This is a genomic window from Pseudomonas boreofloridensis (genome assembly GCF_030580795.1).
Taxonomy (GTDB): domain Bacteria; phylum Pseudomonadota; class Gammaproteobacteria; order Pseudomonadales; family Pseudomonadaceae; genus Aquipseudomonas; species Aquipseudomonas boreofloridensis.
Genome location: NZ_JAUQOQ010000003.1, coordinates 224973 through 280400, shown reverse-complemented (window position 1 = coordinate 280400; position 55428 = coordinate 224973). Strand labels below are relative to the sequence as shown.

Sequence of the window (55428 nt, the reverse complement as noted above, 5' to 3'; positions counted from 1 at the left end):
AAACAGATAACAGATAGAGAAAATACCCGTTATATAGATATTCCTGGCGAGCATAAGATGATTTCACCTTATCCGAGGAATCGCTCATGTCTTGCCCTCACATCCATGCTCGGTCCTTGCGACCTTTCCAGCGCCTGGCCCACCCCCTGGAAGTGATTCGCCAGTTCACCCCCAACTGGTTCGCCGCGACCATGGGCACCGGTGTGCTGGCCCTGGCCCTGCGGCAGGTGCAGGTATCGGCGTTGCTGGGGCTGGCCGAGGCGCTGTGGTGGTTGACGGTCGCGCTGTTCATCGTGTTCTGCGTGCTGTACAGCGCCCGCTGGCTGCTGTTCTTCGACGAAGCGCGGCGGATATTCGGCCATTCCACGGTCTCGATGTTCTTCGGCACCATCCCCATGGGGCTGGCGACCATCCTCAACGGCGGCCTGGTGTTCGGCCTGGCGCGCTGGGGCGAAGGCCTGCTGCCGTGGATCGAGGCGCTATGGTGGCTGGATGTGGCCCTCGCGCTGCTGTGTGGCGTGGCCATTCCCTACCTGATGTTCACCCGTCAGGAACACAGCATCGACCAAATGACCGCCGTCTGGCTGCTGCCGGTGGTGGCGGCCGAGGTGGCCGCAGCCAGCGGCGGCCTGCTGGTGCCGCACCTGGCTGACCCACAGGTCCAGTTTCTGGTGCTGGTCACCAGTTACGTCATGTGGGCGGTGTCGCTGCCGGTGGCATTTAGCATCCTGACCATCCTGATGTTGCGCATGGCGCTGCACAAGCTGCCATCGGCCAACATGGCGGCGTCCAGTTGGCTGGCCTTGGGGCCCATCGGTACCGGCGCGTTGGGCATGCTGCTGCTTGGCGGCGATGCGCCGGGTGTATTCGCCGCCAATGGCCTTGGGGCAATGGGCGAGGTGGCACGCGGTCTGGGACTGGTGGCCGGAATGGTGCTGTGGGGGGCAGGCCTGTGGTGGTTGCTGACGGCCGTGCTGATCACCGTGCGTTACCTGCGCCACGGAATGCCGTTCAACTTGGGCTGGTGGGGTTTCACCTTTCCGTTGGGTGTCTACAGCTTGGCCACGTTGAAATTGGCTGAGTGGTTGGGACTGGGCTTTTTCATGGTCGCCGGGCAGGTGTTGGTGGGCATGCTGGCAATTTTGTGGCTAGTGGTGGCAGGCAAAACGCTCACAGGCGCTTGGCGGGGAGAGTTGCTCGTGTCGCCGTGCATCGCTGCGGCCAGCGCCGTCCGATAGGCGGAGGATTGACAGTGTTCAGGGCAGGAGGAATACTCTCGGGCAATTCATATATATGTCTATATAACAACACGAGAGACAGAGCCCATGAACACGCTGCCCGGTGATGCGCGTCTGCCCCGCTACCAACAGTTGCGCGACCACATGGTCGAGCAGATCGCCAACAACCGCTGGCGCCCAGGTGAGGCCATTCCCACCGAAGCGGCGCTGGCCAGCGAGTTCCAGATGTCGGTCGGCACCGTGCGCAAGGCTGTCGACGTACTGGTCGCCGAAGGCGTCCTGGAGCGCCAACAGGGCCGTGGCACCTTCATTCGTCGGCCGCAGTTCCAGTCATCGCTGTTCCGCTTTTTCCGTTTCGAATCAGCCAATGGCGCGCGGGTCGTACCCGAGAGCCGCATCCTCTCCATCGAGCCACTGCCGGCGCCCTCGGCGGTGGCAGCGGCGTTGGGGCTGGCGGCACAGACCGAGGTCATCCGCATCGTGCGTCTGCGTTTGCTGGGCGCCCAGCCGGTGCTGGCCGAGGAAATCTGGCTGGCGCGCCAGACCTTCCAGCCCTTGCTGGAAGTCGAGCTGGACCGCAAAGGGCCGTTGCTCTACCCAATCTACGAAACGCTGTGTGGCCAAGTGGTGGCCTACGCGGAGGAAACCCTTACCGCCGAGTCGGTCGATGCGGTTCAGGGGCGTTTGTTGCAACTGCCGGAGGGGAGTCCGGTGGTGGTGATCGAGCGTCTGGCCCGTGACTACGCCGGCAAGCCACTGGAGTGGCGCCGCTCGCGCGGCCATGCCCAGCACTTCCGCTACCGCATCGACATTCGCTGAACCGCCGCTGCCGTCCATAGCCCCGCCTGCTGCGCCGTGCTCGCACGGTGCCGGGGTGTTGCCTGCCTGGCCGGTGCGAGTCCGGCCACCCTTACACGACCTAGAAGGATAAGAAACATGTTCAGTTGGTACCGCGAAATCACCTCGCGCGAGCGCAAGACATTCTGGGCCTGCTTCGGCGGCTGGTCGCTCGACGCCCTGGAAGTGCAGATGTTCGGCCTGGCCATTCCGGCGCTGATCGCCGCGTTTTCCCTGAGCAAAGGCGATGCCGGCCTGATCAGCGGCCTGACCCTGGTCACCTCGGCCATCGGCGGCTGGCTCGGCGGTACCCTGTCCGACCGCTATGGCCGTGTGCGCACCTTGCAGTGGATGATTCTCTGGTTCTCCTTCTTCACCTTCCTGTCGGCCTTCGTCACCGGCTTCTATCCGCTGCTGTTCGTCAAGGCCATGCAAGGCTTCGGCATCGGTGGCGAATGGGCGGCCGGCGCGGTGTTGATGGCTGAAACCATCAATCCGAAGTACCGCGGCAAGGTCATGGGCACGGTGCAAAGTGCCTGGGCAGTGGGCTGGGGCCTGGCAGTGGCGCTGTTCGCGCTGATCTATTCGCTGGTGCCGCAGGAGTTCGCCTGGCGGGTGATGTTCTTCGTCGGCCTGTTGCCGTCTCTGCTGATCATTTGGGTGCGCCGTAACGTGCAGGAGCCAGACAGCTTCCAGCGCCTGCAGAAAGACCAGGTCGCGCCGCGCAGCTTCGTCAAGTCGATGGCCGGGATCTTCCGCCCGGAACTGCTGCGCGTCACCTTGCTGGGCGGACTGCTGGGCTTGGGTGCCCACGGTGGCTATCACGCGGTGATGACCTGGTTGCCGACCTTCCTCAAGACCGAGCGCAACCTGTCGGTGCTCAACTCCGGCGGTTACCTGGCAGTGATCATTTTCGCCTTCTGGTGCGGCTGCGTGGTCAGCGGTCTGTTGATCGACCGCATCGGCCGCCGCAAGAACATCCTGCTGTTCGCCCTGTGCTGCGTTCTGACCGTCCAGGCCTACGTGTTCTTCCCCCTCAGCAACACGCAGATGCTGTTCCTCGGTTTCCCATTGGGCTTCTTCGCCGCCGGCATCCCGGCCAGCCTCGGGGCGTTCTTCAATGAACTCTATCCAGCCGACGTGCGCGGCGCCGGGGTGGGCTTCTGCTACAACTTCGGCCGCGTGCTGTCGGCGGTGTTCCCATTCCTGGTCGGTCACATGAGCGAGTCCATGTCGCTGGGCGCGGCGATCGGCATCGATGCCGGTATCGCCTACGGTGTGGCGGTGATCGCCGCGCTGTGCCTGCCGGAAACCCGCGGGCGCACATTGGAGCCCGAGGCGGCTGCCTCGACCGCTCCGGCCATGGCCAAGTAACGATCCACATTCTTCAACCTTTTCGATGAGCGCCATGCCCCACGCTACCGTTTCTCCTTTCACGGCCATCGACAGCCATGCCCACGTGTTCAACCGTGGGCTGAGCCTGGCGGCCGAGCGTCGCTATGCACCCACCTACGACGCCCCGTTGGACGATTACCTGGCCATGCTCGCTGGGCATGGTTTCAGCCACGGCGTACTGGTTCAGCCGAGCTTTCTCGGCACCGACAACCGCTACCTGCTGGCTGCCCTGAACAGCGCGCCCCGGCAATTACGCGGGGTGGTGATGCTTGAGCGCGATGCGGACCGCGCCAGCCTGGAACAGATGCACCAGGCGGGCGTGCGCGGCGTGCGGCTGAATCTGATGGGGCAAGCGCTGCCCGATTTACGCGATGCCGCCTGGCGACCGCTGCTGGAGCACATCGCTGCACTGGGCTGGCATGTCGAGCTGCATCGTCAGGTAGCCGACATCCCGGCGCTGGTGAACGCCTTGCACCCCTATGGCGTGAAGATCGTCATCGATCACTTCGGTCGGCCCGATGCGCGCCTGGGTCTGGGTCAGCCAGGCTTTGCCGAGATGCTGACGCTGGGGGGACAGGGCAGGGTGTGGGTCAAGGTGTCGGGGATCTATCGTCTGGGCGGCTCGGCGACGCAGAACCTGCTGTTCGCTCGCCAGGCGCTGGGAATGCTGGAGGCGCACTATGGCGCCGACCGCCTTCTGTGGGGCAGCGACTGGCCCCACACCCAGCATGAATCGGTGGTGAACTTTACGGGCGTGGTCGAACAGTTCGAGGCGCTGGGCTGCTCGACGGCCCTGCGCCAAGCGCTGTTGGTGGATACCGCGCGGGCCCTGTTCGACTTCCAGTAACCCGCCTTGCTTGACGGTGTCGGGGCGGGCGGGCCGCCCCCTGCACTTTAGACGCGGAAGCGGCTGATCATCTGCTGCAACTGCCCGCCCAGACGCGCCAGCTCGACGCTGGACACCGAGGTCTGCTCACTGGCCCCTGCCGTCTGTTCCGAGATGTCCCTGACCGTCACCACGCTGCGGCTGATTTCTTCGGCCACTGCGCTCTGCTGCTCGGAGGCGGCGGCAATCTGCTGGTTCATCAGTTGGATGCCGGAGACCTGCTGAGTGATGCCTTCCAGCGCCGCGCCCGCTTCGCGCACCAGGGCCACGCTGCTTTCGGTCAGGCTCTGGCTCTCTTCCATCAAGTCGCTGACCGAACGGGTGCCCTGTTCCAGGCTGCTGATCGCCGACTCGATTTCCGCCGTCGAGGCCTGGGTGCGTTGCGCCAGGCTGCGCACTTCATCGGCCACCACGGCAAACCCACGGCCGGCCTCACCGGCTCGCGCCGCTTCGATGGCCGCGTTGAGCGCCAGCAGGTTGGTCTGCTCGGCCACGGCCTTGATCACGTCCATTACCTTGCCGATGCGCTGGCTTTCGTTGCGCAGCGCGTCCATCGCTTCATTGGTGGCGTCCACCTGGCTGGCCAGCCGGTCGATCTGCGCCACCGCACGGGTGACCACGCTTTCGCCCTCGCGGGCTTCCAGGTCGGTGGCGCTGGCGGCCACCGAGGCGTCGCCGGCATTGCGCGCCACTTCCTGCACCGTGGCGGCCATTTCCTGCATGGCGGTGGCGACCTGGTCGGTCTCCTGGCGCTGGCTGCTGGCACCGGCGCTGGTCTGTGCGGTGATGGCCGAGAGTTCCTCGGTGGCGCTGGCGATCTGCGAGATGCCATCGCGCACGCCGCCGATCAGTTGGCGCAGGTTGGCGGTCATGCCTTGCAGGCTGTTCTGCAACTGACCCAGTTCGTCGCGACGACGGCTGCTCGGCTGTTCGCTCAGGTCACCGGCGGCTACCTGTTCCATGGCCAACAGTGCCCGGCGCAGTGGCGGACTGATCTGGCGAGCGATCAGCACGGCCAGCACGATGCCCAGCACCAGCGCCAGCAGGGTCGTGACCAACTGCAGGTTCTTGGCGAACTGGCTGTCCGAATTCACCAGTGTGCCTTGGCCGTCGAGCAGCAGGCCGATGGCTTCGGTCAGGTTGGCGATGTCCTTGGCCATGCTGACGCGGTAGTCGGCCAGTTTGCCGATCTCGCCGCGATAGGTTTCGACCTTGCCGGCATAGGCGCGGACCTGTTCGGTCAACTGTGCGGTGGCGTCGGCGGCCTGGCCGTTCAAGGCCGCGATCAGGCCGGGCAGGGTGTTCACCGTGGTCGCGATCTGATCGTTCATGGCCTTTTCGCTGTCGGCATTGGTGTTGCTGGTGTAGCCGCGCACCTGGTAACGCAGCAGGATCAGGTTCTCGCGAATCTGATTGACGGCCTCGCTGCGAGCGTCGCGTTGCTCGGCATCGGTCAGGGCGCGCACTTGCTGGCGAATGCTCTTGAGGGCGGCGAACGACTGATTGGCGAGGGTGCCCATGTCCTTTTGCGCCGAGCGCATGGTCTGGTAGGCCTGCAGGCTGAGGGTCTGGGTCTGCACGTAGCTGGCCAGGGACTGTTCGGCTTTACCCAGCAGTTCGACATTGCGCGGGGTGCGGATCACTTCGCGCAGGCGCTTGAGCGGTGGCTGCAATGCATCGCTGGCGGTGAGCAAGGCCTGGGTCTGCTCGTCGTCGCCGTTCGCCAGCGTATGGCGCAGGCGCGCTTCGCGCAGATCGCCCAGCGCATCGTTGAGGATCGACACATCGCGCACCACTTCGCTGCGACGAACAATCTTGCCAAGGGCGTCCCAGCTGATCAGCGACTGGATCAGGGTCAACGTCAGGACGAGGCCGAAGCCGAGTGCCAGTTTATGGGCGATTTTCAGGTCGCCGAACCAGGTAAACATCTGCGGTGGTGCTCCTTAGTGATGCATCGAAGAAGGGCGAGGGGGGAATTGCCGTTGCCGGATCCAGGTCATGTATATGAATATCGGCAGAACTGTAACAATCTGAAAATTATTTGACGACAAATTAATGGCGTAATGCCAGCAACTTGCTGCGTGGTTAGCGGATTCGCCCTGGGGCGGTTGCCAGAGGCGTGCATTCACGTGCAGATTTGTCGCCTCTCACGATGAGCTCCCTTCAAATGACAAAGCCCTCTCAGGAACAAGGACGATGAGTCATTCCTCGCAATTCACCTTGCTCGGCAAGCGTCGCTTCCTGCCGTTCTTCATCACCCAATCGCTGGGCGCCTTCAACGACAACCTTTTCAAGCAGTCGCTGATCCTGGCCATCCTCTACAAACTCAGCCTGGAAGGTGATCGCTCGATCTGGGTCAACCTGTGCGCGCTGTTGTTCATCCTGCCGTTCTTCCTGTTCTCGGCGCTGGCGGGGCAGTTTGGTGAGAAGTTCGCCAAGGACGCGCTGATTCGGGCAATCAAATTGGCCGAGGTGGCGATCATGGCAATCGGTGCCGTGGGCTTCCTCAGCGGTCATTTGGAACTGATGCTGCTCACCCTGTTCGCCATGGGCACGCATTCGGCGCTGTTCGGTCCGGTGAAGTACTCGATCCTGCCGCAGGCGCTGCACGAGCAGGAGTTGGTCGGCGGCAACGGGCTGGTGGAGATGGGCACCTTCCTGGCGATCCTGGCCGGTACCATCGGCGCCGGGGTGATGATGTCGTCAAGCGATTACGCCAGCGTGGTGGCGGGCGGCATCGTCGGCACCGCAGTGCTGGGTTATCTGGCCAGCCGCTGGATCCCTCGGGCGGCGGCGGTGGCGCCGCAGATGCAGCTGGACTGGAACATCTTCAAACAGTCCTGGGCCACCTTGCGCCTGGGCCTGGGGCAGACGCCTGCGGTGTCGCGTTCGATCGTCGGCAACTCATGGTTCTGGTTCGTCGGTGCGATCTACCTGACGCAGATTCCGGCCTACGCCAAGGACTGGCTGCACGGCGACGAGACGGTGGTCACCCTGGTGTTGACCCTGTTCTCGGTCGGCATTGCTGTCGGCTCGCTGCTGTGCGAGCGCCTGAGCGGACGCAAGGTTGAAATCGGTCTGGTGCCCTTCGGCTCGTTCGGCCTGACCCTGTTCGGTCTGCTCTGGTGGTGGCATTCGGGTGATGTTCCGGTGGCTGACGCACCTCACGACTGGTTGAGTCTGCTGGGGCTGCACCAGGCCTGGTGGATCATGGCGTCGATCATCGGCCTGGGCGTGTTCGGCGGTTTCTATATCGTGCCGCTGTATGCGCTGATCCAGGCACGCACCCCTGAGCAGGAGCGCGCGCGGGTGATCGCCGCCAACAACATCCTCAATGCCCTGTTCATGGTGGTGTCGGCGCTGGTCACCATCGGCTTGCTGAGCGTGGCGAAGCTGAGCATCCCGCAGTTGTTCCTGGTGGTGTCGCTGCTCAACATCGCGGTCAATGCCTACATTTTCAGCATCGTGCCCGAATTCACCATGCGCTTCCTGATCTGGCTGCTCAGTCACTCCATGTACCGCGTCGAGCACCGCGACCTGGACCGCATTCCCGACGAAGGGGCGGCATTGCTGGTGTGCAACCATGTCTCGTTCGTCGACGCGCTGCTGATTGGCGGTGCGATCCGTCGGCCTATACGTTTCGTCATGTACTACAAGATCTACAACCTGCCGGTGCTGAATTTCGTGTTTCGCACGGCGGGTGCGATCCCCATCGCTGGGCACAGCGAAGACGCGGCGACGTACGAGCGCGCGTTCGCGCGCATCGCCGAGTATCTGCAGGCAGGCGAGTTGGTGTGTATTTTCCCGGAGGGCAAGCTGACTGCCGATGGCGAGATCGACGTGTTCAAGGGCGGGGTCAAGCGGATTCTGCAGGAAACCCCGGTGCCGGTTATTCCGCTGGCGTTGCAGGGCTTGTGGGGCAGCTTCTTCAGTCGCGATCCGGCCAAGGGCTTCCTGCGCCGCTTGTGGTCACGGGTGACGCTGGTGGCTGGGGCCGCCATCCCCGTGGAGGCGGCCCAGCCCGAGGCGCTGCGCGAACAGGTCAGCGCCCTTCGCGGCGCGCGCCGTTGAAGGGTGCGCTGAGGGTCAGCTAGCGCTGACCTTCAGGCCGATCAGGCCGGCGACGATCAGCGCGACGCTGACCAAGCGCACCAGCGCCATGGATTCGCCGAACAGGATGATGCCAGCGATGACCGTGCCCACTGCGCCGACGCCGGTCCAGATGGCGTAGGCAGTGCCCAGCGGTAGTTCTTTCATGGCCAGTCCCAGCAGGCCAAGGCTGACCGCCATGGCCGCAACGGTCAGGGCAGTGGGCAGGGGGCGAGTGAAGCCGTCGGTGTACTTCAGGCCGACGGCCCAGCCGACCTCGAACAGGCCGGCGAAGAACAAAATGATCCAGGACATGATGGGTCTCCATCGTTGCGAGATGGGGCCGTCCCCGGAATGGTCACGCAGTGCGTCGTGAGGTCGTCCTCACCGTGCGCACTATGGTGCACATCTGGCGGTTGCCGGGCAAGAGGCCTGCCCGGTCACCGCTGGACAGAGGTTTGATCGGGCGCTTCCATGCGCCTGAACCAGGTCGAAAGCAACGCCCCGGAAATGTTGTGCCACACGCTGAACAGTGCGCTGGGCACCGCCGCCAGGGGCGAGAAGTGTGCAGCCGCCAGTGCTGCGCCCAGCCCCGAATTCTGCATGCCCACCTCCAGCGCCAGTGATTTGCGCTGGGCCAACGGCAGTTTGCACAACTTGCCGGTCAGGTAACCGAGCAGGAAGCCGAAGCTGTTATGCAGGATCACCACCGCCATGATCAGCAGGCCGGACTCGGCGATCTTCGCCTGGCTGGCGGCCACCACCGCGCAGACGATCATCACGATGCTCACCACCGACACCAGCGGCAGCACCTGAACGGCCAACTGGACCCGCGCGCCGAGCAGCTTCTGCGCCATCACGCCGAGCACGATGGGCAGCATCACCAATTGCAGAATCGACCAGAACATGTCCATGAACGAGACCGGCAACCAGGCCGAGGCCAGCAGCCAGATCAACGCTGGCGTCAGCAGCGGGGCGAGCAGGGTGGTGACCGCCGCGATCGCGACCGCCAGCGCCAGATCGCCCTTGGACAGCCAGACCATCACGTTCGATGCGGTCCCGCTCGGGCAGCAGCCCACCAGAATCACGCCCACCGCGATCTCCGCTGGCAAGTGGAACAGTTGGCACAGCAACCAGGCCATGCCCGGCATGATCACGAAATGCGCCACCACCCCGAGCGCCACCCGCCAGGGCTGGCGGGCGAGGGCGGCGAAGTCGTCCAGCTTGAGGGTCAGCCCCATGCCGAACATCACCAGCCCCAACAGCGGCACGATGGCCACCTTGAGTGCGATGAACCACTGCGGTTGCAGAAACGCCAGGCAGGCGAACAACAGCACCCACAGCGCAAAAGTGTTGCCGACGAAGCGGCTGAGGGCGGCGAGCGCACGCATGGGGGGGAACCTCCGGAGGGGCAGCGGCAAGCTTTTAGCTGCAAGCTGCAAGTAAAAGCGGTGCCCGTGAGAGCACCGCCGTATCGCTTTTGATCTTTCTTGCAGCTTGTAGCTCGAAGCTTGCAGCTGCTTTTAGACTCCCTGGGGAATCTCTTCGCCGCCGAGGGCTTCGAACAGCTGCGGGAGGAATTCGTTGAGGGTCATCATCATCAGCAGGAAGCTGGCATCGAACTGCTGTTGGGCTTCGTCGCCGCCGTCCTGTTCGGCCTGCTCCTGCAGCAACTCCTCGAACTTCAGGCGCTTGATCACCAGCTTGTCGTCGAGCACGAACGACAGCTTGTCCTGCCAGGCCAGAGCCAGTTGCGTCACCAGCTTGCCGGTGCTCAGGTGCAGCTGGATTTCCTCGCTGGCCAGGTCCTGGCGCTTGCAGCGCACGATGCCGCCGTCTTCGGCGGTGTCGCGCAGCTCGCATTCGTCCAGCGGATAGAAGCCTTCGGACGGTTGCTGCGACTTGACCCAGTCGGTCATGGTCGCGCTTGGGGCGATCTTCACCGTGGCCGGGCGCACAGGCAGCGAGCCCATCACTTCGCGCAGGGTCGACAGCAGGTCTTCGGCGCGCTTGGCGCTGGCCGAGTTGACCAGAATCAGGCCCTGGCGCGGGGCGATGGCAGCGAAGATCATCGAGCGGCGGATGAAGGCACGCGGCAGGAAGGCCTGGATGATCTCGTCCTTTATCTGGTCGCGTTCCTTCTTGTAGACCTTGCGCATCTGCTCGGTCTCGATTTCCTCGACCTTTTCCTTCACGGCATCGTTGACCACGCTGCTGGGCAGGATGCGTTCTTCCTTGCGCGCGGCGATCAGCAGGAACTCACCGCTGACATGCACCAGGGGCGCGTCTTCGCCTTTGCCGAAGGGGGCGACGAAGCCGTAGGTGGTCAGCTCCTGGCTGGCGCATGGGCGGGCCGGTTTGCTGGACAGTGCCGCTTCCAGTGCCTCGGCCTCGAAGGGAACATCCTGGGTGAGGCGGTAGGTCAGCAGGTTCTTGAACCACATGGGGGGAAAGCTCTCCTTAATGCATAAGGCGGGCATTATTCTCCGAGCGGTGCTCGCAGGCCAACCCTGTCACAGGGCCAGTAGTCACTTATTCCTAGGTCATTGAAAGATCAGAAAAAAAATTTGAAAAAAGTGCTTGCCAGGGTGAAGGGTCGTCCGTAGAATGCGCGCCACACCGAGATGAAGGGTGATTAGCTCAGCCGGGAGAGCATCTGCCTTACAAGCAGAGGGTCGGCGGTTCGATCCCGTCATCACCCACCACTCGATGTATAGCGCAGCGGTAGTTCAGTCGGTTAGAATACCGGCCTGTCACGCCGGGGGTCGCGGGTTCGAGTCCCGTCCGCTGCGCCATATTCCAGCTTCCAGGGCCCACTGAACACCCGGAAGCAGCAAAGAAAGCGACCTTAGGGTCGCTTTTTTTGTGCCCGTCGTTTTTCCAAGTCGGTTTCGCGCGGGTTTCAGCCCGGCGCGCCCCCTTGCCTGAAGTCCGATTGCATCTTCGCCTTCAACTCGCGGTCCCATTAGGTCAGAATCTCCCGCTACGCCGGATGCCGCCAGCAGGCCGCGCGCCCGGCTCTCCTTTGCCAGCAGAGACCGACCATGCAGGATGCCAGCTCCTCTCCAACGCCCGTCGAATCCGCCCCCTTGCTGGGTATCGACCTGGGTACCACCAACAGCCTCATTGCCGTCTGGCAGGACGGTAAAGCACAGCTCATCGCCAACGCCGTGGGCGAGGTGCTGACGCCCTCGGTGGTCAGTGTCGATGAAGACGGCAGCATCTTGGTGGGCAGTGCCGCCCGTGCCCGCCTCACCACCCATCCCCATCGCACCGCCGCAGCGTTCAAGCGGTTCATGGGCAGTGACAAGCGTTTCGAACTGGGCGAGCACCGCTTCACGCCGGAAGAGCTGTCGGCCCTGGTGCTCGGCTCGCTCAAGCAGGATGCCGAGGCCTATCTCGGCTGCCCGGTGAGCGAGGCCGTGATTTCCGTGCCGGCCTACTTTAGCGACGAGCAGCGCAAGCGCACTGTGTTCGCGGCCGAGCTGGCGGGGCTGAAGGTGCAGCGCCTGATCAACGAGCCGACGGCTGCCGCCATGGCCTATGGTCTGCACGAACAGAAGTTCGAGCGCACGCTGGTGTTCGACCTGGGGGGCGGCACCTTCGATGTCACGGTGCTGGAGTACGCCTTGCCGTTGATCGAAGTGCATGCCTCCACTGGCGACAACTATTTGGGTGGTGAAGATTTTACCGATGCGCTGCTCAAGGCGTGCCTGAGCGATTGGCAACTGACGCTGGAGAGCCTTGAGCCTCAAGCGCTGGCGAGCCTGCACGATGCGATCGAGCAACTGAAGCGTGACATTGGCGAGGGTAGCCTGACCCTGACCTGGAATGGCGACGGTCAAGCCCGCGAGTGGCTGCTCGACCAGACGCGCTTGCAGTCGATCTGGGCGCCGTTGCTGGCGCGCGTGCGCACCCCCATCGAACAGGCGCTGCGCGACGCGCGGCTCAGCCCGCGCGAGCTGGACAGCCTGGTGCTGGTGGGGGGCGCCACGCGCATGCCGCAGATCCAGCAATTGGTGGCCAAGCTGTTCGGTCGGCTGCCTTATCGCCACCTCGACCCCGACACCATCGTCGCCCTGGGCGCTGCCAGCCAAGCGGCCTGCAAGGCCCGCGACGCGGCGATCGACGAACTGATCCTGACCGACGTGTGCCCCTATACCCTGGGTGTCGCCTCGTCCCGTGGCGAAGAAGTGTCCGGCGCCTTCACCCCGATCATCGAACGCAATACCGTGATCCCCACCTCGCGCGTGCAGCGCTTCTACAGTACCCATCCGGAGCAAAAGGTGGTGCGCATCGCGGTGTATCAGGGCGAGCGTCCCTGGGTGCGTGACAACATCCTGGTCGACAGTTTCGAAATTCCGCTGCAGCCCACCGGACAGGTGCAGTCGCTGGACGTGCGCTTCAGCTACGACATCAACGGCCTGCTCGAAGTCGACGTGACCTTCCTCGAAACCGGGCACAAGCACAGCCACAGCATCGACCGCAGTCCCACGGGCCTGGACAGCGAGGCGCGCCAGGCCAGCCACGAGCGCCTGGCACGCCTGAAGATCCACCCGCGCGATGCCTTGCCCAATCGCACCTTGCTCGCGCGGCTAGAGCGGGCCTGGATGCAGAGCCTGGGCGATGAGCGCGACCTGATCGGCAGTTGGCTGGACGCGTTCAATGCGGTGCTGGCCGGCCAGCAGGCGGCAGAGATCAGTCGTCAACGCCTGCAGTTGAGCCAGGCGCTGGACGAGTTGCGTTACTGAGCGTTGAGATGGCGAAGGGCGACTTGCAGCCCTTCGCTGAGCTGTGCGGGATCGTCCGGCGGCGGGCCGTAGCGGTTGGCCAGCTTGTCGCCGGGCACCACCATCAGCGCGGCAGGCGCGAAGGGCGCGAATCGGCAGATCGCCAGGACACCGATCAACATCGGCACGCCTTGGCCCAGGTCACGCAGGCGCCGTAGCACTGAAGTCAGAATCAACAAGACCGCGACCACCCATAGCTCTGGCAGTTTGGCCACCGCGGTCAGCACCGCACCGCCCATCAAGGCGACGAAGCAGTGCGCGACGAAGTCGCTGCGGCTGATACGGCTGTTCAGTCGCCAGAAGGCCCAGGAGGGCGCCTGAGGCTCGCGCGCCGCCGCGGCAAGGTGGCCTTCGGTACGCGCCAGCAACGCCATGGCGGCGCAGCGCAGGCCGGTGTCCTGATCGGCATCGTCCTTGGCTTTTTGCAGCCGCATCAAATCGACGGTGCGCGGCGGTTTGGCGGATTTCACCAAGGTGTTGAAGGCACTCACCAACGTCTTGAGCAGTTTGCCGTCCAGTTTTTCCTCACGCTCGATCACCTTATAGGGCAGGCGCGGGACGTTGCCGGCGATCAGGCCTGTGCGCAGTGTGCCGACCCAGGCAGCGCTGCCGCCCAGCGTGTCCAGGCGTGCACGTAGCCAGGTACGTTGCTCGCTGTCCAGCGCGGGGCTGTGATAGAGGGTTGCGCACAGCAGCAGCTCCCCCACCGGGTGTTCTTCCAGTACGTCGGTACTGCCTTGGTAGCACTCGAACAGATTGATCGCGCCCGGCAATCGAGTGCTGGCGAAGGCGTAGGCCAGGTAATGCAGGGGGGGGGCCATCAGCGCCTGCACCGGATCGCGCTCGTCCAGGCAGCGCAGCAAGGCGTTGTTTTCCTGGAACAGCGCCGGGGTGGACAGCAGCAGGCGATGGGTGCGGTAGAACGGATGCTCGGTCGCGTACTGCAGTTGACCTGGCAACTTGGGCGTGATCATGTCCAGCCAGCGCTGGGGCTGAGCGATGGTGGCCAGCATGAACAACTGCTGGCGATGCCAGTCCCACTGTGCAGCGCCCTCAGCCATCGGCGGCAGTTCGATGCCGTGGCGCGCCATGTCGTTCATTACCCGCATACCGAATGGCACCGTGAACATGCGGCGCATGTCGAACGCCTCGTTCAAGCGCTCCAGCGCTTGCGGCGAATACACCCGCATGCGTCGCAGCCATTCACGGCAGACCGGGTGCAGTGCCGGCTGCTTGAGCGCCTCTGGGAAGACCGCCCCGTGGTGTGCTGATGCGCAAAACGCTACCAGTGCACGTACCACCGGTGAATGCTCGAGCCAGTGCAATTGCTGTGCGGCCTGACGCTGAAAGCCTTCGAGGATGAGGTCATCGAGCGGATCGCCGCTGGCGGGCTCATCGAGCAGGCTGCGCAGCAGCCCGGATTCGCCACGTTGCAGTGTCCAGGCCTGCCAGTAGCGGCGCTGCAACAGGCGATCTTCCTGGTCGGCCAGGAGCCAGGCCAGCGGTGGCAATTCATCGTCACCGTCCAGGCGCCAATCGATGAACGTGGCGGCGAAACCCTCCAGCTTCAGGCGCGAGGCCTCGGACCAGCGCGCCAGGGTTTGTGGTGATTGCGCGGGACAGCCGCAGGCCTGGGCGGGATCGGTCAAATCCTCGGGCCAGCTGTGCGGCAGGCTCTGCTGATCCAGCGCCTGGATCAACAACGGCAGGCGTTGCGGTTGATAGCCTGCGCACAGGTCGAGCAACCACCGCTCGGCCTCTGGATGCCGGTGTTCACGCCACAGCCGCAGCCAGCCATTGAGTGCCTGTTCCTCGGCGCCCAAGGCGCTGGCTTGGCGAGCGAGCAGGTACAGCACATCGACGTCGTCTGGCGCCATTTCGTGCTGCTGCTGCAAGCGCGCATGCAGCGTTCGGCTGCCAATCCCGGCCTGACTGAACTGCAGGGTCAGGCGACTCACCAGGTCTTCGTCGGCCGGGAAACCGACGCAAGTGTGGCAGTCGGCGAACTGGGTGTACTCGAACAGCGGGCGTTCCTGGTGGTAGTAGCCAAGGCTGCGGAAATACCAGAGCGTTTCCAATTGCGCCGCGGGTGACCAGTCGCGGATCAGCCGAGTGTCGAAGGGGTCGGGCTCCTCGATACGCTGCAAGAAGGCGGCGACGTCCTGGGCCTCTTCTGGCGGCAGGCGCAACAGTTGCTCGGCCCAGCCCAGCCGCGTGGCCAGCAGACGTACGCACTGGTAGGCGATCGGACCGCAATGGCGCAGCCGGTGCAGCAACTGCCAGTTGAGGTCGTCGAGTTGCTCCAGCGGCAGTTCGTCGAGCTGGCCGATGTAGTCCAGCCAAGCTTGCGGTTCGTAGCGACGGGTCGAGTCTTCGAGCAGCGCCTGGAAGGCGTCGAGGGCCTCGTTGTCCGGCGCGACCTCGTCATTGGACTGCGCGGCTTGTGCGTTTTCGACGTGCTCGCGTGCCAGGCGCTGGGCCTCTTCATAGGCCGCGCGCAGGGCCTGGAAGCCTTCCGGGTCGGTCTCCGGATGGTGCGTGGGCAGGCGGCTGCGGTAGGCCAGACGGATGGTGTCCAGGTCCTGGGTCGGTTCGATACCCAGGCGAATCCAGCAGCTCATGACCAGCAATCCTCTTCCAGGGTCGTGGGGCGTTCAGGCTCGTCGATTGGCAATTCCCACGGCAAGTCGGCGAGCAATTCGTGGGCGCCGATGCGCAGGTTCAGGACGATGCAGCGGTTCCAGTGCTCGCTGCCCTGGCGCTCCAGGTCGGCGGCGAAGGTGGCATCGCTGCTGTCGGACGCGTTCCATAACGCTTTGCCGAACAGATAACCGGCGATGTAGGTGTTCCAGCGGTTGTAGTAGTGGCGGGCGCGCAGAGCCAGGCGATAGTGCAGGTAGAGGCTTTCTTCGCGGCTGATATGCCCCTTCTTGACCCCGGCGCGCAGCAGAAAGCTCATGCGTCCGAGGTCCCAGGCCCGCGTACCGCCCGGGCCGCAGTCGGGGAAGGTGCGTGCCGCATATTCGTACTTGACCCGGTCGCGAGCCGGCAGTGTCTCCAGCAGCGCTTGCCACTGGCTGGGCAGGCACCGCTGGAACTGCCAGTAGGCATTGCTCAGTTCACAGGCATGGCCGTTGTCGGCCATGCTGAGCACGTCCAGCAACTGGGCACGGGTAGTGATACCCCAGCCGCTTTCCAGGTCGGTCTGATCATCGCCCTCGAAATAGTCGGGGGCGGTGAAGCTGGCGCCGTTGAGCGCGGCCATGGGGGCGGAGAGGGCGTGCAGCCAGTGCTGGGCGGATTCGTCCATGAGCGGGTCCGAAGCTGAAGTGTTGCGGGAATTGTAGGGAGGTTGAGTCCAGCTGAGCAATGCGCTGGGCGTCTCAGCGCTCCGCTTCCTCGGCGCGCAGTGTCAGCACCTCGTAGCCTTGGTCCGTCACGGCCACGGTATGTTCCCACTGCGCCGATAATCCGCCATCGCGGGTGATCACTGTCCACCCATCCTTGAGGGTTCGGGTGCCGCGTGCGCCTTGGTTGATCATCGGCTCGATGGTGAACACCATCCCCGGTTGCAATCTCATGCCCATACCGCGCTGACCGTAATGCAGCACTTGCGGCGCTTCATGCATCTGTGTGCCGATGCCGTGGCCGCAGTACTCGCGCACCACGCTGTAGCCGGCGGCTTCGGCGAATTGCTGGATGGCGTGGCCAACATCGCCCAAGGTGGCGCCGGGTTTGACTTGCTCGATGCCCTTCCACAGCGCCTGATACGTGGTGTCGACCAGGCGCCGGGCGTCGTCGCTGATCGCGCCGATGCAGTACATCTTCGAAGAGTCGGCGATGTAGCCACCTTGTTCGAGGGTGATGTCGACGTTGATGATCGAGCCTTCCTGCAGCACTTCATCCTTGTTCGGCATGCCATGGCAGACCACCTGGTCGACCGAGGTGTTCAGCGCATAGGGAAAGCCATACTGGCCTTTGCTGGCCGGGCGCGCCTTGAGGGTATCGACGATGAATGCTTCGGCGCGATCGTTGATCTGCAGGGTGGTGACGCCCGCGCGGATGAAGCCGTCGAGGTCAGCGAAGACGCGTGCCAGCAGCTCGCCTGCACGGCGCATCAGGGCCAACTGGTCGGCGTTCTTGAGGATTGGTTTGCTCATTGCAACAGCTCCTTGAGCGTGGCGTGTTCCTGGCGCAGCAATTGGCGCACGAGTTCGGGGTAGGTCGCCTCGGGATGCAGCTCGGCCAGCATGCCGATGCGAATCCAGTGCTCGGCCTGGGCGTTGATCGAACGTGACATCGCGCCGCTGGCGATGCGCAGGTCTTCGTGGAGGTGGTCGCAGATCTTGACGATGCCCATGGGGAGTTCTCGGTATGAAACGTATATGGATCATATAGCGAGGGATGCGGGTGTGTCACGCTTCCTTGTCCACAGCCCTATACCTTGACGATAGGCTCTGAAACTCATTTTTAGAGACCTGCGGCTTCGCGAAGTTTTAAAAATTTAAAAGTACGGGTCTGAGCCTGACTTCGAGCTTTCGCTTGAATACCTGTCGCGGTCTATCGATAAACTCGAGAGGTGGTGTATTTACGTCGAAAAGGAATAGCGATAGCGGCTGGCAAGTAGTTCAACGTAGCTATCATATCCCGCCACCAAATAGTGCTTGAGCTCAAGGAAATTTGCTGGATCATAGATTGCACGTTTTTCCATGAGCCAATCTGAGTTGGTGACTTGGTAAAATTTTGGGTCAGGGTGTGTGACTGTTTTTTTCCAGTATTCTAACTCGTCATCTTTGATGCCTAGTATTTGATATTTTAAATGATTTGACTCGTAAAAGTTGAGGGTGATGCAGCGTAGCTCAGCGACATTTTCGAACGCTAAATTAGTAATTGAATGTGTTCCATTTTTATGGTCATGGAGACGCTGGGCTTCGATTTCCAGTCGTACATCGCCCGCTTCATTGTAGGTGGCTGTTAAAAAATTAGTATCGATAGTGAATTCTATTTTCTCAGGGGTAAGCTTTATCATTTTGTAGGCGCTATTTTTATTCGCAGACAAGGGGTGTGTAACGATTACTACGCCATCTTTGTCACGGTTCAAGTCTGCGGATCTGGAGTTTTTAATTCTTAAAGCCCTCGGCAAGAGGTCGTGATACGTATTGGTAAAGAGCAAAAAATCCATATCAATAATATTTTGTGAGTCACTGCGAGTTTGCTTGATCGTTTGTTGTTTCAGTGAGGTATAGAAAATCCTCAAACACTATTTTAATTGTGGCGTCCTCGAATCTTATTTCGTGCTGAAATGTTTTGGTGGGTTCTAGAATAATGACTTCATCAATTATGAGATCTCCGTGCGTGGAATGATTGGCCGGCCATGCTGTGGTGTTCTTCTCAATTGAGTAACTAGAAGTGTTGTAGTAGTGAAGCTTAAGGGTGTTTCTGTAGGCGCCGGCGAGAATAATAGTAATATTGTTGAGGGTGCGCTCCTCTTTTTCATACTCTTCCACAGTGAGAGTATGTAACCGTGCATCATGCAGGCATCTGCGATCAGAAGGGTCATAATGCCACGGCTCACTCATGAACTCGTATAGGGCAGGAGGGAGCAGTTGCTTCACGCTTTCGACGTACGCGCCATAGGCGCTACTGTCTAAGCTATAGCCAGAGCGGGTTTCACGGAGTTTGATTATCTTCATAGCTAAAGTTCGCATCCAGATAGCCCAGAGGCCCTGATTGATTGGGTATTCCTGTACGGCTCTTTTACTGCCGAGAGTACCTTCAGGTAGCTAACCGTTAGTCTTGCGTAGCTGATCCACTGCTAGCCCGTTGAACGTGGTGAAACAGTGATGCCGACGATCTTCGCCGCCTCGGTCAGGGCGCTGGTGAGCTCTGCCATCAGGGGGGATGCAGTATCCGGTCATCCTTGCGGACAGCGTGCAGGTTGCCGATGGAAACAGCACCCTACAAAGCTACCCCCGTCGCAGCAAGTCGAAGTGTCCGAAAATGCGATCGGATCGATGAGCGCGGGCGGTAGCTTGCAGCCGCGCACCGCGTGGTTAAACTGCCGTGCATGAACCTCGATACCCGCATCAAATATCGCCACCTGCTGTGCTTCCTCGAAATCGCCCGCCAGGGCAGCCTGGCCCGTGCTGCCGATGTGCTGGCGATCAGTCAGCCGGCAACGTCCAAGACTCTCAAGGAGCTCGAGGATCTGCTCGAGGCCCGACTGTTCGAGCGCAATCGCCAGGGCGTGGAGCTGACAGCGGCCGGGGTACGCTTCATGCGTCACGCCGGGCCGAGTGTGCAAGCGCTGCGCGAAGGCATCGGCAGCGTCCGTGGCCAGGCACGCATGCCTTCTCGGTTGCGCATCGGTGTGCTGTCGACGGTCGAGGGGTTGTTGATGCCGGAGGTGTTGTGCCGTCTGCATCGACGACACGAGGCGCTGGTGATTGATGTGGTCACCGGTGCCAGTGCCCAGTTGCTGGGGCAATTGCACCTGGGCGAACTGGAACTGGTGGTGGGGCGCATGACGGACAGCCCGCAGATCCAGGGGCTGTCGTTCGAGCACCTGTACAGCGAGTCCATGAGCCTGGTGGTGCGTCCCGGCCACCCCTTGCTGGCGCGCCAGATGCTGGACAGGGCAGGGGTGGGCAATTGTCCGCTGGTGCTGCCGCCCACCGGCACGACGATCCGCCAGCATGCCGACAGCCTGTTCGTGCAGTGCGCCATCGATCTGCCGCCGCAGCGTCTGGAAACCCTGTCGCTGGCCTTGAGCCGACGCTACGTGCTGGGCAGCGATGCGGTCTGGGTGGCGCCGCGCGATGCGGTACTGATCGATCTGCGCCGTGGCGAACTGGTGGAGCTCGACCTGGGCCTGCGCGAACCGGGCGGCTCGGTGGGTATCTGCCGCAACGCCGCCATGACGCAGAGCTCGCTGGCGCAATCATTATGCGAAGCGTTGCGTGAAGTAGCGGGTGAGTATCGCGAGGGTCGCTATCCCTGAAGCGTGGGTTTCCCAACCTGCTCGAGGCTGCATCTGGCCGATGCAGATGAAGATCCTGACATCCAGGAACTTCCCGCCGCAAACCCGCTCCTATGCCGGTAGCCATTGGTCATGGCCGCCTGCTAAGCTCGCGGCCTTTACCCCGATTGCCCTTATGGCGCATGAACAAGGAAATAGCATGAAACAGCATCGTTTGGCGGCTGCGGTTGCCCTGGTAGGCCTGGTCCTGGCTGGCTGCGACGCTCAGACCAGCAACGTCGAGCTGAAGACCCCAGCGCAGAAAGCCTCTTACGGCATTGGCCTGAACATGGGCAAGAGCCTGGCGCAGGAAGGCATGGATGACCTGGACTCCAAAGCCGTGGCCCTGGGTATCGAAGATGCGGTTGCCAAGAAAGACCCTCGCCTGAAGGACGAAGAACTGGTCGAAGCCTTCACTGCCCTGCAGAAGCGCGCTGAAGATCGCCTGGCCAAGGCCAGCGAGGAAGCGGTTGCCAATGGCAAGAAGTTCCTCGAGGAAAACGCCAAGAAGCCAGGCGTAGTCACCACCGCCTCGGGCTTGCAGTACGAAGTGATCAAGAAGGCCGATGGCCCTCAACCCAAGCCGACCGATGTGGTCACCGTCCATTACGAAGGCAAGCTGATCGACGGCAAGGTCTTCGACAGCTCCGTCGAGCGTGGCAGCCCTATCGATCTGCCGGTCAGCGGCGTCATTCCTGGCTGGGTCGAAGGCCTGCAACTGATGCACGTCGGCGAGAAGTACAAACTTTACATTCCGGCTGACCTGGCCTACGGCGCGCAGAGCCCAAGCCCGCTGATCCCGGCGAACTCGGTACTGGTCTTCGACCTCGAACTGCTGGGCATCAAGGACCCGAGCAAACTCGACGCCGAGCCGGCTGCACCGGCCGAGGCACCTGCCAAGTAAACTGGCACCGGTTGTCTCTGGACGCCCCGTTTCGACGGGGCGTCTTCGTTTTCGGCGCCTGCCCGAAGCGAACACCCTGGCGGAGACACTGTCTGAGCTTGCATGTGCCTTGCCATGGCAGGCTGACGTGAAAACGCCACTCACCTGAAACAGTTGTGTAAAAAACGCCCGATCCAAGCGCAACCCTTGCCCCGTGGGCGTGCGACGCGCTTGAGAGGCGCCCTGTTCACAAGGTTATCCACAATAAATGTGGATAACCTTTCTGCCCCAGCATTGGAGGCTTCATGCGCGCACCTTGGAATTTCGCCCGGTTCATGCCACTGGCCGAGCGCCTGCTCAGCCGCGGCCGTCTGCCCGCATTGTTGTTTGCCGTGGCGCGCAAAGGGCCGAAGCTGGGCCATTTGCGCGAGGATCTGCGGCTGATGCAAGGGCTGTGTCTGGCGTGGTGGCGGGGCGAGTACCGTGCGGTGAGCCCCAAGGCACTGGTGACCATCGTCGCTGGCCTGCTGTATTTCGTCAGCCCGCTGGATGCGATTCCCGATTGGATCGTGGGGGTGGGGTTTCTCGATGACATCGCCGTGCTGGGCTGGGTGATGAAGACGGTGGCCGATGAACTCGCCCGCTTCAAGGCCTGGCGCGACAGCCAGTCGCCTGAGCGTCTGCGTGTGGTCGAGCGCCTGCCTGATACCCCTGAAGCGCTGCGCCTGGAGCGTACGCGCAACTGAATCGGTGCGAAATGCACAGATCTCAGCGCTTAGGTCATATAATTGACAGATTGGCATAAGGGTTATGCCGAGCAATTACATGCCTAAGGGGGGTTGTATGGGTGTTCAGGTCATCAGTCGAGACGGTCAGCCCGAGTATGCGGTCATTCCCTGGGCTGACTATCAAGCGCTGCGCGAGGCGGCTGGCCAGGCCCCCATTGCAGCCGATGAGCCCGCCCGTGCAGCCTGCCCACCTCCTGATACCGCGCAAAGCGCCAGCCTGCCCAGTCTGGGTGAGCTGGCGCAGTTGCGTCAGGCCAAGGACCTTGCGCCTGAACAACTGGCGCGCAGTGTCGGTATCAGTCCGTCTTATCTGGCCATGATCGAATCGGGTGAGCGCGTGCCGGACGCGGCGATTCAGCGCAGCCTGGCCTGGCACCTGGGCATCGCTGGCTGGAGCGAGCCGTCATGAGTCAGGTCAGGATCAGCCGCCAGCAGTGGCAGAACCTGCTGGCCGAGCTCGACCTGGCCCGACGACAACGTCACCTGCTCACCTACCGGGCGCTGCTCGAACGCTTGCAGTTGCCCAGCCCTGCCATGCAGACCCTGACCGCCGCGCTTGAGTACCTGGCGCTGCTCGATGCTCGTGCCGAGCAACCGCTGCGCAGCTCGTTGGTCATCAGTCAGGGGGCCAGTCGCCTACCGCGCACCGGTTTCTTCGAATGTGTAGAGCGTCTGGGACGGTTTTCCGGACCGGTCGACGGCATGGAAGCCGCGTCCTGGCATGCGTCTGAAGTGGTGCGAGTGTTCGAGTTCAGCTATCCCGAAACAACCGCCACGCAGCGGGATTGATCGTCCTGCGGACCGCTACTATCTGCCGGTGTCGATCAAGCTGAGACTGGGGCCAGCCGTATCCTTGGCTTGCCGCTTGGCCTGAGAAGCCAGGTCGGCCAGTTGCGCCGCATCCAGCCCCTCGCAACGCTCCGGCCGCAGCCACACCACGCCGATCGACAGCGACAGCAAGGCGAAGGTCTCACGTTGCCCCTGGCGGTTATGGGCGATGAAGCAGCCCGCCTGCAGATGCTCATTGCGGTAGAAGCGCTTGCATTCGCCCAGAAAGCGCTCGATCAGGTGCTCCAGGCGGGGGCGCCAATCGGGGGTGCCGAGCACCAGCATGAAATCGTCGCCGCCAATGTGGCCGACGAAGTCCTGATTTGGGTCGACGCAGTCGCTCAGGCACTGTGCCAGGCACAACAGCACCTCATCCCCGCGTGCGTAGCCATAGATGTCGTTGAAGGGCTTGAAGCTGTCGATGTCCACGTAGCACACCGCCGCCGCTCGTTGTTGCTCCAGCAAGCGTGCAAGGCACTGCTGGATCGGCACGTTGCCCGGTAGCAGGGTGAGTGGATTGGCATAACGCGCCTGCTGGATTTTCTGTTCAGTGATCAACTTGAGCACATCGATGACCCGGCCCAGGCCCTTATACCGACCGCCCTGGGTAATGATGAAGTCTTCTTCGATGCGCTGGCGGGCGCGGCTGGTCAGCAGGCGACTGACCTGTTGCAACGATTGGCTGCGCTCGACGGCGAGGAAGTCCTCGCTCATCAGCCGGCTGATCGGCTTGCGCGCGAACAAGTCGGTCGCGAAAGGCTTGAGCAGTACATCGGCCAGCGAGTGACGGTGCACGATCCCGCGTGGCTGACCGTGAGCATCCAGCACTGCCAGGGAGTTGAGGTTGGCCTGGCGGCGGAAGGCTTCAAGCACCTGTTGGGTCGGTGTATCGAGGGCCACAGCGGGCTGAGCGATCAGTAATGCCACCAGGTCGGTGCTTTCCTCGCCTACCACCAGCGCGTCTTGCTGACGTTGCGGCAACAGGCCCTGCGCATCGCGAGGAGGAAATTCCTGTGGACGGCCCAGCAGGTAACCTTGCAGCAGATCGACGCCCATTTCGGCGAGTACCGTCAGCTCTTCTGCCAACTCGATGCCCTCGGCGATCACCTGGGCGCGCGACGCCCGGGCAATCTGCAGAATGGAGCCGACGAACTCGCGCTTGAGCGGGTCCTGGTGGATGCCATCGATGAAGTGGCGATCGATCTTCACGTAGTCCGGTCGTAATTCCGACCACAGACGCAGGCTGGAGTAGCCAGCGCCCAGGTCGTCCAAGGCGATGGAAAAGCCCATGTCGCGATAGTGGTGCAGGGCGTTGAACAGCAATTGGAAGTCTTCAGTGGGCGTTTGCTCGGTCAGCTCGATCACCACTTGGCTCGGATGCAGGCCAACCTGTTCGAGCATTTCCAAGGTGCGCCCGGAGGGGTGATGCGGTTCGAGCAGCGATTCGGGAGAGACGTTCAGAAACAGCTTGCCTTCCAGGCCCAGCTCGCTGAATCGGCGGCAGGAGTTCTTCCGGCACAACACCTCCAGCTCGCTCAGGCGCCCGGCCTGGCGGGCGATGGCGAATAGATTCAAGGGCGAGTGCAGCGGGCTGTTGGACGGGCCGCGACTGAGCGCCTCATAGCCGAGCATGCGTCGCTCCGAGAGGCAGATGATCGGCTGGAACAGGCTGTGGATACTGCGTTGAGCCAGGATGGCACTCAAGGCACTGAGCTGTTCGGTGACGGTCATGGAGGGCTTCCTGAAAATGGTAGGGCCGGACGTCTGTGACGTCCGGCCCTACCATTTCACGACAGCGCGATGACTGTTTGATGACAGATCAGGTCAATCTGCCATCAGTGCCATCATTCATTTTTTCGCCACTTGAGCGCTCAGCCGCAGATAGTCGAGCAGGATGCGTCCGGTTTCTGCCAGGTAGGCGTCGTCTTCTGGCTTGGAGTCGTCCTTCTCCTCTGGAAGGGCGTCTTCATCGACCTTCTTCAGTTCCTTGAGCGGCTCTTCGCCCTTGGCCTTGCGCCGGGCGTTTTCCAACGCCAGTTGCTTGGCTTCGATGGCATCGTGCTGAGCACGGCGGTCCTGCTCATTGAGGCTGACGGTCTTCTCGTTCATCAACTGCTGTGTCAGCGCCAGGCGATCGCGGATGTAGGTGAACTCGGCGTCCTTGACGCTACGCGCGTCATGCTGAGCCTTGAGCTGGGCCAGGAACGGTTTGAACGGATCGGCCGCCGGCTTGACCACAGGGCGGATGGTGTCCCACGGCATGGCCTCGGGCAGGGCGCTCTCGCCGATTTCCTTGGTGTCGATGATCGACGGGTAATCGATGTCCGGCAGCACGCCCTGGTGTTGGGTGCTCTGGCCGGAAACCCGATAGAACTTGGCCAGGGTCAGCTTGAGCTCGCCATGATTGAGCGGCTGGATAGTCTGCACGGTGCCCTTGCCGAAGGTCTGACCACCGATGATCAGCGCCCGGTGGTAGTCCTGCATGGCACCGGCGAAAATCTCCGAAGCTGAGGCCGAGAGACGGTTGACCAGCAGCGCCAGCGGGCCTTTGTAGAAGGCACCGGGATTTTCGTCCTCGAGAACGTCGACTCGGCCATCGCTATTGCGCACCAGCACGGTCGGACCTTTGTCGATGAACAGACTGGTCAGTTCGGTGGCCTCCTGCAACGAGCCGCCGCCGTTGTTGCGCAGGTCGATGACCACACCGTCGACCTTTTCCTTCTGCAATTCGGTCAACAGCTTCTTCACGTCGCGCGTGGTGCTCTTGTAGTTCGGATCACCGGCACGATAGGCCTTGAAGTCGAGGTAGAACGCCGGGATCTCGATGATGCCAAGCTTGTAGTCGCGGCCATCCTGCTTGAGCTTGAGCACCGACTTCTTCGCGGCCTGCTCTTCGAGCTTGACCGCTTCGCGGGTGATCGAGACGATCTTGGTGGTCTGGTCGTTCGGCGCGTTGCTCGCCGGAATGATCTCCAGGCGCACCACCGAGCCTTTCGGTCCACGGATCAGCTTGACCACTTCGTCCAGGCGCCAGCCGACCACATCGACCATTTCCTTGTTGCCCTGTGCCACGCCGATGATCTTGTCGGCAGGGGAAACCTGCTTGGTCTTGGCAGCGGGGCCGGCCGGCACCAGGCGCACGATCTTGACCTGGTCGTTGTCGCTCTGCAGCACCGCGCCGATGCCTTCGAGCGACAGGCTCATGTTGATGTCGAAGTTCTCGGCACTGTCGGGCGACAGGTAATTGGTGTGCGGGTCGTAGGACTGGGCGAAGGTGTTGATGTAGGCCTGGAAGATATCCTCGGCGCGGGTCTGGTCCAGACGCGCGAGCTGATTCTTGTAGCGCTTGATCAGGGTTTCCTGGATCTGCTTCAGGTCCTTGCCCGCCAGTTTCTGACGCAGCACTTCGTCTTTGACGCGTTTGCGCCACAGGTCGTCCAGCTCGGCCTCGGACTTGGGCCACGGGGCGTCCTTGCGGTCGACCAGCAGGTCTTCCTTGACGGTGAAGTCGATCTTGTCGACGCCCTTGTCCAGCATGGCCAGGGCGTAGTCCAGTCGCGCCTTCACCCGGTCAAGGTAGCGCTTGTAGATGGTGAAGCCAGGGTCCAGGTTGCCGTTCTTGAGGAAGTCGTCGAACTGCGTCTTCCACTTGTCGAACTCGGCGATGTCACTGGCCATGAAGTAGCTGCGCGAGGGATCGAGCAGCTTGATGTAACTGTCGTAGATGATGACCGAACGGGCATCGTCCAGCGGTGGCTTGCTGTAGTGGTGGCGCTTGAGCAGCTCGACCACGTTGAGACTGGCGACGACTTCGTCACGGTCCGGCTGCAGGCTGTCCCATTTGTTGGCGGCGGCCGCATTGCCACCGAGCGTGAGGCTGCCCAGGCCGATGACCAGGGCGAGTGCGGAGCTGGGGAGGAAATGCTTCATGCTGATTCGACGTGGGGGCAATTGATCACGCATAGTAGGCCGTCTTTTCCTTTCACCGGTTCCATGAAACCGGCTCGATACTGCAAAAAACCCGGGATGCGATGAGCCCGGGTTCAGTCATGACTCAACTATGGAGGCACTGTGAAGGCATTGCAAGGCGTTGACGGGCATGTAGCCTGGGTCCAGGCGCAGCGTCCCGTGTGTGATGCGGGGCAGGTACGCATTCGTGTTGCGGCGGCAGGGTTGAACCGCGCCGATGTGCTGCAAAAGGCCGGGCACTACCCGCCGCCCCCAGGTGCGAGTCCGTATATGGGGCTTGAGTGCGCTGGGGTGATCGAGGAGATCGGTGCCGGTGCTGGCGCTGACTGGCGCGTGGGCGACCGCGTGTGTGCGCTGCTTGCCAGTGGCGCCATGGCCGAGGAAGTGGTGGTCGACGCACGCCATGTGCTGCCGGTGCCCGAGGGCCTGAGCCTGCACGAAGCGGCGGCAATCCCCGAAGTGTATGCCACGGCCTGGCTGAACATCTTCCAGCTTGGTGCGTTGAAGGCGGGCGAGAAAGTGCTGGTGCATGCTGGCGCCAGCGGCGTCGGCTCGGCGGCGATCCAATTGTGCAAGGCGTTCGGCAGCCCCGTGTGGGTTAGTGTAGGGTCGCAGGATCGTCTGGACTACTGCCAGGCGCTGGGTGCTGCGGGCGGTGTGGTGCGTAATCAGAACCTGGATGCGCTCGAAGCCCTGGGGCCTTTCGATGTGGTGCTCGATCCGGTCGGTGCCAGCTACGGCGCGCTCAATCTCAAGGTGTTGGCGCGCGACGGGCGCTGGGTGATCATCGGCCTGATGGGCGGACGTCAAGTCGAGATGGACCTGGCGCAGGTGCTGGGCAAACGCCTGCAGATCACCGGTTCGACCCTGCGCAATCGCGACGATGCGTTCAAGGGCGAGTTGCTGCGCGAGTTGCGTCAGCAGGTCTGGCCACTGTTCAGCGAAGGGCGACTGTCGGCGCAATTGGTCGATACCTATCCGGTCGAGTTCGCCGAGGCGGCCTACCAGGCGCTTGAAGGCAATCAGGTGTCGGGCAAATTGGTGATGGTGATCGATCCGACGTTGGTCTGAGACTCACGCTGGCCCAGGCTTGGGTCTGCACCGCAGCCCCAAGTCCAGGCACCCGCTCATGCCCAGTTCAGCACCGGCCAGCCCTTGGCCTCGGCCTGCTTGCGCAGTTCCGTATCGGGGTTCACCGCATACGGGTGATCGACTTTCAGCAGCAGCGGTAGATCGTTCCTGGAGTCGGAATAGAAGCTGGCGCCTTCCAGATTCTCCTGTTCCTGGTCCAGCCACTCCAGCAAGCGTGTGATCTTGCCTTCACGGTAGGTCAGCACCCCATGGGTGCGCCCGGTATACACGCCGTTGACGGCCTCCAGCTCGATGGCCAGAAACTCATCGACGCCCAATCGCGCGGCGATCGGCCCAACCAGATGGGTGCCAGACGCAGAAATGATCAGGATGCGATCGCCATTGTGGCGGTGTTCGGCGATGCAGCGGCAGGCGTCGCCATAAATGATCGGTTCGATCACGTCCTCGACCCACGGCTCCACCAAGTGTTCGACTTCCTCCAGCGTGCGCCCGGCGATCGGCTCCAGGCTGAACGCCATGTAGTCCTCCATCTGCAACTGACCCTTGCCATAGGCGTCCATCAACTCACGGTCGCGTCGCAGGAAGGCCTCGCCATCGACCCAGCCCAGCCTGGCCATCTGCGCGCTCCATAACGACGCGCAATCGCCATGGATCAGGGTCTCGTCCAGATCGAAAATTGCCAATGCCATGCCTGAATCTCCTTAAGCCACTTCACGTAGTGCGGCGGGATCGAACGACAGCGTCACCCGCTGGCCGTCGGCATAGAGGTTGGCGGATGAGCGATTGAGTACGTCCACCACGACCTCCACGCCGCGTGCCTCGACACGATAACGGATCACGTTGCCCAATAGGCTGTGACTGCGGATCTGGCCGTCCAGTTCGCCCTCCAGCCCCAGGCTGATCGATTCCGGGCGAATGGCCAGGCGCGAGCCGATCGGACGTTGCAGCAGACGGCTGGCACTGTCGGCATCGAGCAGGTTGTAGTTGCCGATGAAGCCGGCCGCGAACAGGTCCACCGGGGCCGTGTACAGGGTTTCGGCGTCGCCGCTCTGGACGATGCGCCCCTGGTTCATCAGGACGATGCGATCCGACAAGGTCAGCGCTTCTTCTTGGTCGTGGGTGACGAACAGCGTGGTCAGGCCCAGCTCGCGCTGGATGGCCCGGATCTGCTCACGCAGGTGCTTGCGGATGCGTGCGTCCAGCGCCGACAACGGCTCATCGAGCAGCAACAGACGTGGACGGGTGACCAGTGAGCGGGCCAGCGCCACGCGTTGGCACTGGCCGCCGGAGAGCTGGTGCGGATAACGACCGGCGAAGGTGGTCAGTTCCACCAGCTCGAGGGCCTCGCGCACACGCACCTGGCGCTCTTCGGCCTTGACCTTCTGCATGCGTAGCCCGAAGGCCACGTTCTGTTCGACGGTCATGTTGGGGAACAGCGCGTAGCTCTGAAACACCATGCCGATGCCACGCTTCTGCGGACTCAGCGGCACGATGTCCTGGCCGTCGAGCAGGATGCGTCCGCCATCGACCGGGGTCAGCCCGGCGATGCAGCGCAGCAGGGTGGATTTACCACAGCCCGAAGGACCGAGCAGGGTGACGAACTCGCCACGCTCGACCGTGCAATCGATGTTCTCGAACACTGTGCTGCCGGCATAGCGCTTGTGCAGTTGCTGGACGCTGACGAAGCTCATCGGGCTTTATCCTTGTTCAAACGGTTGGCGACCCAGGTCAGGACCAGGACGAAGGCAAAGTAGGAGATCACCAGGGCGCTGTTGTAGTGACCGCTGCTGTTGCGCATGTTGTTCAGGTACACCTGCAGGGTTTCGTAGCGAGTGCCGACCAGCAGGTTGGCGAACACGAACTCACCGAACAGGAAGGAGAACGACAGCAGCAGGGCTACCAACAGGCCTTTGCGCAGGTTTGGCAGCACCACCGTCAGGGCCGCGCGCAGTGGGCTGGCACCGAGCAGTTGTGCGGCGTCCATCAAGTCGCGCAGGTTGATCGCCTGCAGGTTGTTGGTGATGGCCCGGTACATGAAGGGCAGCGCGATGGTGAAATAGCAACCGATGAGAATCCACGGGGTGCCGACCATGGCCATCGGCCCGCTGCCGTACAGTTGCAGCAGCCCGACCGAAGACACCACCGGCGGAACTGCGAAGGGCAGCAGGATCAGGATGTTCATCAGCGCGTCGAGCCTGGGAAAGTGGTAATGCACCACGAACAGCAGGGGCAGGATCAGCACGACCGACAGCACCAGCGCACCGATACAGACCAGCAGCGATTGGCCGAACGCGGCGAGAAAGCGCGGCTCACTCCACAGCTGCACATACCACTTCAAGGTCAGCCCGCTGGGCTGTAGCGTGGCCGACCAACTGGTGGCCAGCGAGTAGAGCAGGGTGCCGGCCAGCGGCAGCAGCAGGATCAGGAACAGCAGGTAGACCACCGTGCGGTGGTACCAGCCGCCATGTGGGGTATCAACGCGCATGGTAGCTCCTTTTCAGCAGCCATTGATGGACCATCGTGACCAGGGTCATGAGCCCCACCAGCACCATGGCCAGGGCGCTGCCCAAGTTGGGATCGAGAGTGATGTCGCCAGCGACCAGCGCGGCGATGCGAATCGGCAGCACATTGAAGTTGCCGGTGGTCAAGGCGTAGACCGTGGCGTAGGCGCCCAGCGCATTGGCCAGCAGGATCACGAACGTGCCCAGCAGCGCCGGGGTGAGAACCGGCAGGCCGATGTGCCGCCAGAACTGCCAGTGGCTGGCACCCAGCAGGGCGGCCGACTCGCGCCAGTCTTCACGCAAGGCGTCGAAGGCTGGGTAGAGCAACAGCACCCCCAGCGGGATCTGGAAGTAGGTGTAGACGATGATCAGGCCGGTGCTGGAGTAGATGCTGAAATCGTCCAGCAAACCAATCTCCTTGAGCGCCAGGGTCAAGGCGCCGTTGAAGCCGAGCAGGATGATGAAGGCGAAGGCCAGGGGCACGCCGGCGAAGTTGCTGGTCATGTTGGCGAAGGCGCTGACGAAATCGCGCAGGCGCGAATCGACCTGGCGCAGGGAGTAGGCGCCGAGGGCGGCGATGACGATACCGAACAGGCTCGACCAGAAGCTGATCTGCAGGCTGCGCTCGATGGCCTGGAGGTAGAACTTGGAAGTGAAGATCTTGCTGAAATTCTCCAGGCCCCATCCGCCTTCGCCTTGCAGGCTGGCAATCGCCACCCAGACCAGCGGGGCGATCTGGAAGACGATGAAGAACACGGCGAAGGGTAACAGGCAGAGCAGGGCCAGGTAGCGGCCGCGGTGGTTGGCATTCACTTGAGCAACTCCCGACACAACGGTTTGTCATGGGCCGCGCCGAGCAGCTCGCAGAGCGTGCCACACAGTTCGGTCTGCAGGGGCTGGGCGGCGGGATCGAGGCTGAAGGCGTCACCGAAGACGAACAGCGGCACCTCGCGCTCCTCGGGCAGCAGGCCATTGTGCGAGCGGTCGTTGTTCATGCCGTGATCGGCGGTGACCAGCACCTGGTAGCCTTCGGCGAGCCATTGCGGCAGGTAGTCGGCCAGCAGCACATCGGCGCTTCTCGCCGCATTGCGGTAGTGGCTGCTGTCCAGGCCATGTCGGTGACCGGCGTCGTCGATGTTCATCGGATGCACCAGCAGGAAATTCGGTGCGTGCCGGCGGCGCAGGTATTCGGCATCGGCCAGCAGATGAGAGTCGGGGTAATGGTCGGCGTAATAGAACAGCCCGTGCTGGATCGGCAGTTCCGGCGCCTCGGTGTGACGGTCTCGCACGGGCTCGAAGGGAGAACGGTTGTACAGTTCGCTGACCCAGTGGTAGGCCGCCGCCGCGGTCCTGAGGCCCGCTTGGCGCGCGTAATGAAACACGCTGAGCTGGTTGGACAGACGGCTGACCTGGTTGTGCACGATACCGCTGTCGATCGGCGCGACACCGGTGAGAATGCACTCGTACAGTGGTCGGGACAGTGAAGGCAGCTCGCATTTCAAGCGATACAGCGCGGCGCGGTCGGCTTCGACGTAGGCATGCAGGTGGCCCATGGCATGGTGCGCGACGTGGTAATTGAGGCCGTCGAGCAGGACCAGGATGACGTTGTGGCTCACTTCAGTACTCCGCACAGGAACGGGGAGGGCGATGCCCTCCCTGTCGGGCTCAGCCTCACTTCATCTCGATGATGACCTGCTCCTGCCACTTCTGCGGCAGGCCCTTGGAGGTCTTCTCCCAGGCTTCGGCGTTCTCGATGGGTTTGGCAGCCTTGTACTGCTCGTTGGGCAGCAGCTTGGCCTGCACGTCCTCCGGGAGCTTCAAATGCTCGGCACGGATCGGGCGGGCATTGCCCTTGGCGAGGTTGATCTGGCCGGCGTCGCTGAAGATGTACTCACGCGCCAGTTTGGCGGCGTTGGGGTGCTTGGCGTACTTGTTGATGATCGTGGTGTAGCCGGAGATCACCGAGCCGTCCTGCGGAATCAGCACCTCGAAGCGCTTGGGGTCGATCTGCTCGCGGTAGCTCAGGCCGTTGAAGTCCCACACCACACCGACTTCGACTTCGCCCTTCTCCAGGGTCTGGATGGTCGGGTTGGCCAGCGACAGGCGCCCTTGCTGGGCGAGCTTGATGAACAGTTGCAAGCCTGGCTCGATGTTGGATTCGTTACCTTTGAAGGCGATGGCCGCCGCCAGCACGCCATTGGCGGCCTGTGCAGCCGTGCCGACGTCACCGATGGCGACCTTGTACTTGCCCTTCTCAAGATCTTTCCAGGTCTTGGGCCGTTCCTCTTCCTTGACCAGATCCTTGTTGATGATGAAGGCGATGGTGCCGGTATAGGCCAGGGCCCAGTGACCGTCCTTGTCCTTGGCCCATTCCGGCACCTGATCCCACGTGCTCGGTTTGTAGGGTTGGGTCACGCCCTTGGCCGCCGCGATGGGGCCGAAGGCGGCGCCGACGTCGCCGATATCGGCGCTGGCGTTGTCTTTCTCGGCGTCGAACTTGGCGATTTCCTGCGCTGAGCTCATGTCGGTGTCGCTGTGCTTGAGGCCGTACTTGCTGGCTAGATCATCCCAGGTGCCTTTCCAGTTGGCCCAGGCATCGGGCATGCCCACGCTGTTGACCGTGCCTTCCTTGCGGGCGGCTTCTTCCAGGCTGTTGAGGTCGGTATCGGCGGCCATGGCCGTGGTGCACAGGGCGATGGCCGAGCCCAGCAGTGACGCCATGAAGAACTTTTTCATCCGAAGCTCCTAGGGTGGGGTGCCTTGCAATCGTGGTGATAGACCTTGTTGTGTCTGCGGTTGATGCAGGCCTTGCTGCACAGGGTTGGTCTAGGTCAGCAAACCTTGCGCCAAGGTAGGCGGCGTGCATGACAGTTTGATGTAGGCGGGATCGGCTTTCCCTGGGTAACAAGGCCTGAATGCCGGCCCTGGATTGACGGGCCCCTGACAGGTTCAGGGGGCGCTGGGCGACGGGCTTGTCACAGGATGTTCACGCGCGCTGCCTACGCTGACAGCCAACGCCCACCTGCCCTTTGTTGGGGCTGGTCTAGTCCAGATAGGTAACTTTCGATGCAGTCGACCCCCGCGCGGGCGGTAACAGCTATCTGCCATGCCTTGCAGGAGCAAATCGAGCATGGCCTGCTTGTGCCGGGTGGCAAGCTGCCGGCCGAGCGCAAGCTCAGCGATGTATTCGCCACCACCCGCATCACCTTGCGCGAGGCGCTGGTGCAACTCGAAGCCCAGGGATTGATTTATCGCGAGGAGCGCCGCGGCTGGTTCGTCGCGCCCGAGCGCCTGACCTACGACCTGATCGAGCGCAGCCATTTCCATGCCATGGTGTTGCAGCAGGGACGGGCTCCGCGCACCGAGCTGCTCTCGGCGCGTCTGCAGCCGGCGTCGGCCAGCATCTGCGCGCGCTTGCGTCTGCCAGCGCTGTCAAGCGTGGTGCGCATCTGTCGCTTGCGGCGCATCGACGGTCGGGGCGTGCTCTACGCCGAGCACTACCTGAATCCGCATCACTTCCCCGGAATACTCGAACGTGACCTGGGGCAGTCGCTCACCGAGATCTACGCCCGCGACTACGGCATTCGTTACGGCCAGGTGTGCTTCGAAATACTGCCGACCGCACTGCCGCCGGAGGCCGCCACGGCGCTGCGGGTATCCACGGGAAGTCCTGGTTTGCACATCACCCGGGTCAACAGCGATCAGCATGGGCACCTGATCGACTGTGACCTGGAGTACTGGCGGCATGACGCGATCCGTATTCGCGCCGAGGCCGGCTGATCCGGCCTAGCTGGAGGTCCCGGCACCCGCCTCAGCCATCGCCCCGCCGCCCGCCGTCACCACCTGCACCGACAGCCGCGGCGTTGCCAGGTCCAGTCCCGCCTCGTCGAGTTGGCGCTTGAGCGCCAGGTTGAACGCCCGCGACACCTCCCACTGTTTGATCGGCGCGGTCTTGAAGCGTGCACGCAGGATCGCCGAGCCGGACTCGAAGCTCTCCACGCCTTGCAACTCCAGCGGCGACCAGATGTTACGGCGCATCAGCGGATCGCTGCGCAGCTTCTGGCCGACTTCGCGGATCAGCGTGATGGCCTGGTCGATGTTCATGCTGTGCGGAATGGCCACGCGGAAGATCGCGTAGCCGAACTCGCGCGAGTAGTTCTTGATGCTCTTGATTTCACTGAACGGGATGGTGTGCACGATGCCGTCGATGTCGCGCAGGCGCACGGTGCGGATGGTCAGGCCTTCGACGGTGCCCAGGTGACCCCCGACGTCCACGTAGTCGTCGATGGCCAGGCTGTCTTCGATGATGATGAACAAGCCGGTGATCAAGTCCGCCACCAGCGACTGGGCACCGAAACCGATGGCCAGGCCGATGACACCGGCACCGGCCAGCAGTGGCGTGACGTTCATGCCCATGTTGGCCAGCGCGACGATCAGCGCGATGATGAAAATGGCCACGAACAGCACGTTGCGAATCAGCGGCATCATGGTTTGCGCGCGGGCGTTGGCCAAGCCGCGGCGCGAGCGGATGAGGGCGTGGTGCACCGCGGTATCGGCCAGGATCCATACCAGCCAGGCGGCGATCAAGGTACCGGCCAGGCCCATCAGGCGCACGCTGACGTCATGCCCCTCACCCTCGGCGAAGCTGATCATCGACAAGCCCCACACGCGCAAGCCCAGCTCGATGAACAGCAGCCAGATGAACAGGTGCGCCAACGCGTAGCCGAAGTTCTTCAGGCGCTCGGCATACACCGCCTGGCGCTTGTGGACGTTCTGCGGTTTGGCGGCATGGCGGCGCACCAGGCCGTTGAGCACCATGCACACCACCACCAGCACCGTGCACATCAGCGACTGGCGCAGGGCGGTGCTGGTGTCGCCGGCGGAGACGAAGGTGGCGAACAACGAAATGGCCACCAGAATCAGCGCCGGAACGAACCAGAAACTGCCCAGCAGCTCGATGGTGTCGCTCAGGGTACGGCGGGTCAGGCGCCGCGATAGCGGCTGGTTGCGGATCAGATGGGCGATGGGGCGGCGGAAGCGCAGGATGAACAACCCGGTGCACAGCGCGGCCAGGACGTTGGTCACCGTGGCAATGGCGTGAGCCAGGTGAGTGCCCAGGGCGGCGGTCAGGCGCGGATCGCTCATGGCCTCGCCGAAGGCGGCGAAGCTGCCGATCAGCCACAGTGGGCGGAACGCCTGATGACGCAGGATATGCAGGGCGCGGTGGCGATGCGGGCCGTCGAGCAGCGAGAAGGCGATCACACAGATGGCCGAGAAACAGGTGCCGATCACCAGCGCGTAGGCCAGTACCATGGCCAGGGATTTGCCCAGCGAAGGCGGCAGGGCGAAGCTCAGGTACACGGTAAAGATCAGTGCCACCAGCCAGGGGCCGAGTTTGCGCAGGGCAAAGCGCACCAGGTCCCAGGTGCGCGGATGCTGGGGCAGTTCTTCGGTCAGGCCGAAACGGATGCGCACGCGGTGGCCGATCCAGTTGAACGCATAGGCCAGCAGGCTCCACACGGCGATGACCGCCGCGAAGCCGAAGAGAATGGCGGGCCACTGGTGCACCGGCACCACCAGATCGGCCAATTCGACCTTGGCTTGCTCCAGTTCCTGCGACCAGCGCACGAAGGGACTGGCGTCGCCGCTGAACTGCTGCTCGAAGTCGTGCAGCGCCCCGCCGATCAGGCCCAGCACGCCCTGCTCGACGCTCGGTTGCGTCTGTTTGCTGGCGTCGCGCAGCTTTTTCAGATCGGCCAGCAGCTTGGTGCGCTGCTGGTCGTTTTCGAGGTTCTTGATCACCTCGTCGAGCGACTTGCTCAACGGCTCGGTGGCTTGGGGCTGCGCGGGCGTGCTGGAGCTCAGCAGGCCGGGCAGGCCTGCGGCCTGTACCGGGACGACGACGATCAACAGCAGCAGGGCAAGGCAACGCAGAAAGGCTGGCACCGGGAAATCTACCTCAGGTCAAACGATGGGCCGAGTGTAGAGGTTTATGCCGGGAGTTTCTCCAGGATCGTCCAGCAGGTGACGGCAAAGATGCCCAGCGTGCCGATCCACATCATCACCACGCCGATGTTGCGCTGGCGCAGGCTGAAACCCACGGTCAGCAGCAACAGGAACAGGAAGACGGGCAGGAACAACGAAAGGAAAGGCGACATGAACAGAATCCTTCTGTCTGGAAGTGTCGGTAATCGAGCCGGGAGCGGTGTTTGCCTTCACCGGCATGCCCGCTCCCAGAGCCCGATACTACACCCTGCCTGGCCGCGTGTCGGCGATCAGGGCAGTTCCCGGCTGCGGTAGAACGCCGTCAGCACTTTGACCAGATGCGCCAGGTCCTGGCTACCGCACAGTTCGCGGATCGAATGCATGGCGAAGGTCGGCAGGCCGATGTCGACGGTGCGCACGCCCAGATGGCTGGCGGTGATGGGACCGATGGTCGAGCCGCAGCCCATGTCGCTGCGCACCACGAAGCTCTGTACGGGCACTTCCTCGGCCATGCACAGGTGGCGGAAGAAACCGGCGGTCTCGCTGTTGGTGGCGTAGCGCTGGTTGCTGTTGACCTTGATCACCGGGCCGGCGTTGAGCTTGGGGCCATGGTTGCCGTCGTGCTTGTCGGCATAGTTCGGGTGCACGCCATGGGCGTTGTCGGCCGACACCAGCAGCGAGCGCTGGATGCTGCGCACGTACTCGTCGCCGTCCGGCAGCAGGCGCTGCAGGGTCTGCTCGAGCATCGGTCCGTCGGCACCGCAGGCCGAGCAGGAGCCGATTTCCTCGTGGTCGGTGCACACCAGCACGCAGGTTTCGTCGCTGTCGGCTTCGAGCAGCGCCTGCAGGCCGGCGTAGCACGACAGCAGGTTATCCAGGCGGGCGCCGGCGATGAAGTCGCCGTGCAGCCCGATGACTGCCGCGTCTTGGGTGTCGTAGAAGCTCAGCTCGTAATCGAGCACCACATCGGCGATCAGGCCATGCTCACGGGCCAGTTGTTCGGTGAGCAGAGCGCGGAAATCGACGCGCTCGTCGCCGGCCACCTGGGCCAGGATCGGCGGGAGTTCGTTCTGCGCATTGATCGCCCAGCCGTCATTGGCCCCCCGGTTGAGGTGGATGGCCAGGTTGGGAATGATGGCGATCGGCAGCTTGAAGTCCACCAGTTGGCTCTCCACCCGGCCGTCGCGGCGGAAGGTGACCCGGCCGGCCAGCGACAGGTCGCGGTCGAACCAGGGCGCGAGCAGGGCGCCGCCATAGACTTCCACCCCCAATTGCAGGAATCCGTGGCGCTGCAGCTCCGGCTGCGGCTTGACCCGCAGGCACGGGCTGTCGGTGTGCGCGCCGACCAGGCGCATGCCGCCGATCAGCGGTGAGTGCTTGCCCCGGCGCACGGCGATGATCGAGGAGTCGTTGCGGGTCACGTAATAGCGCCCGCCCGGCACCGTGTCCCAACTGTCACGCTCGTCCAGGCGCTGATAGCCCGCTGCGTCAAGGCGCTTGGCCAGGCTGGCGGTGGCGTGGAAGGGCGTAGGGGAGGCCTTGAGAAAGTCGATCAGGCCGGTGTTCAGTGCTTCACGCATAACTCACTCCAAATTCGAGCTTCAAGCGGCAAGCTGCAAGCTTCAAGCAAAGACGGTCGGCGGGGCAAGCGGTCTGCCGAGGTGCCGGCATTTTTTCTTGACGCTTGCCGCCCGCCACGGGCCGCTCAGAACGGCGCGGGGCACTCGAACTTCAACCGCTGGCCGGACACCGGATGGGTGAAGCTGAGCATCGAGGCGTGCAGGCACAGGCGGTCGTGAGCGGCCAGGGCCTCGGAATTGGCGTACAGCCGATCGCCCAGCAACGGATGGCCGATGTAAAGCATGTGCACCCGCAATTGGTGCGAGCGGCCCGTGATCGGCGTCAGCTCCACGCGGCAGTGGTCGGCGTGGCGTTCCAGCACGCGCCAGAACGTCAGGGCATGCTTGCCCTGTTCATGATCGACCACGTGACGTGGCTTGGTCGGCGGATCGTAACGCAGCGGCAGGTCGATGCTGCCGCTGTCCAAGGCCGGTTGACCCCAGCACAGTGCGGTGTAGGCTTTTTCGGTTTCGCGGTCATGGAACTGGCGCGACAGCTCGCGGTGGCTGTCCGCATCACGGGCCAGCAGGATGATGCCGGAGGTTTCCCAGTCCAGGCGATGGACGATCAGCGCCTCGGGATAGCCGTTTTCCTGGAGGCGGGTGATCAGGCAGTCCTTGTTGTCTTCGGCGCGACCTGGCACCGACAGCAGCAGGGTCGGTTTGTTGATCACCAGAATGGAAGCATCCTGATGCAGGATGTGGATGTTCGACAGCGGCATTGCGGGGTCTCTGTACAAAGCAGCGGGGCTGCGTGCGGCCCATCGCGCAATGCCTTCGCCCCTGCCGATGCTCTGGCCAAAGGCGCGGACCCCTCCCGCGATGGGCTGCAACGCAGCCCCGATGTGCTAGACCGGATCAGCGATCCGGCAGGGTGATGTTCAGCTCGAGGATCGAGCAACTGCCCTGGTTCTCCAACTCGATGTGCACATCGTCGTTGCCGATGTTCACATACTTGCGGATCACTTCCAGCAGTTCCTTCTGCAGCGCCGGCAGGTAGTCCGGTTCACTGCGTTGGCCGCGCTCATGCGCCACGATGATCTGTAGACGCTCTTTCGCTACCGACGCGCTGCTCTGTTTCTGTCTGCCACGAAAGAAGTCAAAAAGGTTCATGGTTTATTTGCTCCCGAAAATGCGCTCGAAGAATCCCTTCTTCTGTACGTCGATGAAGCGCATCGGCTTCTCTTTGCCCAGCAGGCGGTCGACGGCGTCGCTGTAGGCCTGACCGGCATCGCTCTGGTCGTCGAGGATGACCGGGATGCCCTGGTTGGAGGCCTTGAGCACCGCCTGGGATTCGGGAATCACGCCCTTGAGCTTGATCGACAGGATCTCTTCGACGTCGGCCACGCTCAGCATCTCGCCCTTGACCACGCGCTCGGGGTGGTAGCGGGTGATCAGCAGGTGTTCCTTGATCGGCTCTTCACCGTTCTCGGAACGGCGCGACTTGCTCGACAGGATGCCCAGCATGCGGTCCGAGTCACGGACCGAGGAGACCTCGGGGTTGGTCACGACGATGGCCTCGTCGGCGAAGTACATCGCCAGGTGTGCGCCTTTCTCGATACCGGCCGGGGAGTCGCAGATCACGTACTCGAACTGCTCCTTGAGCTCCATCAGGACTTTTTCCACGCCTTCCTGGGTGAGCGCGTCCTTGTCACGGGTCTGGCTGGCGGCCAGCACGTACAGGTTCTCCAGGCGTTTGTCCTTGATCAGGGCCTGCTGCAGGTTGGCTTCGCCGTTGACCACGTTGACGAAGTCATACACCACGCGGCGTTCACAGCCCATGATCAGGTCGAGGTTACGCAGACCGACGTCGAAGTCGACGATCACCGTCTTGTGGCCACGCAGTGCGAGGCCGGTACCGATGGCGGCGCTGGTGGTGGTCTTGCCCACACCCCCTTTGCCGGAAGTAACCACGAGAATCTTGGCCAAGGTGTTTCACCCCTAAATAAATGGGACCCTAAGTCCCAGCAAATGCAAAAAAGGCAACGGGAAAAGTTGCGCTTAAAATGGCGGCAGTATCCGTTAAAGACGGGTGATGTTCAACACGTCGCCGACCAGGCTCACCTGCACGCCCGAACCCCACAGCGGATCGCGGCGCAGGTCCTCGCAGACCTTGTACTGACCGGCGATGGAGACCATTTCGGCGGTCATCTGCTGGCAGAAGATCCTGGCGCGGGTATTACCTTTGATACCGGCCAATGCGCGGCCACGCATGGCGCCGTAGACATGGATGTTGCCATCGGCGAGAAGTTCCGCACCCGGGCTGACCGAAGCGGTCACCACCAGATCGCCGCCCTGTGCGTAGATCTGCTGTCCACCGCGCACGGGGCTGGTGATGATGCGCGTGGGGCGCACCTCCGGTTCGGCAGGCGGCGGCGCGGGAGCGGGCTCTGGCTTCTTCACTTCCGGTTCCGGCTCCAATGGCCGTTCACGGGCCCCGGAGGGCGGCAGCACCGGCAGGTCGATGGCAATCGCGGCGGCGATATCCTCGATGCGGCTGGCACGAATGGCCAAGGTGCGCAGGCCGTGGTGACGGCAGATGCGCATCAGTCCGGGCAGGTCGATGGCGCCTTCGTCGGCTGGCAGCTTGTCCAGCGCCAAGACCAGCGGTGTGTTGCTGAAGAAATTGGGGGCCTGCGCGACCTTCGCCGCCAATTGGCGGTCGAGGGCCTGGAGGTCGTTGCGCGCCAGTTCCAGCACTGTGATGGCGAGCATGCTGCCCTTGAGCTGGAACACGTTGGCGGAGTCGGGTGTCTGGTTGAGGCTCATGGTCTGCATAGACGACTTGTAACGGAAAAAGTGCCCTGACTTATAGCGATAAGACCGATTGGCCGCAACCTGCGGCCAAAGGTTGTAGAATGCCGGGCCTTTGTCTTACCGGAAGCTTCAATGGATCGTCCGCGGTTTCGTCCCTATTTCCTTCACCCACGTTTCTGGGCCCTGTGGTTGGGCCTTGGCCTGCTGTGGCTGGTGGTGCAGTTGCCGTATCGAGCCCTGCTGGGGCTGGGCAGCCTGTTGGGCGCGGTGATGTATCGCGTGGCCGGCGAGCGCCGGCGCATCGCGGCGCGCAATTTGGAGCTGTGCTTTCCAGAGCTGTCCAGCGACGAACGGCGCCAACTGTTGAAAAACAATTTCGCTTCCACGGGCATCGCCTTCTTCGAGATGGCCATGAGCTGGTGGTGGCCCAAAGAAAGACTGGCGCGGCTGGCCCACATCGAAGGGCTCGAGCATCTGCAGGCGGCCCAGCAGGACGGGCAGGGCGCCATCCTCATGGCGGTGCACTTCACCACGCTGGAGATCGGCGCGGCGCTGCTGGGCCAGGCCCATACCATCGATGGCATGTACCGCGAGCACGGCAACCCGGTGTTCGACTTCATCCAGCGCAGCGGTCGCGAGCGGCACAACCTCGATTCCCTGGCGGTCGAGCGCGAAGACGTACGCGGCATGCTCAAGCTGCTGCGCAGTGGGCGGGCGATCTGGTATGCGCCGGACCAGGACTACGGCACCAAGCAAAGCCTGTTCGTGCCGCTGTTCGGCATCCCCGCTGCCACCGTTACCGCCACCACCAAGTTCGCCCGGCTGGGCAAGGCACGGGTGGTCCCCTTCACTCAGAAACGCCTGGAAGATGGCAGCGGCTATCGGTTGGTGGTGCATCCGCCGCTGGAGGACTTCCCAGGCGAGACCGAAGAGGCCGACTGCCTGCGCATCAACCAGTGGGTCGAGTCTGTGTTACGTGAATGCCCGCAGCAGTACTTGTGGGCCCATCGGCGCTTCAAGTCGCGTCCCGAAGGCGCCCCGCGCTTGTACGAGAAAAAGAAACGCTGACTCCCGATAACCAGGAAGGTATCCATGGCCGCACCTCCCGTCACCGGGCTGATCCTTTCAGGCGGCGGCGCCCGCGCCGCTTATCAGGTCGGCGTGCTGGCCGGTATCGCCGAACTGCTGCCGGTGGGTGCGGCCAATCCCTTCCCGGTCATCGTCGGCACCTCGGCCGGGGCTATCAACGCCGTGACCTTGGCCAGCGGGGCCACGCATTTCGGCGATTCGGTGCAGCGCCTGACCCGCTTCTGGCAACATTTTCGCAGTCACCTGGTGCTGCGCAGCGACTGGCCCGGGGTCATCCGCCAGGCCAGTCGCTTCATTGGCCACGGCCTGCTCGGCCTCGGCCGGCAAAGCCCCGTGGCGCTGCTCGACAGCAGTCCCCTGCGTACGCTGCTGCGCGCGCATCTGGATCTCGACGGTATCGGTCGCGCCCTCGACAGCGAGCAATTGCGTGCAGTAGCGATTACCGCCTTTGGTTACCAGTCGGGCCAGGCGGTGACCTTCTACCAGGGCCGTGGCGCGATCGAGCCGTGGCTGCGGCATCGGCGTATTGGCGTGCCCACGGCCCTGAGCGTCGAGCACCTGCTGGCCAGTTCGGCGATCCCGTTACTGTTCGCGCCGGTGCGCCTGGGCGATGAGTACTACGGAGATGGCGCTGTTCGTCAGTCGGCGCCGATCAGCCCGGCGCTGCATCTGGGGGCCAGCCGCGTCCTGGTGGTGGGCGTCAGCGGTAACCCTCAGCGCCCGGCCTCGCCGGTGCAGCGCGCGCGGGTGTTCAGTGGTCGACAGCCGAGCCTGGCGCAAATTGGCGCGCACCTGCTCAACAGTACCTTCATCGATAGTCTGGAAGACGACATCGAGCTGCTGCAGCGACTCAATCACCTGAGCCATCTGATACCGAGCCATGTGGAGGGCCGGCGTCTGGGGCTGGCGCCCATCGAGGTATTGGTGGTGGCACCCAGCCAACCGCTGGACGAGATAGCCGCACGTCACCGACGGGAACTGCCTGCCGCATTGCGCCTGTTCCTACGCGGACCTGGGGCGACCAAAACCAGTGGCGCCGGGGTGCTCAGCTACCTGTTGTTCGAGGCCAGCTACTGCAGTGAATTGATCGAGCTTGGACGCAGCGATGCCTTGGCCAAGCGGCGCGAGCTGTCGCAGTTTCTGGGTTTGCCGGGCTGAGGGGGTAGCGGGCCGAATCTTGGAGAGCGACGCCACCCCTGTGATGAGCGGGGGTGGGTCGCTGGGAGGCGGCAGCCGATCTACTCGGCAATTTGCAGCTTGCGTGCCTGGGTATAGACGTAGCGGACCTTCTCGTACTCGAACGGCGAGTTGGTCTGTCCATAACGGAAGTTGGTGGAGTAGCGTCGGTCGATCGCTTTGAGCAAAGTGATTTCCGGGTGATCGCTGCTGGTTTCGGCCACGTCGAGGAAATTCGCCTCACGCTCTCCCACGTAATCCACCACCAGGCCCGTGGTATCGCGCAGGTTCGAAGGCCCGAAGATCGGCAGCATGAGGTACGGCCCTTCAGGGACGCCGTAGAAGCCCAGGGTCTGGCCGAAGTCCTCGCTCTGGCGCGGCAGCCCCATCTTGGTCGCCGGATCCCATAGCCCGCCCACACCGATCAAGGTGTTGAACATTAGCCGCGCAGTGATTTCCGCCGAGCGCTTGCCCTTGAGTTGCAGCAGGCTGTTGAACAGGTTCGGTACATCGCCCAGGTTGTTGAAGAAGTTGCTTACGCCGGTACGTACGAACTGCGGAGTCACGTAGCGGTAGCCGTCGACGGCTGGAATGAACACCCATTGGTCGAAGCGGTAGTTGAAGTGATAGATGCGCCGGTTCATCGACTCCAGTGGGTCGTAGACGTTGAGCGCGGCCAAGGTGGAGCGCTCGAATTCGCGCTGGTCGAGGCCAGGGTTGAATTTCAGCTCGCGCATCGGGTCGAGGAAGCCGTCCGACTCCACGGTCGGTGCGGCCGTCACGTCAGCCTCGATGACGCTGGTGCGCGGGGCGGTTTCAGCCGCCAGGGCGCTGGTGCTGATGAGCAGGGCGAGGGCAAGTACGAGTCTGTCAGCCACGGAAGAACTCCAGCATGTCTTTGGCGTTGACACGGTAGTTGAGGTTGCCGCAATGGCCGCCGTGTGGGTAGAGGGTCAGGCGATCGCCGAACACCTTGCGCAGGAAACCGATGTCGCCGGGGCCGAGAATGACGTCGTCGGCGTTGTGCATCACGGCGATCTTGGGGCTATCGCGCAGATAGTCGGTCAGGGCGTAGAGGCTCACCTGGTCGATCAATTGCAGCAGGTTGTTGCCGTCAGTGCGCGCTCGCCACATGGGAATGACCTGTTCGGTCAGGTAGCAATCGAAGTCGCATTGCAAGGCGCGCTTGAAGAACGGCGTCAGGCTGGTGCTTTCGGTGATTGGAAACTTCGGAGGAATGATCAGGCCGCGGCGGTTGATCAGGTCTGAGGTGAAGGCGATGTCGGCGGCGGAAAAGCGGAACGAGGTGCCGATCAGCATGGCCATCTGTTCGTTGGACAGGTGCTCGCGCGACTGCTGGAAGTCGTACAGCAGGGCGTCATTGAGGTCGACGAAGCCCTTGTCCTGGAAGTAGCGGGTGAGCTTTTCCAGCATCAGTTCATAGAAGGTGGTGCTGCGGTCGATGCCTTTGACCTGGGTCTGCACCATCTTGTCGAGGTTGTTGATCGAGGTATACAGGTTCACCGGCGGGTTGAGCAGCAGCACGCGCTTGAAATTGAAGCTGCGACGGGTTTCGTCCAGGTGGCTGACGAACGCAGCGTCCAGCGCACCGAGGCTGTAGCCGGTGAGATAGAAGTCGCTGATCGGCAGGCGCGGATGTTGGGCGCGCACGGCCTGCATGACCCGGTACAAGTCTTCGGCATCCTCGCGGCTGACGCCGGGGGTGGCGAAGCGCGAGGCGGCGCTCATGAAGTCCCAACTGGTCGGCGAGGACAGCTGCACCACGTGGTAGCCGTCCTGGTAGAACAGTTTCTTGAGGTATTCGTTGATGGTGCTGCTGTAGGGCGCGCCGGTGCCAGCGATGATGAACACCAGCGGCGCCTTGTGATCCTGACGCGCCAGGCGGTAGCGCAGCTTCTTCACCGGCCAGAAGTTGTCCGGCAGCGTGAATTCGCGCTCAGGGCGCAGCGTCAGGCTGTAGTCGGATTGGTCGATGTCGTCATCGCTTGGCAGCGTCGGACGTTGGTCCGGCGGTGTCGTGGCGATGGTCGCTTCGAACGGGTTGGTCAGCGGATAGCCGTAGGTGGCCGGATCTATGTCCCGCGCGGAAGCAGCCGCAGCCAGGAGCAGGCCGCACAGCAGGGCGACGAGGCGCAACGGTCGAAGCATGGAGAGTCCCCCAGGAGACGGCAAAGGCAGTGTGGAGCTAGGACCATCAGGATGATGGCAAAGTTGCTTGGCGCGCGATCGTTTATGGTGGCTGATGTTGCCGTGAAAGTGGCTGGCGCGGCAATGGTCGTCATTGCGATCCTGAGCAGGTGAGGGTATTGCATCTTGCGCCGTGGTTCTGGGGGATTATCCTGAGCGCCGATGACATTTTTCCCGGAGCCTTGCATGAGTCGTTCGCTGCCTGTGATTGCCCTGTTGCTGCTGCTGCCGTTATGGCTGGCGGCCAGCTACGGCGTGCGCTACGGCTTGATGGAGGACAGCCAGTGGGTGGGACTGTGCAGCGTGCCGGCCGCGCACTGGCAATGCCAGGTGCGCTCGATGCTGGGGTTGTGGATTCACTTCCAGTGGATCGGCTGGCTGGGGCTGGGGCTGGCGCTGCTCAGCCAGGTATTGTGCGGGCGCGCAGGCTGGTGGTTGGCCGTGCTGGCGCTGCTGGCCGGGCTGTCGGCCTTGGTGCTGTACACGGCCAGCCTGGCCGTGTTTGCCGTGGTGCTGGCTGGGCTGCGCCTGGTGCGCGATGCCGGCACGCGAAATCGCGCCGGCTGAGGGAACAGCTTGCGCCGCCTCAGGCGGCGGCAGGCGCGAGCATGCTGCGCCGACGTGTCAGTGCCCCTACACAGAGGAACGACGTCAGCGCCAGCGCCGAGTAGAACACCGCCAGGGGCCACCATTGGCCTGCCGCCTGCCCGGCAATCAGGGTGCCGACCATCGGCGTGGTCCCGCCGATCAGCGCGCCACAGGCTTGGTAGGCCAACGAAATGCCCGAATAGCGCTGGGCGACTGGGAACACATCGGTGATGTAGCCGGCGATCACGGCATAGAACGCCGAGGAAAACACCTTGGCCAGCGCGATGCCGAGGATGATCATCGTTCCTTGTCCGGTGGAGACGAGGCTGAACATGACGTACGGCACCAGTATGCTGATGCCCGAGGTCACCAGCAGGAAGCGACCTGCACCCACTTTGTCCGCGAGCCAGGCGGCGATTGGCTGGTTGATCAGCTGCACGAGTGCGACCACCGACAGGCATTCGAGGATCACCGAGCTCTTGATGCCCATGTATTGGGTGGCGTAGGCGATCATGAAGGTATTGGTGAAGTAGGCCGACGAGATACCGATGGTGCAGGCACCCATTACCAGCAGGATCAATGGCCAGGCATCACGGACCACGGTCTTGACCGGCGATTGCGCCGGTTGACCCTGCTGGGCCAGCGCCTCGAACTCAGGTGACTCATGCACGCCGCGGCGGATCACGAACGCCAGCAACAGCAGCACGATGCTGCCGATGAACGGCAGTCGCCAGCCCCAGGCGTACATGTCGGCCTCAGGCATCTCGGTGATGAAACGGAACACCATCAGCGACAGCACCAGCCCCGCCGGGCTGCCCAACTGGGCGAACGAGGCGTAGAAGCTCTTCTTGTCCTCCGGTGCATGCTCGCTGGCCAGCAGCACCGCGCCTCCCCATTCGCCCCCCACGGCAATGCCCTGCAGGATACGCAGGCCCACCAGCAGCACCGGTGCCCAGAAGCCCGCCTGCGCATAGGAGGGCAACAGGCCGATGCCCACCGTCGAGACGCCCATCAGCACCAGCGTCAGGATCAGCGAGTACTTGCGTCCGAAGCGATCACCCAGGTGACCGAAAATGATGCCGCCTAACGGTCGAGCGACGAAACCTACCGCCAGCGTGGCGAAGGACGACAAGGTACCGACCAGTTGGCTGCTGCCTGGAAAGAACACGTGGCTGAAGATCAGCGCCGAGGCCGTTGCATAGATATAGAAGTCGAACCACTCGATGAGGGTGCCGAGGAATGAGCCGGCGGCAGCCCTTATGGGTTGCCGGGCACGGGGCTGCGCTTGGGCGCGCGGGGTACTGGAACTGGACATCGTGGCTACCTTTGATTTGTTGTTGGCATTGTCAAAAGGAATCAAGCCGGTGTTGGTTTCTGCGTCTGTCGCGCTGTACCGGCGTTGCGGGTTAACGCGCCAGCGGGCGAGTGGTGTAGGGACGGTTGATCGACTCCAGCGCGTGCGCGAACGCCAGCAATCGCTGCTCGTCGCGGTAGCGGCCGACGATCTGCAACCCCACCGGCAGGCCCTGCTCACTGAAGCCGCAGGGCAGCGACAGGGCCGGGTGGCCGGTCAGGGTGATCAGCGAACAGCTGTTCATCCAGTCGATGTAGGTCTGCATCGGCTGCTCGCAGATCTGTGTCACGTAAGGCTGTTCGACCGGGAAGGGCAGCACCTGACTGACCGGAGCGACCAGGAAGTCGAAGCGCTCCAGCAGCGCTTGCAGCTCTCGGAACAGCCGTGCACGGACTGCTTCGGCGTCCATCACATCCTGGGCCGTGAAGGTGCTGGCCTGCTCGATGTTCCAGATCACGGTGTCCTTGAGCAGGTGGCGATTGCCCTGCAGAAGGTCGGCATAGCCGCCGGCGTAGGTGAGCGCGCGCAAGACCTGGAAGGCCCGTGCGCCGTCTGTGAAGTCGGGCTCTGCCAGTTCGACCGTGCAGCCCAGCTCGTCCAGGCGTCGCACGCCAGCCTCGGTGACGGCGCGTACCTGTGGATCGACTGGCAGCCCGCCCAGGTCGGGGCTGTAGGCGATGCGCGCGCCTTTGAAATCGTGCTCTGCCAGCGTCGTCAGTGGATGGGTGTGCGACTGCAGCGACAGGGGGTCGCGCGGGTGTTGGCCTGCGATCACGCTGAGCAGCAGCGCGACATCGGCCACGCAGCGCCCCATGGGTCCGGCCACGGTCAGTTGGCCGAAGCTGTTGGCGTTGGGCAGATTCGGCACCCGACCGATGGACGGGCGCAGACCGACGATGTTGCAGAAACTCGCCGGATTTCTCAGAGAACCGCCCATGTCGGTGCCGTCTGCCAGTGCCACCATGCCCGTGGCCAAGGCCACGGCCGATCCGCCGCTGCTGCCGCCACAGGTCAGCTCCGGTGCGTAAGGGTTTCGCGTGGCGCCGAACACTTCGTTGAAGGTCTGCGAGCCTGCGCCGAATTCCGGCAGGTTGCTCTTGCCCAGCAGGATCGAGCCGGCGGCGGCCTGGCGCTGCACGATCAGCGAGTCCTGATCGGGGACATGCTCGGCGTAGACCTTCGAGCCCCAGGTGGTGCGCATGCCTGCGGTGAGGAACGAGTCTTTGTGCGCCACCGGCAAGCCATGCAGCGCGCCGAGCGCTTCGCCCTTGGCCTGTCGCTGATCGGCGGCCTCGGCGCGCTCGAGTGCGCCTTGCGCATCCACTGTGACCAGTGCATTGAGCGTTGGGTTGTAGTGCTCCAGTTGTGCCAGGCACGCCTGCGTCAGTTCACGTGCGGACAGATGCCCGGCGCGGATTTCGGCCGCCAGCTCCCAGGCCGGTCGGTTGGCTAGGCCGGTATCAGTGAGGTCATCCATACTAAGCTCCATGTATCGCTATGCAATACTTATTATCGTTTATTGATACTAGGTATACCCCTTGCTCGAGAGCGGGTCAATATGGGGTAAGCTGCTCCTCCTTTTACGGAACCCGCCCGACATGAATGACCGCGCTACCCGCCAGCAGCATCCGCAGTTCATCGAGACCTTGGACAAAGGTATCCGTGTGTTGGAAGCGTTCCGGGCAGGGCAGTCATCGCTGGGGCTGACAGAGTTGGCTCAGGCCTGCGACATGACCAAGAGCGCCGCGCAGCGCTTCACCCATACCTGGTGCGAGCTGGGCTATCTGGCCAAGGATGAGTCTTCGCGCCGCTACAGCCTCACTCACAAGGCGCTGGAGCTGGGCTTTCTTTACCTGAACGCCTCGCCGTTGGTCAGCCGCGCGCTGCCCGCGTTGAAGTTGATTCGCGAGCGCTGCAACCTTACGGTCAATCTCAGCGTGCTGTCGGGGCACGACATCGTCTATGTGCTGCGAGTGCCGGGGCCGAACCAGACCTTCGCCGAAATGCTGCCGGGCCGGCGCATGCCGGCCTGGTGCACCTCGGCCGGCCGGGTGCTGCTCGCCGATCTACCGCCTGAGCGCGTGCAGGCCAGCCTGGAACAGGTGGTGCCGACGGCGTTCACCGGGCAGACGGAAACGGACAAGGCGACGTTGCTGCAGTGCATCCGCCAGGCCGCCGAGCAGGGTTACTCGCTGACCCAGGAACAGGTGCTGGTCGGTCAGGTGGGCATTGCGGCGCCGATTCGCAACGTGCACTTCCAGGTGGTGGCGGCCATCAATATCACCGCGCAGTTGAGTGTCTGGCCGGTGGAGCGGGTGCGGCAGGAGTTGCTGCCCTTGCTCATGGACGTCAGCCAATCGGTGATCGTTGGCTGAGTTGTTCCAGGTCGCGCGTCGTTCATCGCGTGCGCAGGCTGCGCCACAGCGCTGCGGTCATCAGCAGGCTGACGGCTGCCCAGCCCCACGCCTGAGGGTTGTACAGGCCCTCCTGATAGAGCTGCGGCGCAATACCGGCGCCGACGATCAAGGCCAGCAGCGCCGCTTCGGCCCTTCTCGTCGGCACCGGGCGTAGCAGGTACACCAGCGCTGGCACCAGCAGGGCCGCACTGGGAAAACTGCGATAGCGCGCGTCGAAGACCATCGCCAGCATGCTCACCGCGGCGGCAAATCCGGCCGCCAGCAGCCAGCCACCGGCACGCGCCTCGAGCCAGACGAACAGACGCTGACGCCAGCCGTCGCGCTGCGCCAGGGCCAGCGCGCCGTGGCAGAGCACCAGCCCATTCAACCCCGCCAGCAGCAGCACCCAGAGCCACTCGCCGGCAAAGCGCGCGTTGGTCCGCGCCAGCTCGCCCCACAGGCCCAGGCAACCGGCACCGGTGGCGGCCAGCAGCGGTAGCAGCCATGCCGCACGGGCCTGTGCCGGGCGACCGGCCAGGGTCAGGATCAGCAGCGTGAGTGCGGTACTGGCCAACCACCACTGCGGCCACAGCGGCAGGTTGCTGACCGGCCCTTCGAGCACGCCCTTGTCTTGCCGGTCGGCGTCGTACAGCCCCCAATAGCCGCCCACGGCGCCCTCGCTGGCGCGCTTCCAGGGTTGATCGAAGGCTTCGATCAGGTTGTAGTGCCAGCCGTTGGCCTCGGCCAGCGCGACGAAGCTGCGAACGAAGCGTGCCTCGTTGACTCGACTGGGCTCGGCCGTTTCCCGCTGACGTCCCTCGCTGGGCCAGCCGGTCTCGCCGATGAAGATGTCCTTGGGCGCGAAACGCGCGCCGAACGTGCGTCGTACCTCGGCGACGTGGGCCAGGGCGTCGTCGATGCCGCGTGGGTCGTCCTCCCAGTACGGCAGCAGGTGGATGGTCAGAAAGTCCACGACTGGCGCAACCTGCGGATGCTGTAACCAGAACTCCCACACGTCGGCGTAGGTGACCGGCACCTTGACCTGACTTTTCACCCGCGTGATCAACTCGGCCAGACGCTGGCCGGTGACCTCCTTGCGCAGCAGCGTCTCGTTGCCGACGATCACCGCGCTGACCACGTCCGGGTTGGCGTTGGCCGCTTCGACCAGCAGCGCCAGCTCCTTGTCGGTGTCCACCGGGTTGGCGTTGACCCAGGCGCCGAGCATCACCTTCAAGCCATGCTTGCGCGCCAGGGCCGGTATGGCTTCCAAACCGCTCATGGAATAGGTGCGGATGCACTGAAATCGCTCGGCCAGCAGCGCCAGGTCGGCGTCCATGCGCGCCGGGCGCAATCGGAAGGGTTGGTCGAAGGGTGACTGATCCTTGTCGAACGGGGTGTAGGAGGCGCATTGCAGTTTGTGCGTGGGACTGGCCGCATCAGGCAGGTGGATCGGCTTGCCAAGCCCGTACCAGAGGACGCCGAGGCCGAGCACGGCGATCAGGCAGGTGAGGCAGTAGGAGAGGGGGATGCGGGGTGGGCTGGGCATCGAGCGGTCCATCGTCTGGCGCGAGTGATCGGGGTAAGCGGTGGATAGTAGCCCGGCGCCAAGCATTTGGCATGCAAGGATCGCGCAGAAGACTTCGGCCCGATGACGTTAATGGCCAAGTGCTGTCGCTGATCGCTCGGTGAAGGTCGTTGATGGAGCAGGTCGCGCGGTCCGGCAGGTCGATGATGGAATCTCCAAGACCTGACGAGGGGATGCTTTCGATGGCGACAATTAAAAGAACGCGACGTTTCCTGGGTGTGGCCGGTGCTTTGGTGCTCGCCATGGGCGCAGGGCAAGCCATGGCCAAGGAAATCAGCATCGGTTACGTGGATGGCTGGTCCGACAGTGTGGCAACCAGCAACGTGGCCGCCGAAGTGATCAAGCAGAAACTCGGTTACGACGTGAAGTTGCAGGCGGTTGCCACCGGCATCATGTGGCAGGGCGTGGCCACCGGTAAACTCGACGCCATGCTCTCGGCCTGGCTGCCGGTCACCCATGGCGAGTACTGGGCCAAGAACAAGGACAACGTCGTCGACTACGGCCCCAACTTCAAAGACGCCAAGATTGGCCTGATCGTGCCGGAGTACGTCAAAGCCAACAGTATCGCCGACCTCAAGACCGACACCGGCTTCAAGCAGAAAATCGTCGGGATCGACGCCGGTTCCGGTGTGATGATCAAAACCGAGCAAGCTATCAAGGATTATGACCTGACCGGTTACAAGCTGACGGCCAGTTCTGGCGCGGCGATGACCTCCGAATTGGGGCGTGCCGAGGCCAAGCAGCAGCCGATCGTGGTGACCGGTTGGGTGCCGCACTGGATGTTCGCCAAGTGGAAACTCAAGTTCCTGGAAGATCCGAAGGGCGTGTTTGGCGCTGCGGAAACCGTGAACAGCATCGGTAGCAAGGAGTTGGCGACCAAAGCGCCGGAAGTGGCCGAGTTCCTCAAGAAGTTCCAATGGCAGTCCAAGGATGAGATCGGCGAGGTCATGCTCGCGATCCAGGAGGGCGCCAAGCCTGAAGCGGCAGCCAAAGACTGGGTGGCCAAGCACCCAGAGCGCGTCAAGGAGTGGACGGGCAAGTAACCGTCAGGGCCGGCGCGCCTGGACCGTGGGCAACCCGCGATCCAGGCGCGCCGGCCTTTATTTATTGCAGTCCATGTAAAACACTGTTGCATCTAAGACTAAGGTCGTCTGGTTGACGTCCACCGGCAGCATACAGTTAAGGCGGGTTCTCCCCTTACTGTGTTGCTGCTAGGACAAAAACAATGAACGACAGCATCTACCGATCGATACAAGAAAGTCCGCGCTTCAAGGAGCTGGTCAGCAAGCGCGAGCGCTTCGCCTGGATCCTCTCGGCGATCATGCTCGGCCTCTACTGCGCTTTCATCCTGCTCATCGCCTATGGCCCGCAGATTCTCGGCGCCAAGATCAGCGCCGGTTCGTCCATCACCTGGGGCATCCCCTTGGGCGTGGGCTTGATCCTCTCGGCCTTTATCCTCACCGCCATCTACGTACGGCGCGCCAACGGCGAATTCGATGAGCTGAACAAGGCGATCCTGAAGGAGGCGCAGCAATGATCCGTCACGCCAAAACCCTGGCTGTACTTGCCTGCGGTGCCTTCGCACCCGCCGTGTGGGCTGCCGATGCGATCACCGGCGAGGTGCACAAGCAACCGCTGAACGTCTCGGCGATCGTCATGTTCCTGGCCTTCGTCTGCTTCACCCTCGGCATCACCTATTGGGCCTCCAAGCGCAACAAGTCGGCCTCGGACTACTACGCTGCTGGCGGGCGCATCACCGGCTTTCAGAATGGCCTGGCGATTGCCGGCGACTACATGTCCGCCGCCTCGTTCCTGGGTATTTCCGCGCTGGTCTTCACCTCCGGCTACGACGGCCTGATCTACTCCATCGGCTTCCTCGTGGGCTGGCCGATCATCCTGTTCCTGATCGCCGAACGCCTGCGTAACCTGGGCAAGTACACCTTCGCCGATGTCGCCTCCTACCGCCTCGGACAGAAAGAGATCCGCACCCTGTCGGCCTCCGGCTCGCTGGTGGTGGTGGCGTTCTACCTGATCGCGCAGATGGTCGGCGCGGGCAAGCTGATCGAGTTGCTGTTCGGCTTGGACTACCACGTCGCAGTGGTGCTGGTCGGCATCCTCATGTGCCTGTACGTGCTGTTCGGTGGCATGCTCGCCACCACCTGGGTGCAGATCATCAAGGCGGTGCTACTGCTCTCCGGTGCCAGCTTCATGGCACTGATGGTGATGAAGCATGTGGGCTTCGACTTCAACACGCTGTTCTCCGAAGCGATCAAGGTGCACGCCAAGGGCGAGGCGATCATGAGTCCGGGTGGTCTGGTCAAGGATCCGATCTCGGCCTTCTCGCTGGGCCTTGCGCTGATGTTCGGCACCGCCGGCCTGCCGCATATCCTGATGCGCTTCTTCACCGTCAGCGACGCCAAGGAAGCGCGCAAGAGCGTGCTGTATGCCACCGGCTTCATCGGCTATTTCTACATCCTCACCTTCATCATCGGCTTCGGCGCCATCCTGCTGGTCAGCACCAACCCGGACTTCAAGGACGCCACCGGCGCGCTGTTGGGCGGTAACAACATGGCGGCGGTGCACCTGGCCAACGCGGTGGGCGGCAGCGTGTTCCTGGGCTTCATCTCGGCGGTGGCCTTCGCCACCATCCTGGCGGTGGTCGCCGGCCTGACCCTGGCCGGCGCCTCGGCGGTGTCCCACGACCTGTACGCCAGCGTCTGGCGCAAAGGCAAGGCCAACGACAAGGACGAAATCCGCGTGTCGAAGATCACCACCGTCGCCTTGGGCGTGCTGGCGATCGGTCTGGGCATCCTGTTCGAGAAGCAGAACATCGCCTTCATGGTAGGCCTGGCGTTCTCCATCGCCGCCAGCTGCAACTTCCCGGTACTGCTGCTCTCGATGTACTGGAAGAAGCTGACCACCCGCGGCGCGATGATCGGCGGCTGGCTGGGCCTGATCAGCGCGGTGGGCCTGATGGTGCTCGGCCCGACCATCTGGGTACAGATTCTCGGTCACGAGAAGGCCATCTACCCGTATGAGTATCCAGCGCTGTTCTCGATGCTCATCGCCTTCGTCGGTATCTGGTTCTTCTCGATCACCGACAAGTCCAAGGCGGCCGATGAGGAGCGTGCGCTGTTCTACCCGCAGTTCGTTCGCTCGCAGACCGGCCTGGGTGCTTCAGGCGCTGTCTCGCACTGATTCCTCTTTGGTGATGCACCCATGAAAACGCCCCGCATTGCGGGGCGTCTTCATTTACGGGCCTGCGGGTGGGTCATATTCTGCCGAGCAACAACAGTACCAGCAGCACGACCAGCACCACGCCGACGATACCGGACGGGCCATAGCCCCAGCTGCGCGAGTGGGGGAAGACCGGTAGGCCACCGATCAGCAGCAGAATGAGGATGATGATGAGGATCGTGGTCATGACAGAGTCCTTGCATGGTTGGGGGTCAAGGGCCACGAACTGCTGGCCTCTTGTAAGCTCCGACTGGCGCCGATTGCGAAAGATTCCATCGGGTGTCGTGGACACTGTCACAGGGCACTGACTGCCGGATCATGCCGCTGCATTCACTGGCCTGATGAACCCTGCCCGACGGCTGCGCGTTGATTAGACTCGGCGCTACTTCAGTCAGCACAAGGCCAGCCACCATGCAAGACCGCATCATGATCACCGGCGCCGGATCAGGCCTGGGCCGCGAGATTGCCCTGCGCTGGGCGCGCGAGGGCTGGCGCATGGCGCTGGCCGATGTCAACGAGGTGGGTTTGCGCGAAACCCTCGAACAGGTGCGTGCCGCCGGTGGCGAGGGCTTCGTGCAGCGCTGCGATGTGCGCGACTACAGCCAGCTCACTGCGCTGGCCCAGGCCTGCGAGGCGCAGTTTGGCGGAATCGACGTGATCGTCAACAACGCCGGGGTCGCCTCCGGGGGCTTTTTCGCCGAATTGTCGCTGGAGGACTGGGACTGGCAGATCGCGGTCAACCTCATGGGCGTGGTCAAGGGCTGCAAGGCGTTTCTGCCGCTGCTCGAGCGCAGCAAGGGGCGCATCGTCAACATCGCGTCCATGGCCGCGCTCATGCAAGGACCGGGCATGAGCAACTACAACGTGGCCAAGGCTGGCGTGCTGGCGCTGTCGGAAAGCCTGTTGGTGGAGTTGCGGCAGGTGGACGTGGGCGTGCATGTGGTATGCCCATCATTCTTTCAGACCAACCTGCTCGATTCTTTCCGCGGGCCGAATCCGGCCATGAAGGCGCAGGTCGGCAAGCTGCTGGAAGGCTCGCCCATCAGCGCCGCGCAGATCGCCGAGCATATCCATGCGCAGGTGGCGGCGGGCGAGTTCCTGATCCTGCCCCACGAAGCGG

52 protein-coding genes, 2 tRNA genes and 1 pseudogene (1 of these 55 cut by a window edge) are annotated in these 55428 nt (G+C 63.0%); 23 read left to right on the top strand and 32 right to left on the bottom strand.

Annotation, left to right across the window (positions count from 1 at the left end; genetic code table 11):
• Positions 1-86: 86 nt before the first annotated feature.
• The 4 genes from Q6A47_RS05490 (at position 87) to Q6A47_RS05475 (ending at position 4317) form a co-directional block, all read left to right on the top strand.
• Positions 87-1238: a TDT family transporter gene (locus Q6A47_RS05490; RefSeq protein ID WP_304483416.1), complete on the top strand. Its 1152-nt coding sequence runs from the start codon at positions 87-89 to the stop codon at positions 1236-1238.
• Positions 1239-1325: 87 nt separating this feature from the next.
• Positions 1326-2057: a GntR family transcriptional regulator gene (locus tag Q6A47_RS05485; RefSeq protein ID WP_304483415.1), complete on the top strand. Its 732-nt coding sequence runs from the start codon at positions 1326-1328 to the stop codon at positions 2055-2057.
• A 117-nt stretch (positions 2058-2174) separates the two neighbouring features.
• The gene (locus Q6A47_RS05480) at positions 2175-3449 is read left to right on the top strand and encodes an MFS transporter (RefSeq protein ID WP_039579392.1); all 1275 of its coding nucleotides are present in this window, start codon (positions 2175-2177) and stop codon (positions 3447-3449) included.
• Positions 3450-3474: 25 nt separating this feature from the next.
• On the top strand, positions 3475-4317 hold the full coding sequence (locus Q6A47_RS05475) for an amidohydrolase family protein (protein ID WP_369811415.1): 843 nt from the start codon (positions 3475-3477) through the stop codon (positions 4315-4317).
• A 47-nt stretch (positions 4318-4364) separates the two neighbouring features.
• Here the strand turns inward: Q6A47_RS05475 and Q6A47_RS22935 are convergent, their stop codons facing one another.
• A complete protein-coding gene (locus Q6A47_RS22935; RefSeq protein ID WP_369811418.1) occupies positions 4365-5228 on the bottom strand; it encodes a methyl-accepting chemotaxis protein in 864 nt (287 codons plus the stop codon).
• Positions 5220-6284: pseudogene (locus Q6A47_RS22930) on the bottom strand (methyl-accepting chemotaxis protein); the annotation flags it as partial. The gene Q6A47_RS22935 and the pseudogene Q6A47_RS22930, both read right to left, overlap by 9 nt.
• A 268-nt stretch (positions 6285-6552) precedes the next feature.
• Between Q6A47_RS22930 and Q6A47_RS05465 the strand changes: the two are divergent.
• Positions 6553-8427, top strand: a complete 1875-nt coding sequence (locus Q6A47_RS05465) for an MFS transporter (protein WP_304483409.1) — start codon at positions 6553-6555, stop codon at positions 8425-8427.
• A 15-nt stretch (positions 8428-8442) separates the two neighbouring features.
• Here Q6A47_RS05465 and sugE read toward each other — a convergent pair whose 3' ends face one another.
• The 3 genes from sugE to rdgC form a co-directional block, all read right to left on the bottom strand.
• On the bottom strand, positions 8443-8760 hold the full coding sequence (sugE, locus tag Q6A47_RS05460; RefSeq protein WP_039579384.1) for a quaternary ammonium compound efflux SMR transporter SugE: 318 nt from the start codon (positions 8758-8760) through the stop codon (positions 8443-8445).
• 125 nt (positions 8761-8885) lie between these two features.
• On the bottom strand, positions 8886-9836 hold the full coding sequence (locus Q6A47_RS05455; protein ID WP_304483408.1) for a bile acid:sodium symporter family protein: 951 nt from the start codon (positions 9834-9836) through the stop codon (positions 8886-8888).
• A gap of 132 nt (positions 9837-9968) precedes the next feature.
• Positions 9969-10889 carry a recombination-associated protein RdgC gene (rdgC, locus tag Q6A47_RS05450; RefSeq protein WP_304483407.1) on the bottom strand — a complete coding sequence of 307 codons (921 nt, stop codon included), beginning with the start codon at positions 10887-10889 and terminating at the stop codon, positions 9969-9971.
• A gap of 185 nt (positions 10890-11074) precedes the next feature.
• Between rdgC and Q6A47_RS05445 the strand changes: the two genes are divergently transcribed.
• From Q6A47_RS05445 to Q6A47_RS05435, 3 genes are all read left to right on the top strand, one after another.
• A tRNA-Val gene (locus tag Q6A47_RS05445) sits at positions 11075-11150 on the top strand.
• A 13-nt stretch (positions 11151-11163) separates the two neighbouring features.
• Positions 11164-11240 (top strand) — tRNA-Asp (locus Q6A47_RS05440).
• 249 nt (positions 11241-11489) lie between these two features.
• Entirely contained in the window at positions 11490-13196 is a 1707-nt protein-coding gene (locus tag Q6A47_RS05435; protein ID WP_295481067.1) for a molecular chaperone HscC, read from the top strand.
• Here Q6A47_RS05435 and Q6A47_RS05430 read toward each other — a convergent pair.
• The 6 genes from Q6A47_RS05430 to Q6A47_RS05405 all read right to left on the bottom strand — a co-directional run bounded on the left by Q6A47_RS05430 (position 13190) and on the right by Q6A47_RS05405 (position 18928).
• Entirely contained in the window at positions 13190-15856 is a 2667-nt protein-coding gene (locus Q6A47_RS05430) for a molecular chaperone DnaJ (RefSeq protein ID WP_304483404.1), read from the bottom strand. The genes Q6A47_RS05435 and Q6A47_RS05430 overlap by 7 nt on opposite strands.
• Positions 15853-16545 (bottom strand): DUF1266 domain-containing protein, encoded by a 693-nt coding sequence (locus Q6A47_RS05425; protein ID WP_029611986.1) that lies wholly within the window; start codon positions 16543-16545, stop codon positions 15853-15855. Before Q6A47_RS05425 ends, Q6A47_RS05430 begins: the two co-directional genes overlap by 4 nt.
• A gap of 73 nt (positions 16546-16618) precedes the next feature.
• A complete protein-coding gene (gene map / locus Q6A47_RS05420) occupies positions 16619-17395 on the bottom strand; it encodes a type I methionyl aminopeptidase (RefSeq protein WP_039579374.1) in 777 nt (258 codons plus the stop codon).
• The gene (locus Q6A47_RS05415; protein WP_029611984.1) at positions 17392-17595 is read right to left on the bottom strand and encodes a ParD-like family protein; all 204 of its coding nucleotides are present in this window, start codon (positions 17593-17595) and stop codon (positions 17392-17394) included. Before Q6A47_RS05415 ends, map begins: the two co-directional genes overlap by 4 nt.
• Positions 17596-17823: 228 nt before the next feature.
• Positions 17824-18336 carry a hypothetical protein gene (locus Q6A47_RS05410; protein WP_304483403.1) on the bottom strand — a complete coding sequence of 171 codons (513 nt, stop codon included), beginning with the start codon at positions 18334-18336 and terminating at the stop codon, positions 17824-17826.
• Between the two features lie 100 nt (positions 18337-18436).
• Positions 18437-18928: a hypothetical protein gene (locus Q6A47_RS05405; protein WP_304483401.1), complete on the bottom strand. Its 492-nt coding sequence runs from the start codon at positions 18926-18928 to the stop codon at positions 18437-18439.
• A gap of 374 nt (positions 18929-19302) precedes the next feature.
• On the opposite strand from Q6A47_RS05405, the gene pcaQ reads away from it, so the two are divergent.
• The 5 genes from pcaQ (at position 19303) to Q6A47_RS05380 (ending at position 22713) form a co-directional block, all read left to right on the top strand.
• On the top strand, positions 19303-20235 hold the full coding sequence (pcaQ, locus tag Q6A47_RS05400; RefSeq protein WP_039579362.1) for a pca operon transcription factor PcaQ: 933 nt from the start codon (positions 19303-19305) through the stop codon (positions 20233-20235).
• A gap of 178 nt (positions 20236-20413) precedes the next feature.
• Complete coding sequence (gene bamJ, locus Q6A47_RS05395) at positions 20414-21157, top strand: BamJ family beta-barrel-assembly machinery protein (protein ID WP_029611980.1); 744 nt, start codon at positions 20414-20416, stop codon at positions 21155-21157.
• 284 nt (positions 21158-21441) lie between these two features.
• Positions 21442-21882 (top strand): YkvA family protein, encoded by a 441-nt coding sequence (locus Q6A47_RS05390; RefSeq protein ID WP_029611979.1) that lies wholly within the window; start codon positions 21442-21444, stop codon positions 21880-21882.
• A gap of 97 nt (positions 21883-21979) precedes the next feature.
• The gene (locus Q6A47_RS05385; RefSeq protein WP_304483399.1) at positions 21980-22333 is read left to right on the top strand and encodes a helix-turn-helix domain-containing protein; all 354 of its coding nucleotides are present in this window, start codon (positions 21980-21982) and stop codon (positions 22331-22333) included.
• Positions 22330-22713, top strand: a complete 384-nt coding sequence (locus Q6A47_RS05380; protein WP_039579356.1) for a hypothetical protein — start codon at positions 22330-22332, stop codon at positions 22711-22713. The genes Q6A47_RS05385 and Q6A47_RS05380 overlap by 4 nt, the downstream gene beginning before the upstream one ends.
• 18 nt (positions 22714-22731) lie before the next feature.
• On the opposite strand, the gene Q6A47_RS05375 is transcribed toward Q6A47_RS05380, so the two are convergent.
• Positions 22732-24483: a bifunctional diguanylate cyclase/phosphodiesterase gene (locus Q6A47_RS05375; protein ID WP_304483397.1), complete on the bottom strand. Its 1752-nt coding sequence runs from the start codon at positions 24481-24483 to the stop codon at positions 22732-22734.
• Positions 24484-24600: 117 nt separating this feature from the next.
• Entirely contained in the window at positions 24601-26682 is a 2082-nt protein-coding gene (locus tag Q6A47_RS05370; RefSeq protein ID WP_304483395.1) for a carboxy terminal-processing peptidase, read from the bottom strand.
• Between the two features lie 141 nt (positions 26683-26823).
• On the opposite strand from Q6A47_RS05370, the gene Q6A47_RS05365 reads away from it, so the two are divergent.
• Entirely contained in the window at positions 26824-27792 is a 969-nt protein-coding gene (locus tag Q6A47_RS05365) for an NAD(P)H-quinone oxidoreductase (protein ID WP_304483394.1), read from the top strand.
• A gap of 56 nt (positions 27793-27848) precedes the next feature.
• Here Q6A47_RS05365 and Q6A47_RS05360 read toward each other — a convergent pair whose 3' ends face one another.
• Genes Q6A47_RS05360 through Q6A47_RS05335 form a run of 6 tightly spaced genes read right to left on the bottom strand, consistent with a single transcriptional unit; the run spans position 27849 to position 33050 of the window.
• Positions 27849-28502, bottom strand: coding sequence for an HAD family hydrolase (locus Q6A47_RS05360; RefSeq protein ID WP_029611975.1), 654 nt, complete (start codon positions 28500-28502; stop codon positions 27849-27851).
• A gap of 12 nt (positions 28503-28514) precedes the next feature.
• Entirely contained in the window at positions 28515-29504 is a 990-nt protein-coding gene (locus Q6A47_RS05355; RefSeq protein ID WP_304483392.1) for an ABC transporter ATP-binding protein, read from the bottom strand.
• Positions 29501-30298, bottom strand: coding sequence for an ABC transporter permease (locus Q6A47_RS05350; protein ID WP_304483391.1), 798 nt, complete (start codon positions 30296-30298; stop codon positions 29501-29503). The genes Q6A47_RS05355 and Q6A47_RS05350 overlap by 4 nt, the downstream gene beginning before the upstream one ends.
• Positions 30288-31127, bottom strand: a complete 840-nt coding sequence (locus tag Q6A47_RS05345) for an ABC transporter permease (RefSeq protein ID WP_304483390.1) — start codon at positions 31125-31127, stop codon at positions 30288-30290. Before Q6A47_RS05345 ends, Q6A47_RS05350 begins: the two co-directional genes overlap by 11 nt.
• Complete coding sequence (locus tag Q6A47_RS05340; protein WP_304483389.1) at positions 31124-31930, bottom strand: alkaline phosphatase family protein; 807 nt, start codon at positions 31928-31930, stop codon at positions 31124-31126. Before Q6A47_RS05340 ends, Q6A47_RS05345 begins: the two co-directional genes overlap by 4 nt.
• 55 nt (positions 31931-31985) lie before the next feature.
• Positions 31986-33050, bottom strand: coding sequence for an ABC transporter substrate-binding protein (locus tag Q6A47_RS05335; protein WP_304483388.1), 1065 nt, complete (start codon positions 33048-33050; stop codon positions 31986-31988).
• 330 nt (positions 33051-33380) lie between these two features.
• Here Q6A47_RS05335 and Q6A47_RS05330 point away from each other — a divergent pair, with 330 nt between their 5' ends.
• Positions 33381-34094 (top strand): UTRA domain-containing protein, encoded by a 714-nt coding sequence (locus Q6A47_RS05330; protein ID WP_304483387.1) that lies wholly within the window; start codon positions 33381-33383, stop codon positions 34092-34094.
• 6 nt (positions 34095-34100) lie between these two features.
• Here Q6A47_RS05330 and Q6A47_RS05325 read toward each other — a convergent pair whose 3' ends face one another.
• The 7 genes from Q6A47_RS05325 to minC form a co-directional block, all read right to left on the bottom strand.
• Positions 34101-36260: a mechanosensitive ion channel family protein gene (locus Q6A47_RS05325; RefSeq protein ID WP_304483386.1), complete on the bottom strand. Its 2160-nt coding sequence runs from the start codon at positions 36258-36260 to the stop codon at positions 34101-34103.
• 44 nt (positions 36261-36304) lie between these two features.
• On the bottom strand, positions 36305-36472 hold the full coding sequence (locus Q6A47_RS05320; protein ID WP_162889552.1) for a hypothetical protein: 168 nt from the start codon (positions 36470-36472) through the stop codon (positions 36305-36307).
• 117 nt (positions 36473-36589) lie between these two features.
• On the bottom strand, positions 36590-37879 hold the full coding sequence (locus tag Q6A47_RS05315) for a M18 family aminopeptidase (RefSeq protein ID WP_039579334.1): 1290 nt from the start codon (positions 37877-37879) through the stop codon (positions 36590-36592).
• A 125-nt stretch (positions 37880-38004) separates the two neighbouring features.
• Positions 38005-38640 carry an RluA family pseudouridine synthase gene (locus Q6A47_RS05310; RefSeq protein ID WP_304483383.1) on the bottom strand — a complete coding sequence of 212 codons (636 nt, stop codon included), beginning with the start codon at positions 38638-38640 and terminating at the stop codon, positions 38005-38007.
• 136 nt (positions 38641-38776) lie between these two features.
• Positions 38777-39031, bottom strand: coding sequence for a cell division topological specificity factor MinE (gene minE / locus Q6A47_RS05305; RefSeq protein ID WP_021782476.1), 255 nt, complete (start codon positions 39029-39031; stop codon positions 38777-38779).
• A 3-nt stretch (positions 39032-39034) separates the two neighbouring features.
• Positions 39035-39847 carry a septum site-determining protein MinD gene (gene minD, locus Q6A47_RS05300; RefSeq protein ID WP_028634667.1) on the bottom strand — a complete coding sequence of 271 codons (813 nt, stop codon included), beginning with the start codon at positions 39845-39847 and terminating at the stop codon, positions 39035-39037.
• Positions 39848-39940: 93 nt separating this feature from the next.
• Entirely contained in the window at positions 39941-40696 is a 756-nt protein-coding gene (gene minC / locus Q6A47_RS05295) for a septum site-determining protein MinC (protein ID WP_029611969.1), read from the bottom strand.
• Positions 40697-40807: 111 nt separating this feature from the next.
• Between minC and Q6A47_RS05290 the strand changes: the two genes are divergently transcribed.
• Together Q6A47_RS05290 and Q6A47_RS05285 are read left to right on the top strand one after the other, a co-directional pair.
• Positions 40808-41743 carry a lipid A biosynthesis lauroyl acyltransferase gene (locus Q6A47_RS05290; RefSeq protein ID WP_304483377.1) on the top strand — a complete coding sequence of 312 codons (936 nt, stop codon included), beginning with the start codon at positions 40808-40810 and terminating at the stop codon, positions 41741-41743.
• Positions 41744-41767: 24 nt separating this feature from the next.
• The gene (locus Q6A47_RS05285) at positions 41768-42922 is read left to right on the top strand and encodes a patatin-like phospholipase family protein (RefSeq protein ID WP_304483376.1); all 1155 of its coding nucleotides are present in this window, start codon (positions 41768-41770) and stop codon (positions 42920-42922) included.
• 80 nt (positions 42923-43002) lie between these two features.
• Here the strand turns inward: Q6A47_RS05285 and Q6A47_RS05280 are convergent, their stop codons facing one another.
• Positions 43003-43818, bottom strand: coding sequence for an MlaA family lipoprotein (locus Q6A47_RS05280; RefSeq protein WP_029611966.1), 816 nt, complete (start codon positions 43816-43818; stop codon positions 43003-43005).
• Entirely contained in the window at positions 43811-45109 is a 1299-nt protein-coding gene (locus Q6A47_RS05275) for an alpha/beta fold hydrolase family protein (RefSeq protein WP_029611965.1), read from the bottom strand. Before Q6A47_RS05275 ends, Q6A47_RS05280 begins: the two co-directional genes overlap by 8 nt.
• A 225-nt stretch (positions 45110-45334) precedes the next feature.
• On the opposite strand from Q6A47_RS05275, the gene Q6A47_RS05270 reads away from it, so the two are divergent.
• Complete coding sequence (locus tag Q6A47_RS05270) at positions 45335-45715, top strand: hypothetical protein (protein ID WP_304483373.1); 381 nt, start codon at positions 45335-45337, stop codon at positions 45713-45715.
• Positions 45716-45734: 19 nt separating this feature from the next.
• On the opposite strand, the gene Q6A47_RS05265 is transcribed toward Q6A47_RS05270, so the two are convergent.
• Together Q6A47_RS05265 and Q6A47_RS05260 are read right to left on the bottom strand one after the other, a co-directional pair.
• On the bottom strand, positions 45735-47051 hold the full coding sequence (locus tag Q6A47_RS05265; protein ID WP_304483371.1) for an MFS transporter: 1317 nt from the start codon (positions 47049-47051) through the stop codon (positions 45735-45737).
• A 91-nt stretch (positions 47052-47142) separates the two neighbouring features.
• Entirely contained in the window at positions 47143-48567 is a 1425-nt protein-coding gene (locus Q6A47_RS05260) for an amidase (RefSeq protein ID WP_304483369.1), read from the bottom strand.
• A gap of 121 nt (positions 48568-48688) precedes the next feature.
• Here Q6A47_RS05260 and Q6A47_RS05255 point away from each other — a divergent pair, with 121 nt between their 5' ends.
• Positions 48689-49465 carry an IclR family transcriptional regulator gene (locus tag Q6A47_RS05255; RefSeq protein ID WP_039579314.1) on the top strand — a complete coding sequence of 259 codons (777 nt, stop codon included), beginning with the start codon at positions 48689-48691 and terminating at the stop codon, positions 49463-49465.
• A 22-nt stretch (positions 49466-49487) separates the two neighbouring features.
• Here Q6A47_RS05255 and Q6A47_RS05250 read toward each other — a convergent pair whose 3' ends face one another.
• A complete protein-coding gene (locus Q6A47_RS05250; RefSeq protein WP_304483368.1) occupies positions 49488-51044 on the bottom strand; it encodes a glycoside hydrolase family 17 protein in 1557 nt (518 codons plus the stop codon).
• A gap of 209 nt (positions 51045-51253) precedes the next feature.
• Here Q6A47_RS05250 and Q6A47_RS05245 point away from each other — a divergent pair, with 209 nt between their 5' ends.
• The 3 genes from Q6A47_RS05245 (at position 51254) to Q6A47_RS05235 (ending at position 54269) form a co-directional block, all read left to right on the top strand.
• Positions 51254-52114, top strand: coding sequence for a glycine betaine ABC transporter substrate-binding protein (locus Q6A47_RS05245; RefSeq protein ID WP_039579309.1), 861 nt, complete (start codon positions 51254-51256; stop codon positions 52112-52114).
• 182 nt (positions 52115-52296) lie between these two features.
• A complete protein-coding gene (locus Q6A47_RS05240; RefSeq protein ID WP_029611961.1) occupies positions 52297-52608 on the top strand; it encodes a DUF485 domain-containing protein in 312 nt (103 codons plus the stop codon).
• Complete coding sequence (locus tag Q6A47_RS05235; protein WP_039579306.1) at positions 52605-54269, top strand: cation acetate symporter; 1665 nt, start codon at positions 52605-52607, stop codon at positions 54267-54269. Before Q6A47_RS05240 ends, Q6A47_RS05235 begins: the two co-directional genes overlap by 4 nt.
• A 73-nt stretch (positions 54270-54342) precedes the next feature.
• On the opposite strand, the gene Q6A47_RS05230 is transcribed toward Q6A47_RS05235, so the two are convergent.
• Positions 54343-54495, bottom strand: coding sequence for a DUF3309 family protein (locus tag Q6A47_RS05230; RefSeq protein WP_009682861.1), 153 nt, complete (start codon positions 54493-54495; stop codon positions 54343-54345).
• A 224-nt stretch (positions 54496-54719) separates the two neighbouring features.
• On the opposite strand from Q6A47_RS05230, the gene Q6A47_RS05225 reads away from it, so the two are divergent.
• Positions 54720-55428, top strand: partial view of an SDR family oxidoreductase gene (locus Q6A47_RS05225; protein WP_116888725.1) — the 5' portion only. Its footprint extends 104 nt past the window's final position; only the first 709 of its 813 coding nucleotides appear in the window; its start codon is at positions 54720-54722; its stop codon lies off the right edge, out of view.

Bases quoted from the DNA above. Each gene is read 5' to 3' on its own strand.
- Q6A47_RS05490 (WP_304483416.1), top strand. From the start codon at position 87: ATGTCTTGCCCTCACATCCATGCTCGGTCCTTGCGACCTTTCCAGCGC.
- Q6A47_RS05485 (WP_304483415.1), top strand. From the start codon at position 1,326: ATGAACACGCTGCCCGGTGATGCGCGTCTGCCCCGCTACCAACAGTTG.
- Q6A47_RS05480 (WP_039579392.1), top strand. From the start codon at position 2,175: ATGTTCAGTTGGTACCGCGAAATCACCTCGCGCGAGCGCAAGACATTC.
- Q6A47_RS05475 (WP_369811415.1), top strand. From the start codon at position 3,475: ATGAGCGCCATGCCCCACGCTACCGTTTCTCCTTTCACGGCCATCGAC.
- Q6A47_RS22935 (WP_369811418.1), bottom strand. From the start codon at position 5,228: ATGACCGCCAACCTGCGCCAACTGATCGGCGGCGTGCGCGATGGCATC.
- Q6A47_RS05465 (WP_304483409.1), top strand. From the start codon at position 6,553: ATGAGTCATTCCTCGCAATTCACCTTGCTCGGCAAGCGTCGCTTCCTG.
- sugE (WP_039579384.1), bottom strand. From the start codon at position 8,760: ATGTCCTGGATCATTTTGTTCTTCGCCGGCCTGTTCGAGGTCGGCTGG.
- Q6A47_RS05455 (WP_304483408.1), bottom strand. From the start codon at position 9,836: ATGCGTGCGCTCGCCGCCCTCAGCCGCTTCGTCGGCAACACTTTTGCG.
- rdgC (WP_304483407.1), bottom strand. From the start codon at position 10,889: ATGTGGTTCAAGAACCTGCTGACCTACCGCCTCACCCAGGATGTTCCC.
- Q6A47_RS05435 (WP_295481067.1), top strand. From the start codon at position 11,490: ATGCAGGATGCCAGCTCCTCTCCAACGCCCGTCGAATCCGCCCCCTTG.
- Q6A47_RS05430 (WP_304483404.1), bottom strand. From the start codon at position 15,856: ATGAGCTGCTGGATTCGCCTGGGTATCGAACCGACCCAGGACCTGGAC.
- Q6A47_RS05425 (WP_029611986.1), bottom strand. From the start codon at position 16,545: ATGGACGAATCCGCCCAGCACTGGCTGCACGCCCTCTCCGCCCCCATG.
- map (WP_039579374.1), bottom strand. From the start codon at position 17,395: ATGAGCAAACCAATCCTCAAGAACGCCGACCAGTTGGCCCTGATGCGC.
- Q6A47_RS05415 (WP_029611984.1), bottom strand. From the start codon at position 17,595: ATGGGCATCGTCAAGATCTGCGACCACCTCCACGAAGACCTGCGCATC.
- Q6A47_RS05405 (WP_304483401.1), bottom strand. From the start codon at position 18,928: ATGAAGATAATCAAACTCCGTGAAACCCGCTCTGGCTATAGCTTAGAC.
- pcaQ (WP_039579362.1), top strand. From the start codon at position 19,303: ATGAACCTCGATACCCGCATCAAATATCGCCACCTGCTGTGCTTCCTC.
- bamJ (WP_029611980.1), top strand. From the start codon at position 20,414: ATGAAACAGCATCGTTTGGCGGCTGCGGTTGCCCTGGTAGGCCTGGTC.
- Q6A47_RS05390 (WP_029611979.1), top strand. From the start codon at position 21,442: ATGCGCGCACCTTGGAATTTCGCCCGGTTCATGCCACTGGCCGAGCGC.
- Q6A47_RS05385 (WP_304483399.1), top strand. From the start codon at position 21,980: ATGGGTGTTCAGGTCATCAGTCGAGACGGTCAGCCCGAGTATGCGGTC.
- Q6A47_RS05380 (WP_039579356.1), top strand. From the start codon at position 22,330: ATGAGTCAGGTCAGGATCAGCCGCCAGCAGTGGCAGAACCTGCTGGCC.
- Q6A47_RS05375 (WP_304483397.1), bottom strand. From the start codon at position 24,483: ATGACCGTCACCGAACAGCTCAGTGCCTTGAGTGCCATCCTGGCTCAA.
- Q6A47_RS05370 (WP_304483395.1), bottom strand. From the start codon at position 26,682: ATGAAGCATTTCCTCCCCAGCTCCGCACTCGCCCTGGTCATCGGCCTG.
- Q6A47_RS05360 (WP_029611975.1), bottom strand. From the start codon at position 28,502: ATGGCATTGGCAATTTTCGATCTGGACGAGACCCTGATCCATGGCGAT.
- Q6A47_RS05355 (WP_304483392.1), bottom strand. From the start codon at position 29,504: ATGAGCTTCGTCAGCGTCCAGCAACTGCACAAGCGCTATGCCGGCAGC.
- Q6A47_RS05350 (WP_304483391.1), bottom strand. From the start codon at position 30,298: ATGCGCGTTGATACCCCACATGGCGGCTGGTACCACCGCACGGTGGTC.
- Q6A47_RS05335 (WP_304483388.1), bottom strand. From the start codon at position 33,050: ATGAAAAAGTTCTTCATGGCGTCACTGCTGGGCTCGGCCATCGCCCTG.
- Q6A47_RS05330 (WP_304483387.1), top strand. From the start codon at position 33,381: ATGCAGTCGACCCCCGCGCGGGCGGTAACAGCTATCTGCCATGCCTTG.
- Q6A47_RS05320 (WP_162889552.1), bottom strand. From the start codon at position 36,472: ATGTCGCCTTTCCTTTCGTTGTTCCTGCCCGTCTTCCTGTTCCTGTTG.
- Q6A47_RS05315 (WP_039579334.1), bottom strand. From the start codon at position 37,879: ATGCGTGAAGCACTGAACACCGGCCTGATCGACTTTCTCAAGGCCTCC.
- Q6A47_RS05310 (WP_304483383.1), bottom strand. From the start codon at position 38,640: ATGCCGCTGTCGAACATCCACATCCTGCATCAGGATGCTTCCATTCTG.
- minE (WP_021782476.1), bottom strand. From the start codon at position 39,031: ATGAACCTTTTTGACTTCTTTCGTGGCAGACAGAAACAGAGCAGCGCG.
- minC (WP_029611969.1), bottom strand. From the start codon at position 40,696: ATGCAGACCATGAGCCTCAACCAGACACCCGACTCCGCCAACGTGTTC.
- Q6A47_RS05290 (WP_304483377.1), top strand. From the start codon at position 40,808: ATGGATCGTCCGCGGTTTCGTCCCTATTTCCTTCACCCACGTTTCTGG.
- Q6A47_RS05285 (WP_304483376.1), top strand. From the start codon at position 41,768: ATGGCCGCACCTCCCGTCACCGGGCTGATCCTTTCAGGCGGCGGCGCC.
- Q6A47_RS05275 (WP_029611965.1), bottom strand. From the start codon at position 45,109: ATGCTTCGACCGTTGCGCCTCGTCGCCCTGCTGTGCGGCCTGCTCCTG.
- Q6A47_RS05270 (WP_304483373.1), top strand. From the start codon at position 45,335: ATGAGTCGTTCGCTGCCTGTGATTGCCCTGTTGCTGCTGCTGCCGTTA.
- Q6A47_RS05265 (WP_304483371.1), bottom strand. From the start codon at position 47,051: ATGTCCAGTTCCAGTACCCCGCGCGCCCAAGCGCAGCCCCGTGCCCGG.
- Q6A47_RS05260 (WP_304483369.1), bottom strand. From the start codon at position 48,567: ATGGATGACCTCACTGATACCGGCCTAGCCAACCGACCGGCCTGGGAG.
- Q6A47_RS05255 (WP_039579314.1), top strand. From the start codon at position 48,689: ATGAATGACCGCGCTACCCGCCAGCAGCATCCGCAGTTCATCGAGACC.
- Q6A47_RS05250 (WP_304483368.1), bottom strand. From the start codon at position 51,044: ATGGACCGCTCGATGCCCAGCCCACCCCGCATCCCCCTCTCCTACTGC.
- Q6A47_RS05245 (WP_039579309.1), top strand. From the start codon at position 51,254: ATGGCGACAATTAAAAGAACGCGACGTTTCCTGGGTGTGGCCGGTGCT.
- Q6A47_RS05240 (WP_029611961.1), top strand. From the start codon at position 52,297: ATGAACGACAGCATCTACCGATCGATACAAGAAAGTCCGCGCTTCAAG.
- Q6A47_RS05235 (WP_039579306.1), top strand. From the start codon at position 52,605: ATGATCCGTCACGCCAAAACCCTGGCTGTACTTGCCTGCGGTGCCTTC.
- Q6A47_RS05230 (WP_009682861.1), bottom strand. From the start codon at position 54,495: ATGACCACGATCCTCATCATCATCCTCATTCTGCTGCTGATCGGTGGC.